Source organism: Rhizobacter sp. OV335 (genome assembly GCF_900142965.1).
In the GTDB taxonomy this organism is placed as follows: Bacteria; Pseudomonadota; Gammaproteobacteria; order Burkholderiales; family Burkholderiaceae_C; genus Rhizobacter.
Genome location: NZ_FRCQ01000028.1, coordinates 57,672 through 104,180, shown reverse-complemented (window position 1 = coordinate 104,180; position 46,509 = coordinate 57,672). Strand labels below are relative to the sequence as shown.

Genomic DNA, 46,509 nt, shown 5'->3' with positions numbered 1-46,509 from the left:
GATCTCGATCTCGAAAAAGTGCAGGAAGCGTTCATCTCGGCTGACAACGTAGCCGTCAGGAATCAATCTCTGCTCGCGGACCATAGCGACGAAATCGCGCGGGAACCCTTCTCGCCTCGAAGGCAGCGTTAGAGCCAGAAGCGTGGCGTCCTTCCAGCGCCCAGACCTCACCTGCGGATACTCTGCCTGAAGCCAGGCGAAGACATCCTCTGAAGTGATCTCGTTCTGTCTCAATTCCCGCTCCAATCCCGCACATGACGCTGCAACCTGCGCCGACGCTAGCTTGGCGATTCCGACCCGAGGCACCACCACCCCATTTTCGCCTACGCGAAAATACGCTGAACTCCCCGACAATCCGCGCCAAACCTAGCGGTGCGGGTGCCGAGGGCTGGTGGATGGGTTGAAGCGCGGAAGATGCGTGCACCGTTTGGCCAAAGAGAGCTGGCGCTCGCAGTGCACGACATGGCGGCAGAATTGCGTCTGCCTGAGGAGTGTTCATGAACGACATCCGTGCCATCGCGTTCGATCTCTATGGAACGCTCTGTGACGTGCATTCGGTGGCCGATACGTGTGAAGGCTTCTATCCCGGACGCGGTCGCGAGATCAGCTTGCTCTGGCGACAAAAGCAGCTGGAGTACACGTGGCTGCGCAGCCTGATGGGTCAGTACACGAGCTTCGAGAATGCGACCGAAGACAGTCTGGTCTACACCGCCCATCACCTTGGCCTGGCGTTGGACAATGACCGTCGCGCCGAACTGTGCGAGGCCTATTTTCGGTTGCGTGCGTTTCCCGAAGTGCCGGCTGCCCTGCATGCACTCAACGATCTTGGGCTGCCGCTGGCCATTGTTTCAAACGGGTCGGGACGCTCGATCGAAGCTGTGGTGCGGCATGCAGGCATTCATGACCCGTTCGCCCATTTGATCAGCGTCGAGGTGGCGCAGGTTTTCAAGCCGGACCCGCGCGTGTATGAGCTGGGCGAGCGTGCGCTGGCCGTGCCGAGGCCTTCCATCCTCTTCGTGTCGTCCAACGCATGGGATGTGACCGGCGCAGGCCACTATGGCTTCTCAACATGCTGGGTCAAGAGGGGCGCCGGCACCTTTGAAGAACTGGGGCAACGGCCCGGCCTGGTGGTGCAGGGGCTCGATCAGCTGGTCAGCGCACTGAAGTGATGGCGCGTCGCACGCTTGCGAGCGGCGCTGAGTCGTCCAGCTCGACGGCCTTTCCGGGCGCCCCGTGGACGCCCAGCTGTGCCATCAGGCCGGCGAGGTCGACGTCCATGGCGGTCGGTGCCATCTTTCGATAGAGGTTCATCAGCACAGGGCGTCCCGTGGCGCCGTCGCCGATCGCCAGCGTCTGTTCGATGGTCCAGAACGCGACGTTGCCCCGACTGTTGTCGCGGATGGCGCGCAGCGCCGTCTGGAGTCCATGGCGCCCCTCTGTTTCGCGTCGCAACTCCACATCGGCGAGCAAGCAGAAGAGGGCCCCGCCCCAGTAGGTGCGAGCCCACGTGTGTGTGTTGTCGAGCCCGTTGTCGCCCGGCGCTGGGAGTCCTTTGGGCAGGTCGGCAAACACGTCTTGCCACATCCGAGTGGCACTCAACTGCCCCGCCTGAACGCGGGCTATCGGCTCCACATAAGTCGCTGAGCCTTCCTCGATCCAGACGTGCTGTCTCCTGAGGCTCGGGAAGCCAAGGTGAACGAACTCATGCGTCAGCACCCAGTCGTCCCGCAGGTCACTTGGCTGGGACTCTATTCCGACGTCGACTTTGACGGCAGACGAATCGAATCCGTAGCTCACGCCACCGCGCACCCCGGAGCCAGGCACCGCGCGAATCAGCAGGCCGGCCCGATCCACAGGGAATCTCCCGAAATAGGCTGAAACGGCAGTGACTGCGCGAAGGACCCACTGGTGCACGTTCGCAACCCACTCCGGGCCCGCACCCTGGGCATTCAGCACAAGCATCAGCTTGCCTCCCGGGACGTTCAGCGACTCGCCCCGTCCTTGGCGAAGCGCCTCGTAGACCAGCTCAGGGCTCAGAGACTGCCCCAGCATGGCAGCCGGAGCGCCGATCAGCGTACCGGCCGCTCCGAGTGCTCGCAGGGTGGCTCGCCTGTCCCACAGTCGAGTGGTCATTCGATTGCCCTTTGCCGGAACCGCCATGCACGCGCGATCGGACCGACGGGCTTACTTCAGGACCGTGCCCCCGGCGCTCATGCACTCGGCGGCCGTCTTCTTGCCGACCCAGCCCTGACCCTTGCAGCTGTTGTGACCCTTGCATTCGCTCTTGGCCGTCTTGCATTCCGATGTGCCTTTGCAGCTGTTGACGCCAGCGCATTTGACTCCGCCGTCGTCGGCAGCGTAGACGCTGGTTGCCACGGTGCCCATCGAGAACAGGGCGGCGGCGGTGGTCGCGAGGGCAAGACCGGATTTCAGGTTCAGCATGTTCATCTCCTGGGATGGGTTGAGAGGTTCAATCGCAAACCCGGCGGCGGATGCCTCCTGCGTTTGCCGGCCTTGGTCGCTGGGCTCGCGCGAACCTTACAGAGGTCCTCAGAGCATCCGGTTGGAGTACATCGGACAAACATTCAGGTGGCCTTTTCGCCCGACGCCGTCTCACACAGAACAAGCCGTGATCTCAGAAGAGGCGCCGCCGGCATTCTGATCAGCAATACCGATGTGTCTCCCAAGTATCGGTTTCAGCCACGCGACGAGAGCCTGCATGCGGCACTGCGAGATCTCGCTGCGGCCTACCCTTCCGACGTGATCGCCATCTCCAATCTGATTCACGATGCGGCGACAAGGAATGCTCATCGGTTCGCCGATGCCTTCAGGTTGCGAAAGGACTGATGCGTGGAGAAACTGATCTACGGGTTGTGCGCGATGACCTCCTGCTTGTGCGCAGTACTTCTGCTCAGGGCCTACTTCCGCAGCCGATTCCGTCTGCTGATGTGGAGCGGTGTCTGTTTCGTCGGGCTCACTGCGAACAACATCCTGCTGGTGCTCGACAGAGTGTTTTTCACCTCGGTGGACCTGTCGACGCTGCGCCTGGCGGTTGCCTTTAGCGCGTTGATCCTGCTGCTGTGCAGCCTGATCATGGAAAGCGGAGAGTGAGGCCCTCGTCATGAATCAACTGCTGCTCGGCGGCATCGCGGTAACCTCCTTTGCCATCGGTACCTTCTTTCTGCGCTATTGGCGCAGCAGTGGGGATTCGTTCTTCCTGTTCCTGATGTTGTCGTTCTGGCTGGAAGCCGGCAACCGGATCCACATGGGCATCACCTCTGCATGGAGCGAAGATCGTCCGGTGCACTACCTCGTGAGGCTTTTGTCGTACGGACTCATCCTCGTGGCGGTTTGGCGCAAGAACCGAGGGCGAAAGCCGTGACGCCGATACCTTGATGTAGCCTCCAAGGTATTTCGCGCTCACTGCTTCTTGCACCTTGATCAATGCTTGAGATTGCCTCTGCTTGCCTGGTTCTGACCGCCTTGCTGGCCTACCTGAACCATCGGTTCATCGGGCTGCCCATCACCATCGGCGTGATGATGGCCGCGCTCCTCATGTCACTGGCACTGGTTGGCCTGGACGCCTTGGGCATCGGTCACGACTTGCGGGTGTACGAGGAATCTCTGCTTCGCTCGATCGATTTCTCGAACGTGCTCATGCAGGGCATGCTGTCCCTGCTCCTGTTCGCTGGCGCACTGCACGTGGACTTGGCTGAGTTGCGGGCGTACCGCTGGCAGGTGGGCATGCTGGCGGTACTCGGGACGTTGCTGTCAACGCTGGCCGTCGGGTTCGGTGCCTGGGTGGCGCTGCCGTGGGTCGGGCTGGACCTCCCCTTGATCTACTGTCTGCTGTTCGGTGCGCTGATTTCGCCGACCGATCCTATTGCCGTGATGGGAATCCTGAAGACGGCCGGTGCACCGAAGAACCTTGAATTGGTGATCGCGGGCGAGTCTCTGTTCAACGACGGCGTTGGCGTCGTCATCTTCTCACTGTTGCTGGGCATGCTTGTCAGTGGCAGCTCGCCGACTGCCGCGCAGGGTTTGACGCTGTTGCTGCGAGAGGCGGGCGGGGGCATCGTCTTCGGCCTGGTGCTCGGCTACGTCACGTTTCGCCTGCTGCGAAGTGTCGACAACTATCAGGTGGAGGTGTTGCTGACGCTGGCGGCCGTCACCGGCGGATACGCCGTGGCCAGCCGGCTGCACGTCTCGGGGCCGCTCGCCATGGTGGTGGTCGGCCTGATGATCGGCAATGGCGGGCGGGCGCTCGCCATGTCGGACACCACTCGCCACTATGTCGATCTTTTCTGGGAGCTGATCGACGAGATCCTCAACGCCGTGCTTTTCGTGCTGATGGGCATGGAGGTGCTGCTGATCAGTTTCTCGGCCAGCATCTTCACCGCCGCGGCGGTGGCCGTCGTCGTCACGCTGCTGGCGCGGGCTTTGACGGTGGGCCTTCCCGTAGCTGCACTCCCCGGAGTATTCAAACTTCCGAAGGGTTCCGGGTGGGTCCTCACGTGGGGTGGCCTGCGCGGCGGCATCTCTGTTGCGCTGGCCTTGTCATTGCCGGCAGGACCGCATCGAGACACCATCCTGGCCCTGACCTATTGCGTGGTGGTGTTTTCGATCCTGGGGCAAGGCCTGTCGATCGGGCAGGTTGTGCGTCGGCGTGTCACCGGGGCGTGACCCCGCGTCTACGGCCGACAACGGCCAGCGATTGCTTCAATCGTTTGCTGCGTCACGAAAGCGCGAGATCGCGGCGTCAACCATGCCTTCCGAGCTGCCGCGGCTCTCGTACTGCCGACGCAAGTAGCTGGCATCGCTCCCACCGGAGCAGACCCGTCTGACGTGATCCAGCGCAACGGAGATGCCCTGGCCCGGCCGGGCCGCCAAGCGATCGATGGGGTCAGGATGTCATCTCGAAGTGGTATCGATTCATAGGTCTTCGGATGGACTACGAGGCCGTCCAGCCCGAATCGGCAGGCCTGGAAGCGGTTGTAGTTGTAGACGAGGTAGTCGTTCTCCGCGGGATCTGGTTCCGCGTGTTCGAGAAGCATGGCGCAGAGGCACTGCAGGTAGCCAGCCAACGCTGCGGCGCGCTCGACATGCGCGCGAAATAGCCGTGGGCGAAGTCGTCCCAGCTCAGCGTGAAGGGCGCTCTCCCGCTGAGCGGGAAGGCAAAGACAGAGTTCAGCCTTGCGGAGTTGAACAGCGTGTCCTTGCGCTGAACGAACGGCGACGATGCGGCCAGGGCGATGAAGTGCGGCACATAGCGGTTCAGGGAATGCAGCAGGAACATCGCGTCGTCGCCCGATGCGCAGCCGACGTGGATGTGTTGCCCAAAGATCGTGAACTGCTTCGCCAGGTAGCCGTACAGGACGGAGACTTCCTTGAACCGCGGCTTCGAGAAGATATGCGCATCCTTCTCCTGCTCCCGGAAATCGACGCGGACGCCGCTGCGCATGCCGATCGGCGCATATCCGCAACCCTGCGACGGGATCTAGGCGTTTTCCCAGGAGTGACGGCAAGCGTGGGCGTGGCCTGGTTCGCTGTGGCGGACCGTCCAATTGTCGAGATGCTGCATGCAGCGGACGGTTTGATGTACCTGGCCAAGCAGGCTGGAAAGGACGCATTGTGGCTCGAAGTATTCCGCGAGGGCGCCGACGCCGACGAGGCCGCAGGGCGCTCAGGATTGGGCAATCCGAGGCAACGCACTCATCCGGTTTAAGGCGGCTGCTCAGAGCTCGATGGCTTGAGATTGAGAGTGCGCGTATCTTGAGCCGACCGACCGCAGCAGACTGGTTGCGGTCGGTCAGGGACGGCGGCTGAACGACAGCTCTGACCGAGAGGAGACCTTCGTCGCACCTCGCGGCGAGTCCTCCGCAACGCGCCGGATCGGTCGTTCAGCAACGCGCGAGCGGATGGGGCTGCCATGGCGGCGCTGACCTGGTCGAATGGCTGCTGTCGCGAGCCGCGAAGCGGAGCTATCGACCCGGAGCCGACATCGGCTTCGAGGGATTCAGCGACCGGAGGCCGACGTTCGCTCTGCCCAGCGGTGGCCGGCTACGTCCGACCCCGAGCGGCGGCCTTGGTCGCCCTGCCTGCTCGGGCTAAATCCGGCATGCGCACGCCTTTGCCTTCGTCAGCAGCGACCTCGACAACTAGATCCCGAATCCAGCGATGGCCAGCGTGTCCATGGGTGCGTTCGTGCCATATCAAGCTGATGTCGAACTGCTCCGAAAGCCAAGGGATATCGACCAAGACGAGACGGTCCGCCTGCCCTCGTAGTTGCCGCCTCGGCACAAGGGCGACAAGATCGCTAGACGAAACGATCTCGGGGACAAAGAGGAAGGACGCTGCCGACATAACGACTTGGCGTTTATGCCCAAGCGCTGCCAGCGCCTCGTCGATCGGCGTCGTGAAGGCGCCGCCCGACGGTGAAACGATTACATGTTCCAGTTTCGCGAACTCTTCGGCCGTAAGCCCGGGCCTGAGACTTGGATGATCTCGTCGACCGATGAGGACGTAGGTCTCTGTGAATAGGTGGCAGGTTCGCAGATGCACCTGACTGGGGTCGGGCGTGGTGATAGCCAAGTCGATCTCGCCACGACTTAGCTGTTGCTCCATCGAAGCAGGGTCCCAATGGCGAATGGCGAGGCGCACCCCAGGCGCGCGCTCCCTCAACGCCACCGCGAACGGCATCAGGACCGCAGCCTGCACGTAGTCCGTGCACGCAACCGTGACTGTCAGCTTCCCTCGCGTCGGCGAGAAGTCTTTGTGGGAATGGAAGGTAATTCGCAGTTGATCTAGCGCTTCTCGCAGCGGGCCGAGTAGGTCGAGCGCCTTGGCCGTAGGCGTCATCCCGCGGTGGGCCGGGATAAGCAGGGGGTCGTCGAACACATCCCGAAGGCGGCTCAACTGTGCGCTCACTGCTGGCTGACTCAGGTGAAGTCGCGCGGCCGCCTTTGTCACATTCCGCTCGGCCAGGAGGGCTTCAAGAGTCAGCAGCAAATTGAGATCGAGGCGTCCATTATCCATCGCGTGGATAGTAGGGTAGAACACAATCGATTTCACATATACAGCGACAAAGACCACGATGCAGCCATTGCAAACCGCTTGGAGAGCCGCACCGTGGCCAAAAAAGTTCTCATCGTCTACGCCCACCCGGAGCCGACCTCGCTGACGCGCCAACTGGTCGACGTCTCGATCGAAGCCCTTACCGCTCAGGGGCACGAAGTCATTCAGTCTGACCTCTATGGCATGCGCTGGAAGGCCGTCTTCGATGCAGAGGACTTTCCGAGCAGGACTAATCCTGAGCGGCTTTCGTACATCATGGAATCAGGTCATGCCTATGCAACCGGCCAGCAGACAGCGGATGTCGCCGCGGAGCAGGCGAAGCTGCTCGCTGTCGATGCGGTGATCCTGCAGTTTCCGCTCTGGTGGTACGGCTTGCCGGCCATCCTGAAAGGCTGGATCGATCGTGTCTATGCCTTTGGCTTCGCCTACGGGTACAAGAACGGCACCAATGAATATCGCTTTGGCGACGGCATCCTGAAGGGCAAGCGGGCGCTGGTAAATGTTATGGCGGGTGGGCCGGCCGCCGACTATGGTCCGCGCGGCATCAACGGCCCGATCGATCAACTCCTCTTTCCGCTCACCCACGGCGCACTGTTCTACCCCGGCATGGACGTGCTCCCGACACACGCGGTCTATGGCGCGGGTCCCGTTTCCACGTCGGAGGAAATGGACGCGATCAAGGCAGCATGGCGTGTGCGTCTTGCCGGGCTATTCATTGACAAGCCGATTCCCTTCCGTTCGCAAAACGGCGGCGACTTCCCCGATCGCCACACCATGGCCGACCATGTTGCGCCGGGCCAAACCGGCCTCGTCGCGCACGTTGCCAATCTGGTCGACGCATAAGGAGATGGACATGGAAGTGGCATTCATCGGGCTTGGGCAAATGGGCTCAAGCCCGGGAAGATCTACAAGGTCATCATTCCGGACTGAGTCCGGTGGGCGCTTTCGTCTTCCAGTGACCGTCACCATCGGAGAAAACTAAATGCGTATTCTGAAGCCGCTCCTGCTCTCGCTGATACTCGCCGCGCCACGGGCTATGGCGACAGTCCAAGCCGCTCCCGCCGATGTGCGGGCGGCCGTCGCCGCTCCCGGGAGGCCGGCCGAGGCGGTCGCGCTCGACGAAAGCCGCAAGCCCGTCGAGGTGCTGAAGTTTCTCGGGCTTGAACAGGGCGACCGCGCGCTCGACCTGTTCACCGGGACCACGGCCCCATTCACGCGCGTCGGCTATTACGCCGAGATCATGGGCCGCGCGGTTGGTCCCAAGGGTGCGGTGGTCGCGTGGGAGCCCGCCAATCTGCTCGACGATGCAGGCAAGAAGAACTTTGCCAGCCTGATCGCGCGCGTTCCCAGTGCCCGCCTGATCTCGAGCACCGCCGCCGATCTGACGCTCGACCCTGCGAGCTTCGACTTTGTGCTAATGCACCTCGTCTATCACGACACCTATTGGGAGAACGAACAGTTCCAGTTTCCGCGGATGGACCCGCACGCGTTCCTCGCCAAAATCTTCGCGGCGACCAAGCCAGGCGGGATTGTCGGCGTCGTCGATCATGTCGCCGCGCCCGGCGGCGACACACGCGCGGTCGTCAGAAAGCTCCACCGCATCGACCCGGCGGTGCTCCGCGCGGATTTCGAGCGCGCGGGGTTTAAGCTCGAAGCCGAGTCCGATCTGCTGCGCAACCCCGCCGACGATCATTCGAAGCTGTCGCTCGATCCCGCGATTCGCGGAAAGACTGACCGCATCATTTACCGCTTCCGCAAACCCAGTTGAGGGCGCGCTGTCATCTCGACTTCCACGATCTAGGTGTGAAGTTCCTCGGCCCCGCGCCGCTGCGCACCAGCCTGCCGTGAATGTCGGCCTGCCGATGCTGCCCTCATCATTGCCTGACGAAGTTCGGATTGGAGCGCCGACGACGGTAGCATCGATATCGACCTTCAGGCAGGGGCAAAGAAAACCCCGGGATACGATCGGTGACGATCGCCCTGCGCCCTCCCGATGCGGCCATCCGCGAGAACAGAAAGCAGCACTTCCATGACCATCCAGTGGTTCCCAGGCCACATGCACACGACCCGCAAGGCCATCGCCGATCGCCTGCCGGAGATCGACGTGGTGATCGAGTTGCTCGACGCACGGCTACCGGGCTCGAGCACCAATCCCTTGCTGGCCGAACTGACGGCAGGCAAGCCTGCGCTGAAGGTATTGAACAAGCAGGACCTCGCAGATCCGGAGATCTCCGAGCTTTGGCTGGCGCATTACCAGGCGTTGCCCGGCACCCGTTCGCTGGGGCTGGACGCCAGCACCACCGCGCCGGCGCGTGCGCTGATCGCGGTGTGCCGGGCGCTTGCCCCGCATCGCGGCGGCATGGTCAAGCCGGTGCGGGTGTTGATTTGCGGTATTCCCAACGTGGGCAAGTCGACGCTGGTCAACACACTCAGCGGCCAGCGCACAGCCAAGACGGGCGACGAGCCGGGCATCACCAAGCTGGAGCAGAAGATCCTGCTGGCCAACGACTTTTTCCTGTTTGACACACCGGGCATGCTGTGGCCGCGAATCCTCACCGCGCAGGGTGGGTACAACCTGGCGGCGAGCGGCGGCATCGGCCGCAATGCTTATGACGAGGAAGAGGTAGCGATGGCGCTGCTGGCTCGCGTGCGCCATCGCTACGCGGACCGATTGGTGGCGCGCTACAAGCTTGCCGGCTTCTCGGCGATGACCGACGAGGCATTGCTGGCCGAAGTGGGCCGCAAGCGCGGCGGCCTGCTGCCCGGTGGCCGCGTGAACATGCAGAAGGCCGCTGAGGTAGCATTGAACGACTTCCGAAGCGGCGCCTGGGGCCGCGTCACGCTCGAGACGCCGGACGAGTTCGTGCACTGGCGGGCAGCCGGCATCCTGGCCGAGGAGACGCGAAAAGCGAAGAAGGAAGCACGCGGGAAGGCGTGACGTCATGTCGTCTTCCATGGGGAGCCGTAGACCGATGACGGCCAGGAGCGGGTTTTCGGCAACGACCGTTTTCGAACGGCTCAACGTCAAGTTTGAGTGACCGCCTTTGACCAAGGACGCACTGAATGCTGCCTCTGTTCGACACGAAGTGGGCCGCGCTGCGCGGTGGCTATCGAGTGCCATACGATCCATCGGCTGCTCTTTCAAAGCTTGGGCAGGGTCACGACACTTGGGACGAACTCTGGAGTGAACTTCATCATCAGGGTGATGTGGGAGAGGCTTCGTATGCGGCCGTACCGCACCTTGTCGAGATCGCTGCCAAGTCGGGCCAGCGATCCTGGAATTTCTATGCGCTGGTTTCCACGATCGAAATCGAGCGGCATAGGACATCGAACCCGGCTCTGCCGGGCTGGGTGGCCGACGACTACTTCATGGCAATTCGCGGGATGCAGCGCCTCGCGTTGAATGATTTGCCTCTACAAGACGACCCTCTGACCGTGCGAGTGATCCTGGCTGCATTGGCGCTTTGCCGGGGACAGGTGAAGCTGGGAGCGTTGATCTCGTTCCTCGACGAGTCGGAACTGGATGAATTTGTCGATGAGCAGCTTTCATGGGCTGACCTCTATTCGCCAAGAGAAAGCCTGAGCCCGTCCGGCCTGCCGACTTTCGGACCCTCGTTGTGAGCCTGCCGCAAAGCGGATCGCGTCCGATCAGCGGTCTTCCGCCGCCACGACCGGCGATCCCGCGACCGGATCCGCCGTCAGGCCTCCGAGCTCCAGGCGAAGCCCTTCGAGCCGAGGAGCGAAGCGCTTCGGCGAGATCGCTGCATCGTGGGGAAAGCTGCCGCGCGACAGCTTGTCGTAGGCGCTGCAGCCGCGCAGCGTGCCGGGACTCTGGAGCTCGTGCTCGTCGAATCCGGCCGTCCATGCGACGAGCCGGGCCACCCAGTTGCGCATCAGCGGGTCGTACCTGTAGTAGTGGTCGAAGCCCGATCGGAACAACCAGAAGAACGACTCGGTGCCGAACGGGTCGAGCGTGCTTGCCGGCTCGGTGTGACCTGCCGTCCCGGCCGCGCTGGCCAGTTCGTACCAGGGCTTGCCGTTGTCAGGGCCCGGCGCAGGCGCCGGCAGCGCGTACTCGCCTCCGAGCCACAGCAGCTTGCCGTAGGAGACATGCATGTGGTCGCCGTTCGGCGACACGGTGAGACCGGTGCGGATGTGGCCGAGGGCCTCGCCGTGCAACAGGTCGCGTGTCGGCAGCCCCAGGCCCATCTCCAACCGCGTGCGGTTGGCGCGGCGGCTGGTGAGCAGGTCCAGGGCCATGTCGGCCAGCCGATTCGAGCGGCTGCCGCGCGCCACGGCGAGGAACCAGTCACCACGCATAGTGAAGTGCCCTGGCATCCGCACCGGCATCAGGCGACGCGGATTCACGCTCTCGCGATTGGCTTCGGCGATGCGCCTCGTCTCGTCGCAGGCGGTCGTGTAGTAGTGGCGGGTCGCCACCGCATCCGGCTCCTCGCGTGGCTGCGCCGGCATGTGGTCGACCTCGCAGTGATCGCGCATGCGGGGCATGTCGAGCGCGTCGGACAGCAGCAGCCAGGCCTTGTAGAGCTGGAGCGCATAGCCATCGCCGAATTCGAGCTGCAGCAGCAGCGCGCGCCATGCCTCCTCCCAACTGGATTCCCAGTGGAGTATCCCGGCCTCCGGTTCGCCCTCATCGCGCGGCGGAGGCAGGGGAGGGCACGGGGGACACGCCACCTCCAGCGGTTGGCGCTCCCCGTCGACATGGAAGCGGTTCTCCATCGAACGGCGTGTCTCGCTGCCCTGGATGAACTGCAGCAGGCGATTGAACGGACCCTGGCTGTCGGGATCGCGATCTTCCGCCTTCAGCCCGGAGAAGAACTCCATCGACAGGCACTTGACGTTCGACAGCGCCTCTTCGGCCCACTGCCTGGCCTGGTCCAGCTTGTCGAGCGACGCCGCCGTGCACGTGGCGCGTTCGGACAGTGCCAGTATCCGGTTCGCGTCCCGGACGATCTCCGAAATCCAGATCTCGAACAACAGGCTCACCGTCGAGGCCAGCGACGCACCGGCGATGTCCAGCGCCACCGGCGCGCGATCACGGCCGTTGCGTTCGGCATCGGCGACGACGCGGCACGCACCGATGAAGGCTCGCCACGGCACCACGGGCGCGGACGCGTCATTCGGCCACGGCGAGCGCTGGATCGCCTGGGTCGAGGTGTCGTCGCTCTTGAGCCTGTGCAGGCCCTTCCAGACATCGCCGACGTGGGACAGGGGTCGTTCGCGGCCCCACTCGCACAGGAGGCCCGCGTCCAGCTTCAGTGCGCTTCGGCGATTCCATTTGTCCTCGTCGCAGATGAGGAACGCGAAATCCCAGGTGAAGGGCACGCGGTCGGCACCCTCGATCAACGGAATGCGGCTGCGGTAGAGCGGCTGGCCTGTGCCATCGAGTTGCTGGAACGACTCGGCCCGGGATCGCAGCGACTGCTTGCTGCCATCCGGCTTCGGAACGCGCGCGAACAGGCCATAGACGTCGGACCCGGCGGAATATCGATGTGCGTGCGGGTCGGCATCGGGCTCGTGGCCCGCGCCATTCGCGCGCGCGGCGCGGGCAGCCTCGCCGGTCGCGTCAGACTCCAGCGATTCAAACAAATAGTCTGCCTGGGGGCGCAAGGAGGCCCGCTTCTTCAGCGCCCAGAAGCCGTCCACCACGAAGACATGGGTGTACGGCAATCGGGTGTCCACCATCAGGTGGGCGAAATCGCGCAGGGCGGAATAGCTCGCGGTGTCATGGGCCTTGACGACGCAGGCGGGGTCGTCGACGCCGGTGAACAACCGCCGGAACAGTTCGTTCTCCTGGGTGGCATAGCGCCGGAACGCCTCCGTCTCGCCCCACAGCGAGATGAGCAGCGGTACGGGCTGTGGATTGCCGCGCTCGACATCCGCGTAGAGCTCGAAGTGCGGGTCGACGTGGACGTCGGCCGGCAGCATGCCGCGCGCCGGTACCCTGGCGATCGTCGTCGCGTCGGGCGGCGCAGGATCGGGCCGCCGGGAGACCAGTTCGCGGATGACGCCGTGGTCGCGGTCGCCCTGGCGCGGGCTCACCGCGATCGCGACGCGTTCCTCGCCGAAGAAGGGCACGCGCCAGGTGAGGATCTGCAGGTCGACCATCGCGCGCAATGCGAGGCTGCCGGGCTGCAGGAGCATGTCCGGCCGGCCGTGATCCGTGTCGACGAGCAGCGCCGTGACGCCGAGCCGGCGCAGCCGAAAGACGAGCACCGACAGGAACAGCGGGTCCGCCGCGACATCGGGGAGGATGTCCCGGATGTGGCGCAGGTCGCTGATCACCACCCGCACCTCGCCCGCGCCCTTGAAGCCGATGACCTCGGCGCGCCGCGGCTCCTCGCGACCGACGAGATCGAGCCCCTGCTGGACGCAGCTGTCGACGATCTGCCACAGCTGCGGCGCCGTGAGGTCGACACTGTCGATGCGGCGCACGATCACGAATCGTTCGATGATCCGCCTCAGCTGCCAGATCAGGACCTCGAAGGGGATCGACTCGAATCCCGTCAGGGCCTTGCGCAGATCTTTCTCCTGGGCCTTGACGATGCTCCAGGAGAACTGGCTGCTGTCCACGTCGCGCGTGGTGACGTACACGACAGGCGTCAGCAGTGCGCCGGACAGTCGCAGCAGCGACATGGCCGCGACCAGCTGGTCGTCGATTCCCGTCGCGTGGTCGTCCTCGTCGTAGAACGCGAACTCGTCCCAGCGCGTCTTGTACGGCAACAGGTCGCCCTCGCACACCGCCGTCGGGCGGTCGGCACGCACGTCTTCGCCCATTTCCCGCTTCAGCCTGTAGCCGCCCTTGGTCACGTTCTCGATGAGCCCTTCCAGGTGCGGCAGTGTCTCGAGCCATCGGTCGCCGAGCCGGGGATGCCCCTGCATTCGCACGTGATGGACGAACGACAGGTCCCGCAAGCCTGCGGCGTCGGCAGCGTGCGACCGGCGCTTCGCCGTCCAGGACGTCGCGATCTGCACCGCCTGCGCGACCGCGCCCGAAAACTGCGCGAACTGATGGAGCAGGTAGCAGGCTGCGAGCTCCTCCTTGTGCGTTCCGCCGTCGCCGATCAAGGAGGCGATCGAGCCGGCCGCGATGCCACCTCCTCCACTGCGCTTCGCGCCGGGAGACGGCAGCGACGGTGCGAGCAGGTCATCGAGGAACCGGATCCCGAACTCGATGCGTTTGTCCGCCTGGCGACGGTTCTCGTCCTCGGGGCGCGGCACGTTGGCCGAGAACTTGCGGCTCAGGTAGTTCAATGACGCGAAGATCTGCACATAGGGCGTCGCCTCTCGCTTCAGCCCGAACGCGCTGTGCGTCTTGGCGCGCGGGTCGTCCGGATTTTCCCATTGGCCCGTCGACGTGCCTCGGCCCGACCGGATCTCGTAAGGATGCTCGCCGCTGGCGAAACTGCGGCCGCGGCATTTCTCGATTTCGAGCAGCCGGCGCACCATCTCGCCACGACTGTGCCGGCGCAGGTGCAGCACCGAATCCGCGATGTACTCCTCGGGATGGCGTTTGCCGTTCTCGGGTTCCTCGACGAGCATGACGACGTGCCAGCCGCCCGCCGACGCGCGCACCAGCTGCGCGATCCGTGCCCGTCGCGACATGCGCTCGCCGAAGGCATTCTGCTCTCCGACCAGCGTCTCGAATCCCTCCACCGAATCGATGATCAGCAGGTTCGGTGCGGCCTGCGGCTGCCGCTCGATGCTGGACACCAGGCGGGTGGCGAACAGCCAGTCGTCGCCGGTGGTGAATTCGCAGAGATCGAGGAAGGCGACGGCCTGCCGCGCCGGCTTGCCGGGCTCGCCCTCGATGAAGCCGGTCACCGAGACCTGTCCGTCCTTGCCCTCCAGGTCGTCCATCGTCGCGACGGTCTGGACGAGGTCGATCCTGACGGCATCGCTCTCACGACCCGGCTGCGTCAGCTTGCGGCGAAACTGGCGCTCCGCGTGCCGGATGAAAGGACGATGGTGGCGCCACGGGTTGTCGAGCCCGAACTCGCTCCACGCCCGTTCAGCCACGCGGAACCCGAGATCGCTGGACAGGTAGAACACGCGCGGCGGTGCCACGGCGCCCCTCTTGTTCGTGACGGCAAGCCAGCGTCCATGCATCGCCATGTAGGTTGATGCAAGGTGCAGCGCGAAGATCGATTTCCCTGTCCCGTCCTGGCCGACGATCGCGAGCGATGTCGGCTTCGCGAGGTAGGCCGGCTTGGCGACCTGAGCATTGCTGTCCTTCGGGAACAGCAGGTCGTGTTCATCGTTCAGTCCGAACAACTCGTCGAGCATGGGAATGCCGAACGGCAGCGGCGCGATCCCCTCGGCGTCGGTGGCAACATCATTCGCCATAGAGATCTCTCTTCTGCGCCGCCAGGAGCAGGCCCTGCGATTTGTTGTAGTCGCGGATCGCTTGCCATGTCGCCTGGACATCGTCCGCACCGTCGATCTTCGCCACGGCGATGTTGGACAGCTCGCGCGCGAAGAACTTGCGGCCCAGCGTTCCCGTCGCAGCTGCGCAGTCCCTCGGCGCGTGCGGCAGCAGCGATGCCAGGCCGTCGGCGATCAGCATCTGCCGTCCCTGGGAGTTGTTGCGGTACAGCGCCGGCAGGATGCCCGACAGCTCGTGGCCGGCTGCGCTGCCGTAGCGCTTGTCATCCGGCAATCGCACCGACACGCTTTGCAGATGGACGATGCCGAGCAGCTTGGGCACCCACAGCGCGCGTGTGCCCGGTTCGCGCGCTTCGCACGCACTCAGCACCTTCTCGACGGACTCGACGAGGCTGCCGGCATGGGCCGTCGCGATGATGAAGTGTCCGGTACCGCCGAACTCGATGCATTGCCTCAATTCATCCGGTTTGCGCACCTCGCCGACATAGACCACGGCGGGCTTCTGGCGCAGCGCGGACTGCAGGGTCTCGTCGAGCGAGCCTGTGTCCTTGCGGAGCTGGCGTGGTGTGTAGTCGATCCACGCGCGGCTGCTGGCCATGTCGCGCTCATCCGGCATCCGCGCCTGCGATGCGAGCGGTTCGAACAGCCTCTTCTCGATCGGGTCCTCGTGCGTCAGCACATGCGGATGCCGCCCCTTGCGCGAAAGGTGCGACAGGTACTCGTGCACGAGGCCGCGCGATATCTGCGACTTGCCGCTGCCGGTGCCCCCGGTGACGAGCAGGAAGCCTCGCGCATGTCCGCTCAGCGACTTGCCGAACGCCCTGGTCAGGACCTCGACCGTCTCGGAGAAGGAGAAGAGATTCGCGTTCTTCACCCATTCCTCATTGACCTTCTCTCCCGAGTAGCTGGCGCGCGCCCTCCAGTTCGTCTCCAACTCGAGCTGGCCCGCATGCTCCTCGCGTTTCAATGCCTTGGGCGTATCCCAGCGCACGGTCGCACTCCATTCCTGCCCCTCGCTGCAACTGCAGACGTGCACGCGCGCCGGGGTGGTTCCGACGTCGATCGAGAAGTCATAGGAGGTCTTGCGTTGCGGCTTGCCCTGCGCGTCCAACGCCGCCGGGCCTTCGCGCTGCTTGAAATAGCGTGTGAACGAATCGCCCTCCGCGGCGTCACCGTCGTTGGCCGATTCAGGGCGCGCGCAATGGATCGTGAAGTCATCGACACGCCGCGCATTGCAGGCCTGCTCCAGCCAGTCCGCGGGTGGGGATGGTTTTTCTCCGACAGGGTTCGTCTCGGCCATCGTGTCCCCCATGCGCCGCGGAAGGCGAATGACACCACAAGGGGGATGCCTGGCTCATCCCCAAGGTGGATGAGGTACGCGCGGCATGCATCTGCATGCCCTGTGGTCAGGCGGCGCCGAGCCTGCGCAGTTCGTCGAGCGTGTTGGCATTGAAGAACGCACCGACGTCGTCGAACAGCACATCGACGCAGCCCTGGCGCTCCAGCCACCACTCGATCTTGCGGCCACCTTCGCCAAGGTAGGCGGCCAGGTCGACGTGCAGATCCGCCCTGAGCAGGCAGAACACCGATTGACGCTGCCGCTCGCCGGCCTCTTCGGTGACGGCCACCACCGCCCGCGCATCGCCGGCCGCTGCGGCCAGGGTCGCCACGAGATCTTCGGGAAACCGCGGCGTGTCGCACGGCACCGTCGCCATCCATTCGGTGCGGCAGTGCAGCAAGCCGGCGAGGAATCCTGCCAGCGGGCCGGGATACGCCGTGTCGGCATCCGGCAGCACGGGAAAACCATAGCCGCGATAGACCTCCGGATGCCGGTTGGCGCTGATCATCAGCGAGCCGACCTGGGGCGCGATGCGCCGCAAGGCATGCTGCACCAGCGGTTCGCCATCGAGCGTCTGCAGGCCCTTGTCGACACCGCCCATGCGGCTTCCCCGGCCGCCTGCCAGGACCAGCCCGGTGATCTGCTCACGTTGGATCATGTCGCCCTCGATGGCTGCGCCTTGCGGCGGATGCGGAACCGGCAGGCATTCTGCCGCCGTTGGCCGACCGATATCCTCGGTCAACGATATCGACTAGGATCCCGCAAGCCGAAGATGAGCCCACGGGGCACGTCGCGGGCGGCATCGATGTCGCCAGGAAGTGCCAATGGATTGACCCACTGGCCGGAGCGCACCCCGCTTCGACGACCCGCATGACGACAACTGCCACGCGTTCCAACGAACCCGGCACCGTGCCACTCGCCTCCGTCGACGAGATGCGCGGCAAGCTTCGCCGCAAAGGCAAGCTGAAGGGGCGCCAGCCTGATCACGTGTCCCTCGAAGAGGTGCAGGCGCTGGTCGGGCCGGGCCCGCACCGGCGCGACCTGCTGATCGAGTACCTGCACCTGCTCAACGACGCGTGGAACGGCCTGCACGACCGGCACCTGGTGGCGCTGGCCCGCGAGCTGAAACTGTCGATGGCCGAAGTCTTCGAGGTCGCGACCTTCTATCACCACTTCGACGTGCTGCGCGGTGACGAGCAACCGGCCTCGCTGACGGTGCGCGTGTGTGACGGCCTCTCTTGCGAGATGGCCGGCGCACAAGACCTGCTGGCACGCCTGCCGGCGCTGCTGGGCACCGAGGTCCGGGTCATCGCGGCGCCGTGCGTCGGCCGCTGCGAACAGGCGCCGGTCGCGATCGTCGGGCAGGCGCCGGTGGTGCACGCCAAGGCGGCGGACGTCGAGGCCGCTGTCGCTGCGGGTGCCGCCCGGCACACCCTGCCGCGCGACGACGGCGCCTTCGACGCGGGCGCTGCCGGCCCCGCACCGATCACCAACGCACCGCACGAGGTGGCTCCCGCCTACGTCGGCTACGACGCTTACCGACAGGGCGGCGGCTACCAGCTCGCGGCGGCCGTTGCAGCCGGCCAGACCCCGGCAGCCGACGTGCTGAAGGCGATGACCGACTCCGGCCTGCGCGGGCTGGGCGGCGCCGGCTTCCCGGCCGGGCGCAAGTGGGGCATCGTGATGCAGCAGCCGGCCCCGCGCGTGATGGCCGTCAACATCGACGAAGGCGAGCCTGGCACGTTCAAGGACCGCACCTACCTGGAACGCGATCCGCACCGCTTCCTCGAGGGCATGCTCATCGCGGCGGCGGTGGTGGGCACCGAGGCCTGCTACCTCTACCTGCGTGACGAATACCACGGCTGCCGCGCGATCCTGGAGCGCGAGCTGGAACGCTTGAAGGCCGACCCACCGTGCCCGCTGCCGCACATCGAGCTGCGCCGCGGTGCCGGCGCCTACATCTGCGGCGAAGAGTCCGCGATGATCGAGAGCATCGAAGGCAAGCGCGGCGAACCGCGGATGCGACCGCCCTACATCGCGCAGATCGGGCTGTTCGGCCGACCCACGCTGGAGCACAACTTCGAGACGCTGTACTGGGTGCGCGACATCGTCCAGCGCGGCCCGGCCTGGTTCAGCGGCCAGGGCCGCAACGGGCGCCACGGGCTGCGCTCGTTCAGCGTCAGCGGCCGCGTGCGCGAGCCGGGCGTCAAGCTGGCACCGGCGGGCATCAGCGTGCGCGAGCTGGTCGACGAGTTCTGCGGCGGCATGCCGGCGGGGCATGAGCTCTACGCGTACCTGCCTGGGGGTGCGTCCGGCGGGATCCTGCCGGCCCGCCTCGCCGACCTGCCGCTCGACTTCGACACGCTGCAGCCGCACGGCTGCTTCATCGGCTCCGCCGCCGTCATCGTCCTCAGCCAGCAGGACAAGGCGCGCGACGCCGCGATGAACATGATGAAGTTCTTCGAGCACGAGAGCTGCGGCCAGTGCACGCCGTGCCGCGTCGGCACCGGCAAGGCGGCCGCGTTGATGGCGGAGCCGCTCTGGGACCACGCCACGCTGGAAGACCTGAGCCAGGTGATGATCGACGCGTCGATCTGCGGCCTGGGCCAGGCGGCCCCGAACCCGGTGCGCTGCATCCAGAAATACTTTCCCCACGAGGTGTCGTGATGAATGCGCCGGAACGAAATGCGTTGATCCCCACCAGCGTCGAGTTCACGCTCGACGGGCAGAGCGTGCAGGCCTTCGACGGCGAGACCATCCTGCAGGTGGCCGACCGCCTCGGCGTGAGCATCCCGCGCCTGTGCTACACGCCGGGCTACCGGGCCGACGGCAACTGCCGCTCGTGCATGGTCGAGATCGACGGCGAGCGGACGCTCGCGCCGAGTTGCTGCCGCGCGCCGACCGCCGGCATGAAGGTGCACGCCACCAGCGAGCGCGCCGTCAAGAGCCAGAAGATGGTGCTCGAGATGCTGCTCTCGGACATGCCGGCGAAGGGCCACAAGTGGATCGGCGACGACGAGACGCGCCAGCACGGCGAACTCAGCGACTGGGCCTCGCGCATGGACGTGAACGTGCGCCCGGCGCTGGCGGCGATCGCCCGTCAGCAGCCGGCGCCTGACTTGTCTCATCCGGCGATGGCGGTGAACCTCGATGCGTGCATCCAGTGCAACCGATGCGTGCGCGCCTGCCGCGAGGAACAGGTCAACGACGTGATCGGGTTCGCGTTCCGTGGCGACGACAGCGCCATCGTCTTCGACCTGCAGGATGGCATGGGCGACAGCACCTGCGTGGCCTGCGGCGAGTGCGTGCAGGCCTGCCCGACCGGCGCGCTGATGCCCAAGAGCCACATCGGCGCGCAGCTGGTCGATCGCAAGATCGATTCCGTCTGCCCGTTCTGCGGCGTCGGTTGCCTGCTCACCTACAACGTGAAGGACGAGCAGATCGTCAGCGTCGACGGGCGCGACGGCCCGGCCAACCACAGCCGCCTGTGCGTGAAGGGCCGCTTCGGGTTCGACTACGCCCACCATCCGCAGCGCCTGACCAAGCCGCTGATCCGCAAGCCGGGCGTGGCGAAGCATCCCGATGCCATCGGCGACCCGGCGGACTGGAGCGAGGTGTTCCGCGAAGCGACCTGGGACGAGGCGCTCGACCTGGCCGCCAGCAAGCTCACCGCGCTGCGCGACACGCACGGCCTGAAGGCGCTGGCCGGTTTCGGATCGGCCAAGGGCAGCAACGAGGAGGCCTACCTTTTCCAGAAGCTGGTGCGCACCGGCTTCGGCAGCAACAACGTCGACCACTGCACGCGCTTGTGCCATGCGTCCAGCGTCGCGGCGCTGCTCGAGGGGGTCGGCTCGGCGGCCGTGAGCAACCAGGTGAACGATGTCGAGCACGCGGGCCTGATCCTCGTCATCGGCTCCAACCCGACGGCCAACCATCCGGTGGCCGCGACCTGGATGAAGAACGCCGCCCAGCGCGGCACCAAGATCGTCCTCGCCGATCCCCGCATCACCGACATCGGCCGCCACGCCTGGCGCACGCTGCAGTTCCGCGCCGACACCGACGTGGCGCTGCTCAACGCGCTGATCCACACGGTCATCGACGAGGGCCTCGTCGATGCCGACTTCATCGCGCGGCGCGCGAACAACTTCGAGGCGCTGAAGGAAAACGTGAAGGGCTACAGCGCCGAAGCGATGGCGCCGATCTGCGGCATTCCGGCAGAGACGATCCGCGAGGTCGCGCGCGAATTCGCGACCAGCAAGGCGTCGATGATCCTGTGGGGCATGGGCATCAGCCAGCATGTGCACGGCACCGACAACGCGCGTTGCCTGATCGCGCTGGCGACCGTCACCGGCCAGATCGGCAAGCCGGGCAGCGGCCTGCACCCGTTGCGCGGCCAGAACAACGTCCAGGGCGCGAGCGACGCGGGCCTGATCCCGATGATGCTGCCGAACTACCAGCGCGTCGACAACCCGGGCGCGCACGCCTGGTTCGAGAAGTTCTGGGACACGCCGCTCGACAACAAGCCCGGCTACACGGTGGTCGAGATCATGCACAAGGCGCTCGCGCCCGAGACGGATCCGCACAAGATCCGCGGCATGTACATCATGGGCGAGAACCCGGCCATGAGCGACCCCGACCTGAACCATGCCCGCCACGCGCTGACCTCGCTCGAGCACCTGGTGGTGCAGGACATCTTCATGACCGAGACGGCGTGGTACGCCGACATCGTGCTGCCGGCCAGCGCCTGGCCGGAGAAGACCGGCACCGTCACCAACACCGATCGCATGGTGCAGATGGGGCGCCGCGCGCTGACGCCGCCGGGCGATGCGAAGCCCGATCTCTGGATCATCCAGCAGATCGCGAAGCGCATGGGCCTGCCGTGGAACTACCAGGGGCCGGAGTGCGGTGTCGCCGAGGTCTACGAGGAGATGCGCCAGGCCATGCACACCGCGATCAGCGGCATCAGCTGGGATCGCATCGAGCGCGAGCAGAGCGTGACCTACCCGTGCCTGACCGAAGACGATCCGGGCCAGCCGACCGTCTTCGTGGACACGTTCGCGACCCGCGACGGCCGGGTCAAGCTGGTGCCGGCGGACATCATTCCGGCCGACGAACGCCCGGACGGCGACTACCCGTTCGTGCTGATCACCGGCCGGCAGCTGGAGCACTGGCACACCGGCAGCATGACGCGGCGCGCGAGCGTGCTCGATGCCATCGAGCCGGTGGCCACCGCGTCGATGAATGGCGGCGACCTGCGCAAGCTGAAGGTCAACGCGGGCGACGTCATCACCGTGAAGTCGCGTCGGGGCGAGGTCGCGCTGAGCGTGCGGCGCGACGACGGCACACCGAGCGGCGCCATCTTCATTCCGTTCGCGTACTACGAGGCGGCCGCGAACCTGCTGACCAACGCGGCGCTCGACCCGTTCGGCAAGATCCCGGAATTCAAATATTGTGCGGTTGCCATCACGCCCGGCGGTACGCCGGCAGCCACGGTGGGCTACGGCCGCGAAGGATTGACGGCGGGGGCTGTTGCCTGAAGTTCCAGGTGCGCGCTGATGACAAGGCTTCCGACCCGGGCAGCGGCAGCTGCCGGGACGGAGGCATTCATGTGCATCACACCGAGGAGCTCGCAGCGGCCTCTGCCAGCAGCTCGTCCTTCCGGCTGGCCATCGCAACGCCGAGCACCTGGAGGTCCAGGCCCGAATCACGCACCTTCGGGAACATCTCGTCTCCCTTCAGCGCATCACGCGCGGCCGGATAGAACAGTTCCTCTTCGACGGTGGCGTGCGCCGTCAGCATGGTGCAGATCTGTTGCGCGATGGCCTGCTTGTCGGCGTCGCTGCCTTCGTTCTCCACCAGCTCGTCGTACTGGTCGAACAAGTCTTTCACGTCCTCGTGGTCTTGTTCCAGCAAATCGATTGCGTCTGTCGACGAGCCGTCCTCGTCTTGCGTCCGGGATGGTTTGGTAGCCATGAAGCAACTCCTGAGTGGGTGCAGCCGACATGGCCGCACTGCCTGGGTGTCCGCAGCGTAGTTCTCAAGCCTGCACGACAGGAGGCCTCGCGGCAAAAGAGGACAGCTCGTACAGGTGCGCCGCGGTGGTGCCGACGGATAGCCGCCACTCCCGTAACATCCGCGGCATGAATCCCCAACCTGGGTACACCGAGATGAAGGCGTTCTTGCGCTTCTTCTCTTCGCGCTTTCTGGATCAGCGATGTCAATCCGCGAATGATCGACCGATGACCGTGCTGGAGCGACACGAACGAGAGTCGGCAGGTCAAGCCGAATCGGCGCTGCGCATGGCCGTCAACAACTGCCTGGAGATCTCGTCTCCCTGGCCCTTGTCCCAGGTCGTCGCGCTCGACACCGAGATGCAGGCCACCGGAATCATCAGCCTGTCGTCGGTGCGATCGAGGGTCTGGGGTCGGTACACCGCGATGCTGAAGCGCGGCGCCCTTCGAAGCGACGATGAATCGGCCGTGGCCCAAGGTGTGCTGGCCGATCCCTCGCTGGCGCAGAGCCTTCCGGAAGCCGAGCGGGTGAGCCTCCATGCGATGGTTCGTGCCTACCGGCAAAGGCGCCCTGACCCGGCCATCGAGAGGGATCGCCGCGGTGGGCCCGGCCGGGCCCCTCACGTCAAGCGCTAGGCGGCACGTTCGACATGCGCGCGCTCCTTGTCGGACTGGCCATGCTGCCCGCGGTGGCCCTGTCATCCAACGAGCCCGTCGCCACCCTCGAGCAACGCCTGCGAACGGACGGCGTCGAAGGCGTCAACACCTGGCTGGGCGGACAATCGGCCGCCTTGGCGGATCTGAACCAAAGGACCGCTGACTGCGATACGCAGGCCATTGGCCTCACGGTCAAGCTGAGCCGCGGCAAGAACTCGAAGGTGACCGAGGCTCACAGAGAAGGGCTTCGCATCGCCGTCGGCACCTGCACCGAGAATGTCCTGTCGCTGCTCTCGCTGAACGAGGTTCCGAAGATTTGCGCCGCCGCGTCGTCGTGGACGATGACCCAGACGGCAAGAGAATTGCGACGCCGAATCCGAAGCATCGAAACGGATCAAGCGCTGCGCTCGACCGAGCGAGGCAAGGCATGTGGCGCCGCCTATCTCTACGAACTTGAGAACACCCGAGTCGGCATTCGCGTCGATCAGCCGAAGCGGCGACCCCACTGATCTGCTCTGCCCCTCCAATGGGGGTGTTCGACGCTCCTCATTCGTCAGCTAGACTGCCCCGCACAAACAAGAACATCAAACCGAACGGGAGCAGGTTTGAAAGAATCAGTGGACATGGAGCAGACGGAGTTGCCTCCGCCGACGGGAGGTGATGACGCGACTGCGTCGTCACAGAACCGCCGTCAAGGTGAAGCCGCGCTTCATGCGCTGTGCCTGGTGGCCCGGCTTCACCAAGTGCCCGCCGACCCCGCGGCGCTGTTGCACCAACTGGGCAAGAGTTCGAGCGAGCCGGTCTCCATCGACGACCTGCTGCTGGCGGCCAGGCACCTGGGCCTGAAGGCCAAGCTCTCGTCCACCACGATCGACCGGATCGAGCTCGCTGCCTTGCCGGCCCTGGCGGTGATGAACGATGGCCGCGTGGTCGTCCTCGCGCAATGCGATGGCCAACGCGTGCTGTTCCGCGACGTGCGCACCGACAGTGCCCGCCCCACCATCGAGCCGATGGCGGTGTTCGCCGAGCAGTGGAGCGGCCGGCTCATCCTGATCACCAGCCGCGCGAGCCTCGCCGGCGAGCTGGCCAAGTTCGACTTCAGCTGGTTCATCCCGAGCATCGTCAAGCACCGCCGCCTGCTGTCGGAGGTGCTGGTGATCTCGCTGTTCCTGCAGCTGTTCGCGCTCGTCTCGCCGCTGTTCTTCCAGGTGGTGATGGACAAGGTGCTGGTGCACAAGGGCGTGTCGACGCTCGACGTGCTGGTGGTCGGCCTGGTCGCGGTGGTGCTGTTCGAGAGCGTGCTGACGGTGCTGCGCTCGTACGTCTTCAGCCACACGACCAGCCGCATCGACGTCGAACTCGGCGCGCGGCTCTTCCGCCACCTGGTGCACCTGCCGCTGGCCTACTTTCAATCCCGGCGCGTCGGCCAGTCGGTGGCGCGCGTGCGCGAGCTGGAGAACATCCGCAGCTTCCTGACCGGCAACTCGCTGACGCTGGTGCTCGACGTCGTGTTCTCGATCGTCTTCGTGGCCGTGATGCTGCTGTACAGCGTGCCGCTGACGCTGATCGTGCTGTTGAGCTTTCCGGTGTACGTGCTGCTGATCCTGTCGGTCGTGCCGGTGCTGCGCGCCCGGCTGAACGAGAAATTCGCGCGCAGCGCCGAGAACCAGTCGCTGCTGGTCGAGACCATCACCGGCATCCAGACCGTCAAGGCGACCGCCCTCGAGCCGGCGATGTCGCGCCGCTGGGATGAACAACTCGCCGCCTACGTCTCGGCCGGCTTTCGCACGCAGAGCCTCTCGACCTTCGCGCACGAGGGCATCAACCTCGCTGGCAAGCTGGTGAACGCCGCGACGCTCTGGTACGGCGCGCACCTGGTGATGGACAACGAGTTGAGCGTCGGCCAGTTCGTGGCCTTCAACATGTTCGCGCAGCGCGTTGCGCAGCCCATCATGCGGATCGCGCAGATGTGGACCGACTTCCAGCAGACCGGCATCTCGATGGCGCGGCTCGGCGACGTGCTGAACACGCGCACCGAGGTGCCGCCCAGCACCGCTGCGCAGTTGCCGCCGCTGAAGGGCCGCATCACGCTCGACCAGGTAGTGTTCCGCTACCGGCCGGAGGCGCCACCGGTGCTGCACGGCGTGAGCCTCGATGTGCGGCCGGGCGAGGTGATCGGCATCGTCGGCCGGTCCGGGTCGGGCAAGAGCACGCTGACCAAGCTGGTGCAACGCCTGTACTCGCCGGAGCAGGGGCGGCTGCTGGTCGACGGCATCGACATCAGCCTGATCGACGCCGCCCAGCTGCGCCGCCAGGTCGGCGTGGTGTTGCAGGAGAACTTCCTGTTCCACCGCAGCGTGCGCGAGAACATCGCGATCACCGACCCGGCCGCGCCGCTCGAACACGTCATGGCCGTGGCCCGGCTCGCGGGTGCGCATGACTTCATCAGCGAGCTGCCCGAGGGCTACGACACGCTGGTGGGCGAACAGGGCGCGAGCCTGTCGGGCGGCCAGCGCCAGCGCATCGCGATCGCGCGGGCGCTGTTCAGCAATCCGCGCATCCTGATCTTCGACGAGGCGACGAGCGCGCTCGACTACGAGAGCGAGGCCATCGTCCAGCGCAACATGGCCGCCATCTGCCAGGGCCGCACGGTGCTGGTGATCGCGCACCGGCTGAGCGCGGTGCGCAATGCACACCGCATCATCGTGATGGACAAGGGGCGCATCGTCGAGATGGGCGCGCACGAGCAGCTGGTCGCCAAGCCGAAGGGGCTGTACGCCTATCTGTGGCAGATGCAAGGCGGCATCGAGCGCACACCGGTTGCCGTGGAGAACCAGGCATGAGCGCCGCCATACCGGAAGCAACGCCGGCGCCGCATCCCGCGCTGGCCTTGCTGGCGCGCTACCGGGCCGTGTTCGCGGCCGCATGGCAGGCGCGCCATGAACTGGCGGGGCCGAAGCGCCTGGCCGACGAGGCGGCCTTCCTGCCCGCGGCGCTGAGCCTGCAGGCGACGCCGGTGCATCCGGCGCCCCGGCATGCGGCCTTGGTGATCTGCGCGCTCTTCGTCGTGATCTTGCTGTGGGCCAGCTTCGGCGAGCTGGACATCGTGGCTTCTGCCCCGGGGCGCATCGTCGTCAGCGACGGCAGCAAGCTGATCCAGCCGCTGGAGGCGAGCGTAGTGAAGGCCATCCAGGTGCAGGACGGCGACCGGGTCAAGGCGGGGCAACTGCTGATCGAGCTCGATGCGACGCTGGCCGAGGCCGATCGCGGGCGGGTGATGCAGGAGCGTGCGTCGGCGATCTCGGAGTCGGTGCGCACGGCGTCGCTGCTGGATGCGCTCGAGCGCGGGGGCGAACCGCAACTGGCGCCCGACCCCGACCTGAACGCCGAAGGGCGGCGCGCCGTGCAATCGCAATTGCGCAGCGAGTGGGCCGACATCAACGCCAAGCTGGCGAAGCTGCGGGCCGAGGCCGCCAAGCACCGCGCCGAGGCGCAGACGGTGGAGCAGCAGATCGACAAGCTGGAGACCACGGTGCCGCTGGCGCGCCAGCGCGAGACGGACTTCAAGGCGCTGTCGGAGCAGGGCTTCATCGCCGGCCATGCGGGCCAGGACCGCACGCGCGAGCGCATCGAGATGGAGAAGGACCTGTCGACCGCGCGCGCCCGCAAGCTGGAGGCGCAGGCGGCGCAGCACGAGAGCGAGCAGGGCCACGCCGCGCAGCGCGCCGAGATCGTGCGCGTGCTGGGCGAACGGCATGCGGACGCCGAGTTGAAGCGCCGGCAACTGAACGCCGAGACGGTCAAGGCGACGCAGAAGACCCGGCTCACGCAACTGACCGCGCCGGTCGACGGCACGGTGCAGCAGCTCGCGGTGCACACCGCGGGAGGCGTCGTGACGCCGGCGCAGGTGCTGCTGGTGGTGGTGCCCGACCGGGCCGAGGTCACGGCCGAGGTGACGCTGGAGAACAAGGACATCGGCTTCGTCAAGGAAGGCCAGCATGCCGAGGTGAAGCTGGAGACCTTTCCGTACACGCGCTACGGCACGGTGGGCGCGAAGGTGTTGAGCGTCGCCGCGGATGCGGTGATCAGCGAGAGCGCGCGCCAGCCGCAGAACAGTTTCAGCGGCAGCGGCAACAACGCGGACAACAAGCCCCCGCAAGGCGCCAGCTTCCCCGCGACGCTGCAGCTCGACCAGCGCGACATCAACGTCGATGGCAAGCGAGTGCACCTGTCGCCGGGGATGAACGTGACGGCGGAGATCAAGACGGGCAAGCGGCGAGTGATCGACTACCTGCTGAGCCCGGTGCGTGAGCATCTCAATGACAGCTTGAAGGAGCGGTGATGCGGCGACTGATCCGGCATTCCGACGCCAACGGTTCATATTCAAGTCGAAGAAGGGCATTGATGGCGGCGGGGGCGGCTTTGCTCGCCACAGGCTGCGGCCAGCCCAGGCTGTTCGAGCTCACCATTTTCGAGGAAGTAAGGCTCCGGGATGGGCCGCTCTTGTTGCTGAAGCGAACGATTCAATTTGAGCGAGGTGGCTATTTCTCTGGATATCAGAATGCGCGGCGGCGTGTCACCACCCTGGTGTTTGATGCCGGCACGCCCCTGGGTTCGGTCAAATTCACGACCTGGCTCACGCCGGTCTTTCTGGATCGCATCGCCGGCAGGTGGTACCTCGTCCTCGCAGGTCAAGGCCCATTCGGAAAGACGGACGAAACCTCCGATCAGTGGGGGCATGGCTTCACGACACGCGAGCAGCGGCTGGCCACTCTGGATGGCCGGACGTTCCATCCGATGGGCTGGGAATCAGCGCCGCCCTCGATTCAACGAGAAAACCTCTTCCCCTCCATCGACGTTTCGTTGCTGGCGGGGTATGACGGCAAGAGAGTCTCCTTCGAAGAGAAGGAGGTCTTGTTGCAGGATGCTTATCTGGATCCTGCTCGACGAGAGATTTCTCGGCCACTGAAAATACAAGTGCAGTAATCACACAAACCACAGGTCATCAGGGGGATCGGAAAATGGATCAGGCAACGACATACGCACTGCTTGCTGCCGGTGCTTATTGGGATATTCGCACGCTGTCCACCAATCGTGCGCCCATTCCGCCGGGCTGGAAAGTTCTGGACGAGTTCACCGTTTCCAGCTCGGGAAGCAATGCAACCGCGCTCGGCAGTGCGTTCAGCGCGCGCGTCTATCAGGGTCCGGGCGGCCAGATCGTCATCTCCTACGCCGGTACCGAATTTCCCGAAGGCATCACGTCGGGATTGACCAATGATTTCGTGAGCGGGAATCTCCCTTTGGCCACCGGTTCCTATGGGAAGCAGGCCTACGATGCCGCTCTGCTCTACCAGAAAGTCCAGGCCAAGTACGGAGCGGGCGCCGACGTCAGTTTCACCGGGCATTCGCTCGGCGGCGGCCTCGCTGGTTTGATGGCGGCCTGGTTTGACCGGCCGGCCGTTGTTTTCGATCCTGCCCCGTTCGAACTGTCGGCGCGCGAGATCGGCCCCCCGTTGGTGATGACGCCGGCCTATCTCGTGGTGCAGGCCGCGCTGGCGGTACAGGGGTATCACGATCCGAAGTTCGACAATTATCACCCGCTGATCGATTATGCAGGCCGAGAATCTCATGTCGTGAGCTACGCGGTTCAAGGTGAGATCCTGGAATTGCTGGACTATCTCCTTCTGCCGCGCATCGAGGCGAGCCGCACACCGAAACTCGTCGGGGCGGCGCCTGATTTGTCAGGGGGTGACAAGCACAGCATTGATCTGCTTGCGGCAGTACTGCTGAACTCGTCGTTCGAGCAGGCTTGCAAGGACTTCCCGACCCTCCTCCCGCTCCTTTTCGATCATGGGCTGTATGGCCCGATTGCATTGGGCGCGCGCCAGAATCTGCTGGCCAAGCTGCTGCGTGAGGAGGTCGGCGTCTATGACGAACTGACCGGCCAGTTGATCTCTCCCGCAACTGCATTGCTGACAAAATTCACCGCCGACGTCAATCGCATTGGCACCGGCGGCGGGACGACTTCTGCTGCAGATATTAAAAAGGGTCTGCTGGTTGCTGCAATGGAGTATTACTACTTCAATGCCGCATCCAGCGCGACGGCCCTGTTCAGTCTGAACGGTGGTGCCATCAACTTCAACTACGCCGACATCGCGCAGTCGCAAGGCGAACTCAAGAGCACGAAGGTTCTTGCAGATGCGGTGGTGGCGCTGGCAGCCGACGCCGCATCCTTCGCCGCCGGTGCCGCACGATCGGCCAATGCTTGGCACATCCAGAGCGGCAGCGATGCGATGACCTGGGTCGCGACGGGCAGCACAGACGACGCCGCCATCGGTGGCACCGCCGCAGACAACCTCGACGGCGGCGCCGGCGACGACCTGTTGCTCGGCCTGGGCGGCAGCGACACGCTGCTCGGCGGCGCGGGCAGCGACGTGCTGGCGGGCGGCGACGGCAGCGATTCGCTCGATGGCGGCGAAGGGCCCGACTACCTGTACGGCGGCACGGGCAACGACACCTACAACTTCGACGGCAACTTCGGCGGCGACTGGATCATCGATGCCGATGGGCAGGGCTCGATCGTCGCCAACGGGGTGACGCTGGCCGGCGGCAAGAAGAAAGCCGACGGCTTCTACGTGGACGAAGCCACCGGCTGGAGCTACACCGTGGCGGGAGACGACCTCATCCTGCGCAAGGATGGTTCGCTCAACCAGATCCGCGTCCGCAACTGGCAGCCGGGCCAGCTGGGCATCACCCTCGACGAGACCCAGGCGCAGCCCCAGACGACCAACACGCTGACCGGCGACTTCAAGAAGAAGACCAACCCCGATGGCTCGCAGTACCTCTTCGACAGCGACGGCAACTATGTGAGCGATGGTGTGCAGGCCGGCGCGCAGGACCTCATCACCGGCACGGCCGGCGACGACAGCATCAAGGGGCTGGGCGGCGACGACGCGCTGCTCGGGCGCGCAGGCAACGACTACATCGAGGGTGGCACCGGCAACGACGTGCTGGAGGGCGGGCTGGGTGCCGATACGCTGATCGGCGGCGACGGCATCGACGTCATCTACGGCTCCAGCACCGGCAGCCTCTACTACCCGACCCGCACCGACTACACGCCGCCCGCGCCCAGCTACCCGGTGGTGCTGGGCCAGGGCTTCGATTGGGCGCACAGCTCGCCAGGGCCCGACTTCGACGGGTTCCAGCAAGGCTTCCTCAGCAGCAACGTCGGCCGCGACGAACAGTACGGCGACGCCGGCAACACGATCGACGCCGGCGCCGGCGACGACTACGTCTTTGCCGGCACGGGCAACGACATCGTGAGCGGGGGCGCCGGCCGTGACGACATCTACGGCATGGGCGGCAGCGACGTGCTGAACGGCGACGATGGCGACGACCGCATCTACGGCGATGGTCCGAGCCAGTACGATCCGTCGCTGATCGTCTATGCCGCACCGCAGGACCACGGCGCCGACGTGATCGATGGCGGTGCCGGCAACGACTTGCTGATCGGGCAGGGCCAGGGCGACGACCTGTACGGCGGCACCGGCGACGACTCGTTGTACGGCGACGACCGGGACTCCATGAACACGACGCCCGACGTGAACGGCAACGACTACCTCGATGGCGGCGACGGCAACGACAAGCTGATCGGTGGCGGTCGCGACGACCAGCTCTTCGGTGGCGGCGGCGACGACTCGCTGTGGGGCGACAGCGGCTCGGTGTCGCCTTCCGACGGCGCCTACCTGCCGCCTTCGTACCATGGCGACGACTACCTCGACGGTGAAGACGGCAACGACTACCTGCAAGGCGAGGGCGGTGCCGACACGCTGTTCGGCGGCGACGGCAGCGACACGCTGAACGGTGACGGCCCCGAGTCCGTGCTCCCGGGGTCGGCCCAGGGGGACGACTACCTCGACGGCGAGGCCGGCAACGACACGCTGGGCGGTGGCGGCGGCAACGACACGCTCTTCGGCGGCACGGGCAACGACTTCCTCGACGGTGACGATGTCGATGCGTCGCTGTCCGGCGCGTTCCAGGGCAACGATTACCTGGATGGCGAGGATGGCGACGACCTGCTGATCGCCCGCGGCGGCAACGACACGCTGTACGGCGGCAAGGGTGACGACGAGCTGCAGGGAGACGCGAACACGGCCGCGGTTGCCGGCACCTTCCATGGTAGCGACTACCTGGACGGCGAGGAGGGCAACGACACCCTCTTCGGCGAGGGCGGCGACGACCAGCTCGTGGGCGGCGAGGGCAACGACTACCTCGACGGTGACGGCACCCTGGGCGACGTGGCAGGGGAATTCCACGGCGACGACCAGCTCGACGGCGGTGCGGGCAACGACACCTTGATCGGCGGCGGCGGCAACGACCAGCTCGACGCCGGTGATGGCGATGATGTGCTGACCGGCGACATCCTGGGCAACGTCGACGCGTCCCTGCAGGGAAGCGACACGCTCGATGGCGGCGCCGGCAACGACACCCTGTTCGGCGATGGCGGCGACGACCAGCTGAGCGGCGGGAGTGGCGATGACTGGCTGGCCGGAGAAAACGAGACGAGCAGCGCCGACATCAGCATGCTGAGCGGGAATGACCAACTGGATGGCGGAAGCGGACGCGACACGCTGGTCGGGGGCAATGGCAACGACTGGCTGTCGGGTGGCGCCGATGACGATCGCCTGTACGGCGGTGCCGGCGACGACCTCCTGCTGGGCGGTTCCGGCAATGACTTCCTGCGCCCTGGTGACGGCGACGACACGATGATGGGCGGCGACGGCGACGACGTCTACTACTTCGCGCTGGGCAGTGGCATCAAGCACATCGAAGACGGTTCGGGGTATGACCTGCTGGTGCTCGAAGGTGGCATCCTGCTGGGCATGCTGTTCCTGCGTCTCGGTTCCTTGTTCATCGGAACCGGAGCCGATGGGGGCGGGATCCACCTGGACGGCGTGGACTACGACAACCTTGCGGGAACGTCGCCGATCGATGCCATCCAGTTCTCCGACGGCAGCACGATGACGATCGCCCAGGTGCTCGATGCCCTGCCGATCGAGATTCCGGCCACGGAGCAAGCCGACACCTTGCGCGGAACCTCCGGCAAGGAAATCATCCATGCGCTCGCCGGCGATGATGTGGTCGACGGTCGCGGCGGCAATGACCTGCTCGACCTCGGGGCAGGCAACGACCTGGCCTACGGCGGCGACGGCGACGACACCCTGACGGGCGGCGACGGCAACGACGCGATGCAAGGCGATGCCGGGGCCGACCAGCTCGACGGCGGTGCCGGCAACGACTCGCTCGCCGGTGGCGATAGTGGCGACTGGCTGAGCGCCGGCGACGGCAACGACGTGCTCGACGGCGGTGCAGGCAACGACACGCTGCTGGCAGGCCAGGGCGCCGATGTGCTGGCAGCCGGTGCGGGCAACGACACGCTGGACGGCGGCAGCGGTGCCGACACGATGTCCGGTGGCGCCGGCGACGACACCTTCATCGTCGACGACGCGAACGACCAGGTGATCGAAGCGGCCGACGAAGGCCACGACACCGTCTACAGCGCACTCAGCCTCACGCTCTCGAACAATGTTGAAGACCTGGTCCTGCAGGCCGGCTCCGCGGCGCTGAGCGCTGGCGGCAATGCGCTGGACAACGCGTTGACCGGCAACGACAACGACAACCTCCTCAGCGGCCTCGCGGGTGCCGACACGCTGATCGGCGCGGCCGGCAACGACACGCTGGACGGTGGCAGCGGCAGCGACGCGATGAGCGGCGGCCAGGGCAACGACCTCTACCTCGTCGACGCCGCGACCGATGCGGTCACCGAGCTGAACGCCGAAGGCGACGACACCGTCGTCGCCAGCGTCGACTTCACGCTCGGCGACAACGTCGAGACGCTGATGCTCACCGGCACTGCGGTCGCGGGCACCGGCAACGCGCTGGCCAACACGATCAACGGCAACGCGCAGGACAACCTGCTCGACGGCCAGGGCGGCGACGACCTGCTGCAAGGCGGCGCGGGCAACGACCTGCTCGTCGGCGGCAGCGGCGTCGACCTGCTTGTCGGCGGCACCGGCGATGACCTCTACGACGTGGACCGCAGCGATGACCAGGTGGTCGAGCAGTCCGGCGAAGGCAACGACACGGTGCAGAGCTCGGTCAGCTACGTGCTGGGCGCCAACCTAGAGAACCTCGTCCTCACCGGTTTCTCCAGCGTCGACGCCACCGGCAACGAACTGGCCAACCAGCTCACCGGCAACGGCGGCTCGAACCTGCTGGACGGCGGTGCCGGCATCGACACGATGGCCGGCGGCGACGGCGACGACACCTACGTGCTCGACAGCGCCGCCGACCAGGTGATCGAGCTCGCCGACGAAGGAAGCGACACCGTGGTGGTCGGCTTCAGCTACGCGACCGGCAACAACATCGAGAACGTGCGCCTGAGCGGCAGCGCGAACCTGGACGCCACCGGCGATGCCGGCGACAACGTGCTCGAAGGCAATGCCGGCAACAACCTGCTGACCGGCGGCGGCGGCTCCGACCTGCTGATCGGCGGCGACGGCGATGACACCTACATCGTCGACAGCGAAGACGACGGGGTCGTCGAGGCGGCCGGCGAGGGCACCGACACCGTCGTGCGCAGCTACGACAGCTTCTTCATCCTGAACGACGGCGTCGAGAACCTGACGCTGACCGGCACCGTGGAGCGCGGCAACGGCAACGACCTCGACAACCTGATCATCGGCAACGCGAGCGACAACAACCTGCTCGGCCTCGACGGCGACGACACGCTGATCGGCGGTGCCGGCAACGACGCGCTGTTCGGCTCCGAAGGCGCCGACTCGCTGGTCGGTGGCAGCGGTGACGACTACTACGAGGTCGACGACGCCGGCGACATCCTGGTCGAGGGCACGGGCGAAGGCGACGACTTCATCCGGTCCAGCGTCAGCTGGACGCTGGGCGCCAACTTCGAACGCGTGGCACTGACGGGCTCCGACAACCTGAACGTCACCGGCAACGCACTGGCCAACGGCCTGTGGGGCAACACCGGCAACAACACGCTGACCGGCGGGCAAGGCAATGACTTCCTGTTCGGTGACGCCGGCAACGACGTCTATGTCTACAACCGCGGCGACGGGCAGGACAGCGTCGACAACACCGATGCGCTCGGCGCCACCGACACGCTGCGCTTCGGCGCCACCATCACCGACAACGACGTGCTGGCCTTCCAGTCGGGCGCGAACCTGTTCTTCAAGGTGAAGGGCAGCAGCGACCAGGTCGGCTTCATCAACTACTACGCCGGCAACAGCGTGGTGAATGGCGTCACGCAGGACCACAAGATCGACCGCATCGAGTTCTCGAACGGCGTGGTGTGGGACCAGGCGATGATCCAGACCGTGGTGGATCGCGCGAACAACAACCACTCGCCGACCGTCAACACCTTCCTGCCGACGCTCAGCGCCAAGGCCGGCAGCGTCTTCAGCTACGCCGTGCCGCTGAACACCATCACGGATCCGGACGTGTGGGATTCCGTCACCTACCGCATCTCGATGCAGGACGGCAGCGCGGTGCCGGCGTGGCTCAGCTTCGACCCGGTGACGCGCACGATGTCGGGCACGCCAGGCACGGGCAACGTCGGCAGCCTGCAGTTCGTGCTGTGGGGCACCGACAACTACAACTTCTCGGCCGGCGAGTTCGTCACGCTCAACGTCGGGCCGGCCAACCGTGCGCCGGTGGTGAATGCGGCATTGGCCGACAAGACGGCGGCCCAGGGTGCACCGCTCAGCTTCGCGCTGCCGGCGTCGTCGTTCACCGATGCGGATGCCGATGCGCTGGCCTACACCGCGACGCTGGCCGACGGCAGCGCGCTGCCGGGCTGGCTGAGCTTCAATGCCGGCACGCGCACGTTCAGCGGCACGCCCCCCACGATCGGCACGGTGAGCGTGAAGGTCACGGCCACCGACACCAGCAACGCGTCGGCCAGCGACGTGTTCGACATCGCGGTCAGCCTGCAGAACCTGGTGCTGACCGGCACCGCCAATGCCGACACGCTGGCCGGCGGCACCGGCAACGACTCGCTCAATGGCGCTGGCGGCAACGACACGCTGATCGGCAATGCCGGCAACGACACGCTGAACGGCGGCACCGGCAACGATTCGATGACCGGCGGCACGGGCGACGACACCTACGTGATCGACAGCACGACGGACGTCATCGTCGAGGCGCTGAACGAGGGCATCGACACGGTGCAGAGCACGCTGACCACGTACACGCTGGGCAGCAACGTCGAGAACCTGCTGCTGGGCGGGACGACCGGCCTGAGCGGCATCGGCAACGACCTGGCCAACCTGCTGACCGGCAACAGCGGCAACAACGCGCTGACCGGCGGGCTGGGCAATGACACGCTCGATGGCGGGACGGGCAACGACACCTTGACCGGCGGGGCGGGCGACGATGTCTATGTCGTCAACGTCAACACCGACGTGGTGACGGAGAACGCGAGCGAGGGAATCGACACGATCAACAGTGCCCTGACCTGGAGCATTTCCGCGACGACGAACATCGAGAACATCACGCTGACGGGTTCAGGCGCATTCAATGCCACCGGCAACCTGAATGCCAACGTGCTGATCGGCAACAGCGGCGCCAACGTGCTGACCGGTGCCGAGGGCAACGACACCTACAGCGGCGGCCTGGGCAACGACACGCTGACCGACACCTCGACCACCAGCAATGACGTCTACCGCTGGGGCTCCGGCGACGGGCTCGACACGCTGAGCGACGCGGGCGGCAGCGACCGCATCGAGATCGGCGCAGGCATCACCGCCTCGCAGGTCACGCTCACGCGCAGCGGCAACAACCTGGTGATCGGCCTGACCACCGGCACGGACAAGCTGACGGTCAGCAACTGGTACGTCGGCACGACCAACAAGATCGAGGAGATCCGGCTGGCCAACGGCAGCGTGATTCCGTCGTCGTCGGTGCCGTTGTCGTTCACCGGGACGCAAGCCGGCCAGGGCATCTCGATCGACCAGGACGCAGCCGCGCTGGTCACGGCGATGGCGCAGTTCTCGGTGCCGGGCGACAGCGATGGGGGCCACCAGCATCCGCTGGCTTCCAGCATGAAGCCGGTGCCGATGCTCGCGATGCCGGGATCGATCCTGTAACGAGACTCCCGCGGGCGCTACGCCGGATCGTAGAAGCGCCGGGACAGCCCGTCGCGCCCTGGGTAGAACTGGAACCAGGGCCGTGCCTCGTCGACGGTGCGTGCCACCGACGGGTGATCCATCAGGCGTTCGAAGTAGGCCGAGAGGCGCCCATGCTGCTGCAGCAACGGGACGTAGGTCAGCGCATAGAACAAGGAAGGCGCCGCCGCGCAATCGGCCATGCTGAACGCATCGCCGGCCACCCAGGTCCGCCCTTCGAGCTGGCGGTCGATCAGCGCATAGGCGGTCAGCAGCGTGTCGCGGGCCCGGGCCACGGCCTGCGGATCGCGCTCGCCTTCGGCGCGCAGGCGGTCGGCGGTGAAGGCCTGCATCGGCGTCATCACGTAGAGGTCGAAGAGGCGGTCCCACCGGCGCACCTCGAGCGCTTCGTCGAGGTCGTGCGGGATCAGCGTGCGGCCCGGGCGCGCATGGTGGCGCTGCAGGTGCTCGATGATGATGCTCGTCTCGGGCACCGGCCGGCCCTGGTCCACCAGCAACGGCATCTTGCCCAGCGGCCACAGCGCGAGGTGCGCGGCGCGCTCTGCAGGATCGCCCAGGTTCAGCAGGCGCTTGTCGACCTCGATCTCCAGCACGTCGATGGCGATCAGCACCTTGTGGCAGCAGGAGGACAGCGGGTGGTAGTGAAGGATCGGCGCACTCATGGCGGCTCCTGTGGGTTCAAAGCGCGAAAGCGTCGGTCCAAGCCGCCTGCGAGTCAAGTGCGATCCGGCGTTGGCGCGACAATCCGCCGATGACCTCCGCCGCCCTCGACGCCTTCATCGCCGAAGCCACCGCCCGCAGCTGCCGCCAGCCCGACCCGGCCGACTGCGTGCTGGCCCTGGCACCGCTGATGCTCGACTTGATCGATCACGCCGGCAGCTTCCTGCAGCCGCAGCACTACCGCAGCAGCGCGTCGGGCTACACCCGCAACCTCATCTACGACGCCCCCGATGCGAGCCTGTCGCTGTACTCGATCGTCTGGCTGCCGGGCCAATGGACGCCGGTGCACGACCACGGCAGCTGGGGCGTCGTCGGCGTGGTCGAAGGGGTGCTGGAAGAGCGCAGCTACGTCAGGCTGTCACCGGATCGCGGCGCCGACGACGAGATCGAGCTGGCGCGCGGCGGCACGATCCTGCTGCGGCACGGCGCCGTCACCAGCTTCGTCCCGAACCCGGATCACATCCACGTCACCGGCGTGCCGGCGGAACGGCCCCGCGCCGTCAGCCTGCACCTCTACGGCAGGACGATGAGCGACTTCAACATCTACGACGCCGCAGCCCGCACGCGCCGGCGCATCCAGGTGGCGCACAACGAGAGCTGAGCGGGCCTCGACCTCAGGGCAGGTCGACGATCTCGACCCAATTCGGGTTCTTGCCGACCGGCAGCCGGGTGACCTCGCCGAGTGCGCCGGTGCGCGGGTCGATCGCGTGCACCGACAGCGAATGCGATTCCTGCCCGGCCGCGATCAGGAAGCGGCCCGATGAGTCGATCGCGAAGCCGCGCGGCGTCTTCTCGGTCGGCGTGCTGCCGGCCGGCTCCAGCTTGCCCGTCTCGGCGTCGACCTTGAAGCGCGCGATGGTGCTCGACGTGCGTTCCGAGGCATAGAGCTGCTTGCCGTCCGGGCTCAGGTGGAGGTCGGCAGCCCAGGGCTTGCCGGTGAAGCCCTCCGGCAGCGTGGTCGTGCGCTGCTGTTCGCGCAGCGTGCCGCGGCCGGCGTCCCAGGCGAACACGTCCAGCGACGCATCGACCTCGTTGAGCAGATACAGGTGCTTCTGCGCCTTGTCCCAGACGAAGTGGCGGGCACCGGATTTCGGTGCCGTCTGCACGATCGGCGGATCGTTCGGCGACAGCTGCCCCTTGGCCGCATCGAAGCGCCACACCGACAGGTTGTCGCCGCCGAGGCTGGTGGCCAGCACGAAACGGTTGCTCGCGTCGGCATGGATGGCATGCGCGTTCGGCGCCGTCGGAATCAGCTGCTGGATCGCACCAACCACGCCATTGCCGTCGATGCTGTTGACGGTGATCTTGTGCCCCGGGTACGAGGCGGCGAACAGCCACTTGCCGCTGGCGTCGACATCGATGTTGGCCATGCTGTCGGCCAGCGGTGCCTCGCCCAATTTCTTGAGCCGGCCGCTCGCCGGGTCGACGGCGAAGCTCAGCACGCGAAACGGCTGCGAGCGCAGCGCGGCGTACAGGAAGCGCTTGTCGGGGCTGACCGCCAGCGGCATCACCGTGCCGCCGACGGCCACCGTCTCGACCGGGCTCAGCCGGCCCGAGCTGCGGTCGAAGGCCAGCACCGACAGCTCCTGGCTGTCCGCGTTGGACACGTACACGAACGTGCCGGCCATCGCGGTGGTGGCGGCCAGCAGGCTGCCGGCCACCACGACCGCGCGCAGCGGGATTGCGAATTGCAGTGTCATGCGTGTCTCCCGCCGCGCTGCGGCTTGTCGTTCGTTGTCGTCGTCAGTGGCAGCTCAGTTGCAACTGAGCGCGGCCAGCGCCTTGCCAGCCCCCGCCACGGCGGGCAGCTTCTGCTTCACGCACGCCGGGTCGTGGGCAGTGTAGGCGTACGGGATGCCGACCGGGAAGGTGCTGGTGCTGACCCAGTCGCTCGCGTCGCGCGACGGTGACGACTCGCTGGCCACCCAGGTGATGCCGTAGCGGCTGAAGTCGGCCGGGCTCTTCACGTTGTTGTTGCGCAGCTCCCAGTAGCCGATGGTCGAGCTGTCGCGCGAGGTCACCGGGTTCTGCGCGTTCTCGAACCAGTTGGCTTCGATCAGCGAGAAGCCGCCCATGCGGATGTTGGCGCCCGAGGTGTGCACGCCGCTGTACAGGTTGTTGTACAGGTGCGTGTAGCCGCCGCGCTGCAGCGGCAGCCGCGACTTCACGTTCTCGTAGAAGTTGTGGTGGTAGGTGATGAAGCGGTCGCTCGAATCGCTGTCGCTCGACCCGATCAGCCCGACCTTCTGGTGGTCGTGGATGTGGTTGTACGAGTAGGTGATGTGGTGCGCGCCGGCCTTGTTGTCGACCAGGCCGTCGAACTCCATGTCGCCGGCGCCGGCGCATTCCTTGATGCTGCTGAACAGCGTGTTGTGGTCGACCCAGATGTAGCCCGGGACCTTGCCGCCCTGGCCCTCGATGCCGATCGCGTCGATCGAGCCGGGCAGCAGGCCGATCGTCATGTTGCGGATGATGACGTTGGTGGCGCCGCCCTTGATCGCGAGGCCGAAGTTCGCGGCCGAGCCGTCGGCGCCTTCGATCGTGACGTTGCTCTTGTTCTTGACCTCGACGATGGCGCCTGCCGGCTTCGTCCGCTGCGCGCAGGAGTCGGTGATCGACGCGAAATCGAAGCTGCCGGTGTAGCGGATCACGAGGCCGCCGGTGCCGGTGTAGGCATCGATGACTGCTTGCATGGCCGCCGCGGTGCTCACCGTCACGGCGTTGAGCTTGCCGCCGCCGGTCACCGTGCCGGCGAAGCCGGCGCTCAGGCCGCTCGGGGCGGGTGCGGGTGCCGGCGCGGGGGCCGGAGCCGGTGCCGGTGCAGGGGCCGGAGCAGGCGAGGGTGCCGGCGACGGAGCGGGGGCCGGTGCGGGAGCCGGTGCGGGTGCAGGGGCCGGCGCAGCGGCCGGTCCGACCGCGCACTTCTCCTTCTTGTCCGCATTCGGGTTGGCGCCGCCGAAGCTCGCGCTGGTGCAGGCCACGGTGCCCGACAGCGTCTTGACCACCCACTTGTTCTTCACGCCGAACGACACCTGACGCGCCGTCGTGCCCACCTTGCAGCTCTCGCCTTCGTCAGCGCACTTCGAGAAACCGGCCGGCCAGTCGATGGCGAAGGCGGGCGTGGCAGCGGCGCAGGCCACCGCGATCAGGGACAGGCGCAGCGGATTCAATCCGGTTTTCATGGGGATTTCCCTCGGGGTTTTGAATGGCCCGCAGGCTACCCCGCGAAGAGCACGACGATGCCGTGTTTGCATACTCTGAAACACTGCTTGCAAGGATGAGACTTGCATGTCGGAGCCATCGCCGATCCATGACCGGCAATTGACGGACCGCGAGGCCCGCCAGCCTCACGCATCCTGGTCTGCGCGCTCCGTGCTGGGCGTTGCCCACAGGCAGACGCGGTGCTTGCCGGCCCGCTTGGCCACATACATCGCCTGGTCGGCGCGCGCCATCAGCGTGTCCGACGCATCACCGTGCTCCGGCCCGATCGCCACGCCGATGCTCGCGCCGACTGTCGCGGTCTCGCCGCCGGCGAGGTGGATCGGCTGCTCGATCGCCTGCAGCACCCGCTGCAGCACCCGCTCGACCTCGCGCGCATCCTGGATGTTGCTGAGGATCAGTGCAAACTCGTCGCCACCGAAACGGGCGACCACGTCGTTGGTCCGGATGCAGCCGAGCAGCCGCTTCGCGACCTCGCGCAGCACCGCGTCGCCGGCGTCGTGGCCGAAGGCGTCGTTGACGGCCTTGAAGCCGTCCAGGTCGAGGTAGCACACGGCGGTCAACTGGTGGCGCCGCTGCGCATCGGCCAGGATGTAGAGCAGCCGCTCGTAGAACAGCCGGCGATTGGGCAGTCCGGTCATCGCGTCGTGCAGCGCCAGGTGCTGCGCATGCGCCTCGCTGTCCTTCAGCGCGGTGATGTCGGTCAGCGACCACAGCGATTCGTTGGCCGACACCGCCGCGCCGCTCAGTTCGATCCAGATCGCGTGGCCCTGCTTGTGCCGCATGCGCAGCTGCGTGCTGAAGCGGCCGCCGGTGGCCAGGATCGGGTACGCGAGGCTGCCGATCTCGTCGAAGGTCTCGTCGTCGAGGTAGAGCCTGCGGATCGGCGCGCCGACGAGTTCGTGCGGTTCGTAGCCGAAGATCCGGTCGAGCGCGCGGTTCTTCCACAGCGAGGTGCGGTTCTTCAGCTTGATCATGCCGACGACCTCGTTGTCGAGCATAACGCTCTGCTCCTGCGCCAGCCGCGCGATCTCGCGGCGTGCGGTCACCTGGCGCCGCTGCTGCACGAACAGCAGCGCGGAGAAGCCGGCGATCGTCGCGATCGCGACGGCCAGCAGCGCCGCCATCTGCGCCACCTCGCGCCGCCAGCCGGCGAGGAAATCGCTGGTGCCGAGGCCCACGAACACCCGCAGCGTGCAACCGGGCACGCGCTGGTAGGCGGTGTAGCGCTCGATGCCGTCGAGCGCTGTCGGGGTCAGGTAGGAGCCGCGCTCCGGGTCTGCCGCGAGGCGGCGCGTCATCTCTTCGGAGATGGTCACCGTGCCGATGTTCTTTTCCTGGGCGCCGTCGATCACCGAGTAGCGTGTGATCAGCCGCAGCCCGCCCGACCGAAGCGACACGGCGCCTGCGCTGCCGAGTGCGATGTGCTTGAACCGGTCGAGGAAGTGGCCGCTCGACAGGTTGGTGTAGGCCACGCCGGCGAACGAGCCGTCGGCGCGCTGCAGTTGGCGGGCCACCGCGACGCCCCATTTGCGGACGATGCGGCCCTGGATCGGCTCCGAGACCACCAGGCCGTCGTGCGCCTTCGCGTCATGGAAGTAGTCGCGGTCGGCGATGCTGACGGGCGCGCCGCCGGCGTCGAGGCCGAAGCGCACGCTGCCGTCCTCGTCGGCAATGCGGATCGCATCGACCTGGGGCAGCAGCGAGCGCTGCTCGGCGAGGCTGCGCTCGATCTCGGCGCGGCCGTCGGCCTGCGTGGCATCGACGGCGTGAACGCGCATCGCGATCGTCGCCAGCGCGTTGTCGAGCTGCTTCAGTTCGGCACCGAGTTCGATGGCCAGGCCGTTCGCCAGGTTCTCGGCCGATTCGCGGGCCCGCACTTCTTCGGAGGCTCGCCCTGCCCGCAAGGCCACGCCAGCCGCCAGCAACAGCACCACGATGATCGCGACGTTGCCCGCCACCAGAGCGAGCGCCAGGCGGCGAAGCGGTACTGCGGCGGAGCGGGCGGCGAGCGAGGGGTCGGTCATGAGGCGCGTGGGGCGCATCGTAAGGCACGGCGCCCGCTTTCGTCCTCATGTCCTCAATGCCTGCCGGCCGCGTGAGGCGCTACTTCAGCTGCGTCGTGTAGTCCACCGGCAGCCAGCGGTACGAGCTGCCGGCCTGGCGCAGGTGGCCGAGGCCGGGGAAGGGCAGGTGGGCGGCGCCGATCAGCAGGTTCTCCTTCGCCGCCCGGGCGAACACGGTGCGGCGCGTGGCGGCGGCTGCGGGCTCGTCGCTGTCGAACGCGATCGTGACGCGCGGATCCTCGAGCTGCACCGCGCCGACGTGGATCAGGTCGCCGATCAGCAGCATCCGCTGCCCCTGGCTTTCGACGGCATAGACGGTGTGCCCGGCGCTGTGGCCGCGGGCCGCGATGGCGCGGATGCCGGGCAGCAGCTCGGACCCGGCGGCGAAGGGCTTCAGCCGGCCCGCCTCGGCATACGGGTTCAGCGAGGCCATCGCGCCCTGGAAGAAGCCCTTGGCCTGCGCCGGGGCGGCGTCCAGCTTCGCGGCCGACAGCCAGTACTGCGCGTCGGCTTCGTCGAGGCGCACCGTCGCATTCGCAAACGCGACGCCGGCCGGGCCCATCAGCCCGCCGACATGGTCCGGGTGGGCATGGGTCAGCAGCACCTCGTCGACCTGCTCGGGCTGGTAGCCGGCCGCGCGCAGGCTGGCGCCGAGCTTGCCGAGCGTCGGGCCGAACAGCGCGCCGGCGCCGGTGTCGATCAGCACCAGCTTGTCGCCGGTGTTGACCAGGAAGCCGATGACCGAACTCTCGACCGGGCTCTTCAGGTGTGCGGCCGCGAGCCTGGCCGCCACCGTGCCGGCCGGGCCGTGCAGCAGCGTGTCGACGGGCAGGTCGACGGTGCCGTCGCTCAGCGCGGTCACCTCGAAGGCGCCGAGCATCACGCGGTAGAAGCCGGGCGCCTGGGTCTTGACCATCGGTGCGGCGGCCGATGCGACCGACGGCGTGATGGCCGCGCCGAGCACGCCGAGGGCGAGGGCGGCGGCGCGCAAGGAGAACAGGGAGGAAGACATGGGGGGCAATCTTTCGATCAAGGGGGAAAGAGAAAGAGGAAGAGGAAGGGCAATCAGGCCGATGCGGCCAGGCCGAGCGCCGCGAGCGCCCGCTCGGCCACCTGGTGGTCCTGCTCGGCGTCACCGCCCGAAATGCCGATGCCGCCGACCAGCTGCGCACCGTCGAAGATCGGGCAGCCGCCGCCGACCGCGACGAAGCGCGGCCGGTGCGCCAGCTGCGCCGCCATCGGGCGCTCGAGGATGACCGTCCATTGGCGCGTCGACACGCCGTAGGAGGTGGCCGTCCAGGCCTTGTCGACCGCGATCGAGGCCGTCAGGAAGCGGGCGCCATCGTCGCGCTCGAAGGCCTTCAGCTCGCCGGTCGCGTCGGTGATGGCCACGGCGACCTGGATGCCGAGCGAGCGGGCGGCGGCCTGGGCGTGACCGATCAGCGAGGCGGCGGCTTCGCGGGTGATCGAGGCCATCGGAAGGGTGTGCGGTGAAGAAGAAGTCATGGGCAGTGCTCCGTTGAAGGGTGGCCCATGATTCAATCGAAGCCTTCATCACGCAAATCGATTGAAATGATCGGCACTATCAGAGAGCGCGATTTCAGGGGCGTCGACCTCAACCTGCTGGTGACGCTGCTGGTGCTGCTGCGCGAGCGCAGCGTGTCGAAGGCCGCTGCCTGCCTGCACCTCGGGCAGCCGGCGGTCAGCGGCGCGCTGGCGCGCCTGCGCGAGCTGTTCCAGGACGAGCTGCTGGTGCGCGGCAAGGGCGGCATGCAGCCGACGCAGCGCGGGCTGGAGCTGCAGGTCGCGCTCGCGCCGGCGCTGGCCGAGCTGCAGGCCGTCGTCTCCGATGCGCCAGCCTTCGATCCGGCGCGCAGCGACCGCAGCTTCGTGATCGGCATGCCGGACTGGATCGACACCTGGCTGCTGCCCGGCCTGCTCGCGCGGCTGGCGGCCGAGGCGCCGCTCGCGCGCATCGCCGTCGTCGCGACCGACCGCTTCCGCGTCGCCGACATGCTGCTGCAGGAGCAGCTCGACCTCGCGATCGGCGCCTTTCCCGCCGGCCCGGCCTGGCAGCGCAGCCGGCCGCTCGCGACAGTGCCGTACTGCTGCGTCGCGCGGCCCGGTGTGATCGGCGCCCGGGGCAAGTTGACGCTGAAGCAGTTCGCGGCGCTGCCGCACCTGATGGTCACCTACCGCGGCGCCTTCCACGGCACGGTCGACGATGCGCTCGACGCGCTCGGGCTGAAGCGTCGCATCGTCTGCACCAGCCCGCGCTTCTCGTCGCTGCCGCGCGTGCTGCAGCAGGTGCCGGCGATCGCCACCGTGCCGCAGGTGCTGGCGGCAGGCTGGCAGCGCGACTTCGGGCTGGTGCAGGTGGCGGTGCCGCTGAAGCTGCCGCCCAGCCCGGTGGCGATCGTCCACCACGCGAGCCGCGACAAGGACCCGGCGCTGCGCTGGCTGTGCGCGGTGGTCGAGGCGCTGGTCGCCGCAGACGCGGCGGCCGACGGCGCCTGAAGCCCTCGTGCCTGCCGCGCCTTGCGCAGCCCTGCGACAATCCCGCGAGGAGACCCCATGACGCCGTACAAGACCCTCGAAGACGTGATCGGACAGACGCCGCTGGTGCGGCTGCAGCGCCTGCCGGGCGCCGACAACGATCGGCGCGGCAACGTGATCCTGGCCAAGCTCGAAGGCAACAACCCGGCCGGTTCGGTGAAAGACCGACCGGCGATCAGCATGATCCGGCGCGCCGAGGAGCGTGGCGACATCCGCCCCGGCGACACGCTGATCGAGGCCACCTCGGGCAACACCGGCATCGCGCTCGCGATGGCCGCGGCGATCCGCGGCTACCGCATGCTGCTGATCATGCCGGAGGACCTGAGCATCGAGCGTGCGCAGACGATGAAGGCGTTCGGCGCCGAGCTGATCCTCACGCCGCGCAGCGGCGGCATGGAATACGCGCGCGACCTGGCCGAGCAGATGCAGCGCGACGGCAAGGGCCGCGTGCTCGACCAGTTCGCGAATGCCGACAACCCGCGCGTGCACTACGAGACCACCGGCCCCGAGATCTGGGCCGACACCGGCGGGCGCGTCACGCACTTCGTCAGCGCGATGGGCACCACCGGCACCATCACCGGCACCTCGCGCTACCTGAAGGAGCAGAACCCGGCCGTGCGCATCATCGGCGCGCAGCCGGCCGAAGGCTCGCGCATCCCCGGCATCCGCAAGTGGCCCGAGGCCTACCTGCCGAAGATCTACGACCCGACCTTCATCGACGAGACGGTGAACGTCAGCCAGGACGCGGCCGAGGACATGGCGCGCCGGCTGGCGCGCGAGGAAGGCCTGTTCGGCGGCATCTCGGCGGCCGGCGCCTGCTGGGTGGCGCTCGAGACGGCCAAGCGCGTCGAGAACGCGACCATCGTGTTCGTCGTCTGCGACCGTGGCGACCGCTACCTGTCCACCGGCGTCTTTCCCGCCTGAGCACGTCAATGAACCACGAAACCCGCTTCTGCCCGAACTGCGCGACCGGCCTGCAGCCGGTGACGCTTGACGAAGACGGCGGCCCGAAGACGCGGCTGCGCTGCCCGGCCTGTGGCTGGACGCACTGGAACAACCCGACGCCGGTGCTGGCCGCGGTGCTCGAGCTGGCCGATCGTGACGGGCAGCTGCTGCTCGCGCGCAACGCCGCGTGGCCCGGCAGGTACTTCGGCCTGATCACCGGCTTCATGGAAGCCGGCGAGACGCCGCAGGAGGGCATCACCCGCGAGGTGATGGAAGAAACCTCGCTGACCGTCGATCGCCTGCAGATCATC

36 protein-coding genes (1 of these 36 cut by a window edge) are annotated in these 46,509 nt (G+C 66.6%); 21 read left to right on the top strand and 15 right to left on the bottom strand.

Annotation, left to right across the window (positions count from 1 at the left end; genetic code table 11):
- A partial coding sequence (locus BUE42_RS33915) for a hypothetical protein (RefSeq protein ID WP_235002584.1) occupies window positions 1–234 on the bottom strand: 234 nt, incomplete at its 3' end.
- Window positions 235–497: 263 nt separating this feature from the next.
- On the opposite strand from BUE42_RS33915, the gene BUE42_RS24675 reads away from it, so the two are divergent.
- A complete protein-coding gene (locus tag BUE42_RS24675; protein ID WP_073467943.1) occupies window positions 498–1,169 on the top strand; it encodes a haloacid dehalogenase type II in 672 nt (223 codons plus the stop codon).
- On the opposite strand, the gene BUE42_RS24670 is transcribed toward BUE42_RS24675, so the two are convergent.
- Window positions 1,153–2,133, bottom strand: coding sequence for a hypothetical protein (locus BUE42_RS24670; protein WP_073467942.1), 981 nt, complete (start codon window positions 2,131–2,133; stop codon window positions 1,153–1,155). The two genes, BUE42_RS24675 and BUE42_RS24670, sit on opposite strands and share 17 nt — an antisense overlap.
- A 51-nt stretch (window positions 2,134–2,184) precedes the next feature.
- Window positions 2,185–2,442: a BufA2 family periplasmic bufferin-type metallophore gene (locus BUE42_RS24665; RefSeq protein WP_073467950.1), complete on the bottom strand. Its 258-nt coding sequence runs from the start codon at window positions 2,440–2,442 to the stop codon at window positions 2,185–2,187.
- A 147-nt stretch (window positions 2,443–2,589) separates the two neighbouring features.
- Between BUE42_RS24665 and BUE42_RS32575 the strand changes: the two genes are divergently transcribed.
- From BUE42_RS32575 to BUE42_RS24650, 4 genes are all read left to right on the top strand, one after another.
- Complete coding sequence (locus tag BUE42_RS32575) at window positions 2,590–2,847, top strand: hypothetical protein (protein WP_143171733.1); 258 nt, start codon at window positions 2,590–2,592, stop codon at window positions 2,845–2,847.
- A gap of 3 nt (window positions 2,848–2,850) precedes the next feature.
- Window positions 2,851–3,111, top strand: a complete 261-nt coding sequence (locus tag BUE42_RS24660) for a DUF5985 family protein (protein ID WP_143171732.1) — start codon at window positions 2,851–2,853, stop codon at window positions 3,109–3,111.
- Between the two features lie 10 nt (window positions 3,112–3,121).
- On the top strand, window positions 3,122–3,382 hold the full coding sequence (locus BUE42_RS24655; RefSeq protein ID WP_073467941.1) for a DUF5985 family protein: 261 nt from the start codon (window positions 3,122–3,124) through the stop codon (window positions 3,380–3,382).
- 62 nt (window positions 3,383–3,444) lie between these two features.
- On the top strand, window positions 3,445–4,683 hold the full coding sequence (locus BUE42_RS24650; RefSeq protein ID WP_073467940.1) for a cation:proton antiporter: 1,239 nt from the start codon (window positions 3,445–3,447) through the stop codon (window positions 4,681–4,683).
- Window positions 4,684–4,951: 268 nt separating this feature from the next.
- Here BUE42_RS24650 and BUE42_RS24645 read toward each other — a convergent pair whose 3' ends face one another.
- Together BUE42_RS24645 and BUE42_RS24640 are read right to left on the bottom strand one after the other, a co-directional pair.
- Entirely contained in the window at window positions 4,952–5,461 is a 510-nt protein-coding gene (locus BUE42_RS24645) for a glutamate-cysteine ligase family protein (protein WP_073467939.1), read from the bottom strand.
- A gap of 599 nt (window positions 5,462–6,060) precedes the next feature.
- Window positions 6,061–7,161 carry a LysR family transcriptional regulator gene (locus BUE42_RS24640; RefSeq protein ID WP_235002582.1) on the bottom strand — a complete coding sequence of 367 codons (1,101 nt, stop codon included), beginning with the start codon at window positions 7,159–7,161 and terminating at the stop codon, window positions 6,061–6,063.
- On the opposite strand from BUE42_RS24640, the gene BUE42_RS24635 reads away from it, so the two are divergent.
- The 4 genes from BUE42_RS24635 to BUE42_RS24620 all read left to right on the top strand — a co-directional run bounded on the left by BUE42_RS24635 (window position 7,129) and on the right by BUE42_RS24620 (window position 10,695).
- On the top strand, window positions 7,129–7,917 hold the full coding sequence (locus BUE42_RS24635; RefSeq protein WP_073467948.1) for an NAD(P)H-dependent oxidoreductase: 789 nt from the start codon (window positions 7,129–7,131) through the stop codon (window positions 7,915–7,917). The two genes, BUE42_RS24640 and BUE42_RS24635, sit on opposite strands and share 33 nt — an antisense overlap.
- 139 nt (window positions 7,918–8,056) lie before the next feature.
- On the top strand, window positions 8,057–8,842 hold the full coding sequence (locus BUE42_RS24630) for a class I SAM-dependent methyltransferase (protein ID WP_073467937.1): 786 nt from the start codon (window positions 8,057–8,059) through the stop codon (window positions 8,840–8,842).
- A 261-nt stretch (window positions 8,843–9,103) separates the two neighbouring features.
- The gene (gene ylqF / locus BUE42_RS24625; RefSeq protein WP_073467936.1) at window positions 9,104–10,012 is read left to right on the top strand and encodes a ribosome biogenesis GTPase YlqF; all 909 of its coding nucleotides are present in this window, start codon (window positions 9,104–9,106) and stop codon (window positions 10,010–10,012) included.
- A gap of 125 nt (window positions 10,013–10,137) precedes the next feature.
- The gene (locus BUE42_RS24620; RefSeq protein WP_143171730.1) at window positions 10,138–10,695 is read left to right on the top strand and encodes a hypothetical protein; all 558 of its coding nucleotides are present in this window, start codon (window positions 10,138–10,140) and stop codon (window positions 10,693–10,695) included.
- Window positions 10,696–10,722: 27 nt separating this feature from the next.
- Here the strand turns inward: BUE42_RS24620 and BUE42_RS24615 are convergent, their stop codons facing one another.
- The 3 genes from BUE42_RS24615 to mobA all read right to left on the bottom strand — a co-directional run bounded on the left by BUE42_RS24615 (window position 10,723) and on the right by mobA (window position 17,477).
- Window positions 10,723–15,441, bottom strand: a complete 4,719-nt coding sequence (locus BUE42_RS24615) for an RAD55 family ATPase (RefSeq protein ID WP_073467934.1) — start codon at window positions 15,439–15,441, stop codon at window positions 10,723–10,725.
- Window positions 15,431–16,780 (bottom strand): ATPase, T2SS/T4P/T4SS family, encoded by a 1,350-nt coding sequence (locus BUE42_RS24610; RefSeq protein WP_159445494.1) that lies wholly within the window; start codon window positions 16,778–16,780, stop codon window positions 15,431–15,433. The genes BUE42_RS24615 and BUE42_RS24610 overlap by 11 nt, the downstream gene beginning before the upstream one ends.
- Before the next feature lie 106 nt (window positions 16,781–16,886).
- Window positions 16,887–17,477 (bottom strand): molybdenum cofactor guanylyltransferase MobA, encoded by a 591-nt coding sequence (gene mobA, locus BUE42_RS24605; protein ID WP_073467932.1) that lies wholly within the window; start codon window positions 17,475–17,477, stop codon window positions 16,887–16,889.
- Between the two features lie 212 nt (window positions 17,478–17,689).
- Here mobA and BUE42_RS24600 point away from each other — a divergent pair, with 212 nt between their 5' ends.
- Together BUE42_RS24600 and fdhF are read left to right on the top strand one after the other, a co-directional pair.
- Window positions 17,690–19,486 (top strand): NADH-ubiquinone oxidoreductase-F iron-sulfur binding region domain-containing protein, encoded by a 1,797-nt coding sequence (locus tag BUE42_RS24600; protein WP_073467931.1) that lies wholly within the window; start codon window positions 17,690–17,692, stop codon window positions 19,484–19,486.
- The gene (gene fdhF, locus BUE42_RS24595) at window positions 19,486–22,356 is read left to right on the top strand and encodes a formate dehydrogenase subunit alpha (RefSeq protein ID WP_073467930.1); all 2,871 of its coding nucleotides are present in this window, start codon (window positions 19,486–19,488) and stop codon (window positions 22,354–22,356) included. The genes BUE42_RS24600 and fdhF overlap by 1 nt, the downstream gene beginning before the upstream one ends.
- A 76-nt stretch (window positions 22,357–22,432) precedes the next feature.
- On the opposite strand, the gene BUE42_RS24590 is transcribed toward fdhF, so the two are convergent.
- On the bottom strand, window positions 22,433–22,792 hold the full coding sequence (locus BUE42_RS24590; protein WP_073467929.1) for a hemerythrin domain-containing protein: 360 nt from the start codon (window positions 22,790–22,792) through the stop codon (window positions 22,433–22,435).
- A 194-nt stretch (window positions 22,793–22,986) separates the two neighbouring features.
- Between BUE42_RS24590 and BUE42_RS24585 the strand changes: the two genes are divergently transcribed.
- From BUE42_RS24585 to BUE42_RS24560, 6 genes are all read left to right on the top strand, one after another.
- A complete protein-coding gene (locus BUE42_RS24585) occupies window positions 22,987–23,466 on the top strand; it encodes a hypothetical protein (protein ID WP_143171729.1) in 480 nt (159 codons plus the stop codon).
- A 14-nt stretch (window positions 23,467–23,480) separates the two neighbouring features.
- On the top strand, window positions 23,481–23,996 hold the full coding sequence (locus BUE42_RS24580; RefSeq protein ID WP_073467927.1) for a hypothetical protein: 516 nt from the start codon (window positions 23,481–23,483) through the stop codon (window positions 23,994–23,996).
- A 114-nt stretch (window positions 23,997–24,110) separates the two neighbouring features.
- Entirely contained in the window at window positions 24,111–26,330 is a 2,220-nt protein-coding gene (locus BUE42_RS24575; RefSeq protein WP_073467926.1) for a type I secretion system permease/ATPase, read from the top strand.
- On the top strand, window positions 26,327–27,829 hold the full coding sequence (locus BUE42_RS24570; protein ID WP_073467925.1) for an HlyD family type I secretion periplasmic adaptor subunit: 1,503 nt from the start codon (window positions 26,327–26,329) through the stop codon (window positions 27,827–27,829). Before BUE42_RS24575 ends, BUE42_RS24570 begins: the two co-directional genes overlap by 4 nt.
- Complete coding sequence (locus BUE42_RS24565) at window positions 27,829–28,473, top strand: hypothetical protein (RefSeq protein ID WP_143171728.1); 645 nt, start codon at window positions 27,829–27,831, stop codon at window positions 28,471–28,473. The genes BUE42_RS24570 and BUE42_RS24565 overlap by 1 nt, the downstream gene beginning before the upstream one ends.
- An 887-nt stretch (window positions 28,474–29,360) precedes the next feature.
- Window positions 29,361–36,653, top strand: a complete 7,293-nt coding sequence (locus BUE42_RS24560; RefSeq protein ID WP_159445493.1) for a putative Ig domain-containing protein — start codon at window positions 29,361–29,363, stop codon at window positions 36,651–36,653.
- A 17-nt stretch (window positions 36,654–36,670) separates the two neighbouring features.
- On the opposite strand, the gene BUE42_RS24555 is transcribed toward BUE42_RS24560, so the two are convergent.
- Window positions 36,671–37,354, bottom strand: a complete 684-nt coding sequence (locus tag BUE42_RS24555; protein ID WP_073467922.1) for a glutathione S-transferase family protein — start codon at window positions 37,352–37,354, stop codon at window positions 36,671–36,673.
- Between the two features lie 89 nt (window positions 37,355–37,443).
- On the opposite strand from BUE42_RS24555, the gene BUE42_RS24550 reads away from it, so the two are divergent.
- Entirely contained in the window at window positions 37,444–38,013 is a 570-nt protein-coding gene (locus tag BUE42_RS24550) for a cysteine dioxygenase family protein (protein WP_073467921.1), read from the top strand.
- 13 nt (window positions 38,014–38,026) lie between these two features.
- On the opposite strand, the gene BUE42_RS24545 is transcribed toward BUE42_RS24550, so the two are convergent.
- From BUE42_RS24545 to BUE42_RS24525, 5 genes are all read right to left on the bottom strand, one after another.
- Complete coding sequence (locus BUE42_RS24545; protein WP_073467920.1) at window positions 38,027–39,112, bottom strand: lactonase family protein; 1,086 nt, start codon at window positions 39,110–39,112, stop codon at window positions 38,027–38,029.
- A gap of 54 nt (window positions 39,113–39,166) precedes the next feature.
- The gene (locus BUE42_RS24540; protein ID WP_083614519.1) at window positions 39,167–40,594 is read right to left on the bottom strand and encodes a pectate lyase family protein; all 1,428 of its coding nucleotides are present in this window, start codon (window positions 40,592–40,594) and stop codon (window positions 39,167–39,169) included.
- A gap of 165 nt (window positions 40,595–40,759) precedes the next feature.
- On the bottom strand, window positions 40,760–42,658 hold the full coding sequence (locus BUE42_RS24535; RefSeq protein WP_073467947.1) for a diguanylate cyclase domain-containing protein: 1,899 nt from the start codon (window positions 42,656–42,658) through the stop codon (window positions 40,760–40,762).
- 79 nt (window positions 42,659–42,737) lie between these two features.
- Window positions 42,738–43,709, bottom strand: coding sequence for an MBL fold metallo-hydrolase (locus tag BUE42_RS24530; RefSeq protein WP_073467919.1), 972 nt, complete (start codon window positions 43,707–43,709; stop codon window positions 42,738–42,740).
- A gap of 53 nt (window positions 43,710–43,762) precedes the next feature.
- On the bottom strand, window positions 43,763–44,173 hold the full coding sequence (locus BUE42_RS24525) for a GlcG/HbpS family heme-binding protein (protein ID WP_143171725.1): 411 nt from the start codon (window positions 44,171–44,173) through the stop codon (window positions 43,763–43,765).
- 96 nt (window positions 44,174–44,269) lie between these two features.
- Here BUE42_RS24525 and BUE42_RS24520 point away from each other — a divergent pair, with 96 nt between their 5' ends.
- The 3 genes in view from BUE42_RS24520 to BUE42_RS24510 are tightly spaced (at most 57 nt apart) and all read left to right on the top strand, a layout consistent with a single transcriptional unit that may run on beyond the window.
- A complete protein-coding gene (locus BUE42_RS24520; RefSeq protein ID WP_073467917.1) occupies window positions 44,270–45,214 on the top strand; it encodes a LysR family transcriptional regulator in 945 nt (314 codons plus the stop codon).
- 57 nt (window positions 45,215–45,271) lie between these two features.
- Window positions 45,272–46,177 carry a cysteine synthase CysM gene (gene cysM, locus BUE42_RS24515; protein WP_073467916.1) on the top strand — a complete coding sequence of 302 codons (906 nt, stop codon included), beginning with the start codon at window positions 45,272–45,274 and terminating at the stop codon, window positions 46,175–46,177.
- 8 nt (window positions 46,178–46,185) lie between these two features.
- Window positions 46,186–46,509: the 5' portion of an NUDIX domain-containing protein gene (locus BUE42_RS24510; RefSeq protein WP_073467915.1), read on the top strand. 228 nt of this gene lie beyond the right edge of the window; 324 of the gene's 552 nt are visible here — the first part of the coding sequence; its start codon is at window positions 46,186–46,188; the stop codon falls past the right edge of the window.

Coding starts and splice junctions, on each gene's coding strand:
- BUE42_RS24675 (WP_073467943.1), top strand. CDS start 498: ATGAACGACATCCGTGCCATCGCGTTCGATCTCTATGGAACGCTCTGT.
- BUE42_RS24670 (WP_073467942.1), bottom strand. CDS start 2,133: ATGACCACTCGACTGTGGGACAGGCGAGCCACCCTGCGAGCACTCGGA.
- BUE42_RS24665 (WP_073467950.1), bottom strand. CDS start 2,442: ATGCTGAACCTGAAATCCGGTCTTGCCCTCGCGACCACCGCCGCCGCC.
- BUE42_RS24655 (WP_073467941.1), top strand. CDS start 3,122: ATGAATCAACTGCTGCTCGGCGGCATCGCGGTAACCTCCTTTGCCATC.
- BUE42_RS24650 (WP_073467940.1), top strand. CDS start 3,445: ATGCTTGAGATTGCCTCTGCTTGCCTGGTTCTGACCGCCTTGCTGGCC.
- BUE42_RS24645 (WP_073467939.1), bottom strand. CDS start 5,461: ATGCGCAGCGGCGTCCGCGTCGATTTCCGGGAGCAGGAGAAGGATGCG.
- BUE42_RS24630 (WP_073467937.1), top strand. CDS start 8,057: ATGCGTATTCTGAAGCCGCTCCTGCTCTCGCTGATACTCGCCGCGCCA.
- ylqF (WP_073467936.1), top strand. CDS start 9,104: ATGACCATCCAGTGGTTCCCAGGCCACATGCACACGACCCGCAAGGCC.
- BUE42_RS24620 (WP_143171730.1), top strand. CDS start 10,138: ATGCTGCCTCTGTTCGACACGAAGTGGGCCGCGCTGCGCGGTGGCTAT.
- BUE42_RS24615 (WP_073467934.1), bottom strand. CDS start 15,441: ATGGCGAATGATGTTGCCACCGACGCCGAGGGGATCGCGCCGCTGCCG.
- BUE42_RS24610 (WP_159445494.1), bottom strand. CDS start 16,780: ATGGCCGAGACGAACCCTGTCGGAGAAAAACCATCCCCACCCGCGGAC.
- mobA (WP_073467932.1), bottom strand. CDS start 17,477: ATGATCCAACGTGAGCAGATCACCGGGCTGGTCCTGGCAGGCGGCCGG.
- BUE42_RS24600 (WP_073467931.1), top strand. CDS start 17,690: ATGACGACAACTGCCACGCGTTCCAACGAACCCGGCACCGTGCCACTC.
- fdhF (WP_073467930.1), top strand. CDS start 19,486: ATGAATGCGCCGGAACGAAATGCGTTGATCCCCACCAGCGTCGAGTTC.
- BUE42_RS24590 (WP_073467929.1), bottom strand. CDS start 22,792: ATGGCTACCAAACCATCCCGGACGCAAGACGAGGACGGCTCGTCGACA.
- BUE42_RS24585 (WP_143171729.1), top strand. CDS start 22,987: ATGAAGGCGTTCTTGCGCTTCTTCTCTTCGCGCTTTCTGGATCAGCGA.
- BUE42_RS24580 (WP_073467927.1), top strand. CDS start 23,481: ATGCGCGCGCTCCTTGTCGGACTGGCCATGCTGCCCGCGGTGGCCCTG.
- BUE42_RS24575 (WP_073467926.1), top strand. CDS start 24,111: ATGGAGCAGACGGAGTTGCCTCCGCCGACGGGAGGTGATGACGCGACT.
- BUE42_RS24570 (WP_073467925.1), top strand. CDS start 26,327: ATGAGCGCCGCCATACCGGAAGCAACGCCGGCGCCGCATCCCGCGCTG.
- BUE42_RS24565 (WP_143171728.1), top strand. CDS start 27,829: ATGCGGCGACTGATCCGGCATTCCGACGCCAACGGTTCATATTCAAGT.
- BUE42_RS24555 (WP_073467922.1), bottom strand. CDS start 37,354: ATGAGTGCGCCGATCCTTCACTACCACCCGCTGTCCTCCTGCTGCCAC.
- BUE42_RS24550 (WP_073467921.1), top strand. CDS start 37,444: ATGACCTCCGCCGCCCTCGACGCCTTCATCGCCGAAGCCACCGCCCGC.
- BUE42_RS24545 (WP_073467920.1), bottom strand. CDS start 39,112: ATGACACTGCAATTCGCAATCCCGCTGCGCGCGGTCGTGGTGGCCGGC.
- BUE42_RS24540 (WP_083614519.1), bottom strand. CDS start 40,594: ATGAAAACCGGATTGAATCCGCTGCGCCTGTCCCTGATCGCGGTGGCC.
- BUE42_RS24535 (WP_073467947.1), bottom strand. CDS start 42,658: ATGACCGACCCCTCGCTCGCCGCCCGCTCCGCCGCAGTACCGCTTCGC.
- BUE42_RS24530 (WP_073467919.1), bottom strand. CDS start 43,709: ATGTCTTCCTCCCTGTTCTCCTTGCGCGCCGCCGCCCTCGCCCTCGGC.
- BUE42_RS24525 (WP_143171725.1), bottom strand. CDS start 44,173: ATGGCCTCGATCACCCGCGAAGCCGCCGCCTCGCTGATCGGTCACGCC.
- BUE42_RS24520 (WP_073467917.1), top strand. CDS start 44,270: ATGATCGGCACTATCAGAGAGCGCGATTTCAGGGGCGTCGACCTCAAC.
- cysM (WP_073467916.1), top strand. CDS start 45,272: ATGACGCCGTACAAGACCCTCGAAGACGTGATCGGACAGACGCCGCTG.